At 56.5% G+C, this 57,671-nt stretch carries 51 protein-coding genes and 1 tRNA gene (1 of these 52 running past the window's edge); 13 read left to right on the forward strand and 39 right to left on the reverse strand.

What is annotated here, in order from left to right; all coding sequences use genetic code 11:
• Nucleotides 1–125: 125 nt before the first annotated feature.
• The 21 genes from PMI17_RS17360 to PMI17_RS17460 form a co-directional block, all read right to left on the reverse strand.
• Nucleotides 126–968: an oxidoreductase gene (locus PMI17_RS17360; RefSeq protein WP_007890958.1), complete on the reverse strand. Its 843-nt coding sequence runs from the start codon at nucleotides 966–968 to the stop codon at nucleotides 126–128.
• Between the two features lie 100 nt (nucleotides 969–1,068).
• A complete protein-coding gene (locus tag PMI17_RS17365) occupies nucleotides 1,069–3,039 on the reverse strand; it encodes a hydantoinase B/oxoprolinase family protein (RefSeq protein ID WP_007890960.1) in 1,971 nt (656 codons plus the stop codon).
• Between the two features lies 1 nt (nucleotide 3,040).
• Entirely contained in the window at nucleotides 3,041–5,089 is a 2,049-nt protein-coding gene (locus PMI17_RS17370) for a hydantoinase/oxoprolinase family protein (protein ID WP_007890962.1), read from the reverse strand.
• Between the two features lie 15 nt (nucleotides 5,090–5,104).
• Nucleotides 5,105–5,551 carry a GNAT family N-acetyltransferase gene (locus tag PMI17_RS17375; RefSeq protein WP_007890963.1) on the reverse strand — a complete coding sequence of 149 codons (447 nt, stop codon included), beginning with the start codon at nucleotides 5,549–5,551 and terminating at the stop codon, nucleotides 5,105–5,107.
• Between the two features lie 216 nt (nucleotides 5,552–5,767).
• On the reverse strand, nucleotides 5,768–6,280 hold the full coding sequence (locus tag PMI17_RS17380; RefSeq protein WP_007890964.1) for an Lrp/AsnC family transcriptional regulator: 513 nt from the start codon (nucleotides 6,278–6,280) through the stop codon (nucleotides 5,768–5,770).
• Nucleotides 6,281–6,419: 139 nt separating this feature from the next.
• A complete protein-coding gene (gabT, locus tag PMI17_RS17385; RefSeq protein WP_007890965.1) occupies nucleotides 6,420–7,736 on the reverse strand; it encodes a 4-aminobutyrate--2-oxoglutarate transaminase in 1,317 nt (438 codons plus the stop codon).
• Nucleotides 7,737–7,876: 140 nt separating this feature from the next.
• Nucleotides 7,877–8,803 carry a glyoxylate/hydroxypyruvate reductase A gene (locus PMI17_RS17390; protein WP_036621668.1) on the reverse strand — a complete coding sequence of 309 codons (927 nt, stop codon included), beginning with the start codon at nucleotides 8,801–8,803 and terminating at the stop codon, nucleotides 7,877–7,879.
• Nucleotides 8,803–9,648, reverse strand: a complete 846-nt coding sequence (locus PMI17_RS17395; RefSeq protein ID WP_007890967.1) for a GNAT family N-acetyltransferase — start codon at nucleotides 9,646–9,648, stop codon at nucleotides 8,803–8,805. The genes PMI17_RS17390 and PMI17_RS17395 overlap by 1 nt, the downstream gene beginning before the upstream one ends.
• A 153-nt stretch (nucleotides 9,649–9,801) precedes the next feature.
• Nucleotides 9,802–11,466, reverse strand: a complete 1,665-nt coding sequence (locus PMI17_RS17400) for an ABC transporter ATP-binding protein (RefSeq protein ID WP_007890969.1) — start codon at nucleotides 11,464–11,466, stop codon at nucleotides 9,802–9,804.
• Nucleotides 11,463–12,314 carry an ABC transporter permease gene (locus PMI17_RS17405; RefSeq protein WP_007890971.1) on the reverse strand — a complete coding sequence of 284 codons (852 nt, stop codon included), beginning with the start codon at nucleotides 12,312–12,314 and terminating at the stop codon, nucleotides 11,463–11,465. The genes PMI17_RS17400 and PMI17_RS17405 overlap by 4 nt, the downstream gene beginning before the upstream one ends.
• A complete protein-coding gene (locus PMI17_RS17410) occupies nucleotides 12,314–13,267 on the reverse strand; it encodes an ABC transporter permease (protein ID WP_007890973.1) in 954 nt (317 codons plus the stop codon). The genes PMI17_RS17405 and PMI17_RS17410 overlap by 1 nt, the downstream gene beginning before the upstream one ends.
• Before the next feature lie 124 nt (nucleotides 13,268–13,391).
• Nucleotides 13,392–14,996 (reverse strand): ABC transporter substrate-binding protein, encoded by a 1,605-nt coding sequence (locus PMI17_RS17415; RefSeq protein WP_007890975.1) that lies wholly within the window; start codon nucleotides 14,994–14,996, stop codon nucleotides 13,392–13,394.
• Between the two features lie 156 nt (nucleotides 14,997–15,152).
• Nucleotides 15,153–16,430, reverse strand: coding sequence for an FAD-binding oxidoreductase (locus PMI17_RS17420; protein WP_007890976.1), 1,278 nt, complete (start codon nucleotides 16,428–16,430; stop codon nucleotides 15,153–15,155).
• Nucleotides 16,431–16,444: 14 nt separating this feature from the next.
• The gene (locus PMI17_RS17425; RefSeq protein WP_007890977.1) at nucleotides 16,445–17,113 is read right to left on the reverse strand and encodes a haloacid dehalogenase type II; all 669 of its coding nucleotides are present in this window, start codon (nucleotides 17,111–17,113) and stop codon (nucleotides 16,445–16,447) included.
• 28 nt (nucleotides 17,114–17,141) lie between these two features.
• A complete protein-coding gene (locus PMI17_RS17430; RefSeq protein ID WP_007890979.1) occupies nucleotides 17,142–18,611 on the reverse strand; it encodes an aldehyde dehydrogenase in 1,470 nt (489 codons plus the stop codon).
• Nucleotides 18,612–19,029: 418 nt separating this feature from the next.
• Nucleotides 19,030–20,487, reverse strand: a complete 1,458-nt coding sequence (locus tag PMI17_RS17435) for an NAD-dependent succinate-semialdehyde dehydrogenase (protein WP_007890981.1) — start codon at nucleotides 20,485–20,487, stop codon at nucleotides 19,030–19,032.
• Between the two features lie 157 nt (nucleotides 20,488–20,644).
• Nucleotides 20,645–21,604, reverse strand: a complete 960-nt coding sequence (cbl, locus tag PMI17_RS17440) for an HTH-type transcriptional regulator Cbl (RefSeq protein WP_008109354.1) — start codon at nucleotides 21,602–21,604, stop codon at nucleotides 20,645–20,647.
• 340 nt (nucleotides 21,605–21,944) lie between these two features.
• Nucleotides 21,945–22,862 (reverse strand): nitrogen assimilation transcriptional regulator NAC, encoded by a 918-nt coding sequence (nac, locus tag PMI17_RS17445; protein WP_007890984.1) that lies wholly within the window; start codon nucleotides 22,860–22,862, stop codon nucleotides 21,945–21,947.
• 643 nt (nucleotides 22,863–23,505) lie between these two features.
• Complete coding sequence (locus PMI17_RS17450) at nucleotides 23,506–24,537, reverse strand: ABC transporter permease (RefSeq protein WP_007890986.1); 1,032 nt, start codon at nucleotides 24,535–24,537, stop codon at nucleotides 23,506–23,508.
• A 14-nt stretch (nucleotides 24,538–24,551) separates the two neighbouring features.
• Nucleotides 24,552–26,036 carry a sugar ABC transporter ATP-binding protein gene (locus tag PMI17_RS17455; protein ID WP_007890987.1) on the reverse strand — a complete coding sequence of 495 codons (1,485 nt, stop codon included), beginning with the start codon at nucleotides 26,034–26,036 and terminating at the stop codon, nucleotides 24,552–24,554.
• Nucleotides 26,037–26,069: 33 nt separating this feature from the next.
• A complete protein-coding gene (locus tag PMI17_RS17460) occupies nucleotides 26,070–26,993 on the reverse strand; it encodes a sugar ABC transporter substrate-binding protein (RefSeq protein WP_007890988.1) in 924 nt (307 codons plus the stop codon).
• 507 nt (nucleotides 26,994–27,500) lie between these two features.
• Between PMI17_RS17460 and PMI17_RS17465 the strand changes: the two genes are divergently transcribed.
• From PMI17_RS17465 to PMI17_RS17480, 4 genes are all read left to right on the forward strand, one after another.
• Nucleotides 27,501–27,576 (forward strand) — tRNA-Asn (locus tag PMI17_RS17465).
• Between the two features lie 243 nt (nucleotides 27,577–27,819).
• The gene (locus PMI17_RS17470) at nucleotides 27,820–28,164 is read left to right on the forward strand and encodes a helix-turn-helix transcriptional regulator (RefSeq protein WP_007890989.1); all 345 of its coding nucleotides are present in this window, start codon (nucleotides 27,820–27,822) and stop codon (nucleotides 28,162–28,164) included.
• On the forward strand, nucleotides 28,149–28,457 hold the full coding sequence (locus tag PMI17_RS17475; RefSeq protein WP_007890990.1) for a HipA N-terminal domain-containing protein: 309 nt from the start codon (nucleotides 28,149–28,151) through the stop codon (nucleotides 28,455–28,457). The genes PMI17_RS17470 and PMI17_RS17475 overlap by 16 nt, the downstream gene beginning before the upstream one ends.
• Entirely contained in the window at nucleotides 28,457–29,479 is a 1,023-nt protein-coding gene (locus PMI17_RS17480) for a type II toxin-antitoxin system HipA family toxin (RefSeq protein ID WP_007890991.1), read from the forward strand. Before PMI17_RS17475 ends, PMI17_RS17480 begins: the two co-directional genes overlap by 1 nt.
• A 103-nt stretch (nucleotides 29,480–29,582) precedes the next feature.
• Here PMI17_RS17480 and PMI17_RS17485 read toward each other — a convergent pair whose 3' ends face one another.
• The 7 genes from PMI17_RS17485 to PMI17_RS17515 form a co-directional block, all read right to left on the reverse strand.
• Nucleotides 29,583–29,885 (reverse strand): helix-turn-helix domain-containing protein, encoded by a 303-nt coding sequence (locus PMI17_RS17485; protein ID WP_007890992.1) that lies wholly within the window; start codon nucleotides 29,883–29,885, stop codon nucleotides 29,583–29,585.
• 14 nt (nucleotides 29,886–29,899) lie between these two features.
• On the reverse strand, nucleotides 29,900–30,244 hold the full coding sequence (locus tag PMI17_RS17490; protein ID WP_007890993.1) for a type II toxin-antitoxin system RelE/ParE family toxin: 345 nt from the start codon (nucleotides 30,242–30,244) through the stop codon (nucleotides 29,900–29,902).
• A 197-nt stretch (nucleotides 30,245–30,441) separates the two neighbouring features.
• Nucleotides 30,442–31,746: an NtaA/DmoA family FMN-dependent monooxygenase gene (locus PMI17_RS17495; RefSeq protein WP_007890995.1), complete on the reverse strand. Its 1,305-nt coding sequence runs from the start codon at nucleotides 31,744–31,746 to the stop codon at nucleotides 30,442–30,444.
• An 11-nt stretch (nucleotides 31,747–31,757) separates the two neighbouring features.
• Complete coding sequence (locus PMI17_RS17500) at nucleotides 31,758–32,957, reverse strand: M20 family metallopeptidase (protein ID WP_007890996.1); 1,200 nt, start codon at nucleotides 32,955–32,957, stop codon at nucleotides 31,758–31,760.
• A gap of 132 nt (nucleotides 32,958–33,089) precedes the next feature.
• Nucleotides 33,090–33,749, reverse strand: a complete 660-nt coding sequence (locus tag PMI17_RS17505; RefSeq protein WP_007890997.1) for a methionine ABC transporter permease — start codon at nucleotides 33,747–33,749, stop codon at nucleotides 33,090–33,092.
• Nucleotides 33,730–34,860, reverse strand: a complete 1,131-nt coding sequence (locus PMI17_RS17510) for a methionine ABC transporter ATP-binding protein (RefSeq protein WP_007890998.1) — start codon at nucleotides 34,858–34,860, stop codon at nucleotides 33,730–33,732. The genes PMI17_RS17505 and PMI17_RS17510 overlap by 20 nt, the downstream gene beginning before the upstream one ends.
• 11 nt (nucleotides 34,861–34,871) lie before the next feature.
• Nucleotides 34,872–35,699 (reverse strand): MetQ/NlpA family ABC transporter substrate-binding protein, encoded by an 828-nt coding sequence (locus PMI17_RS17515; RefSeq protein WP_007891001.1) that lies wholly within the window; start codon nucleotides 35,697–35,699, stop codon nucleotides 34,872–34,874.
• A gap of 213 nt (nucleotides 35,700–35,912) precedes the next feature.
• Between PMI17_RS17515 and PMI17_RS17520 the strand changes: the two genes are divergently transcribed.
• The 3 genes from PMI17_RS17520 (at nucleotide 35,913) to PMI17_RS17530 (ending at nucleotide 38,857) form a co-directional block, all read left to right on the forward strand.
• Nucleotides 35,913–36,554, forward strand: a complete 642-nt coding sequence (locus PMI17_RS17520) for a TetR family transcriptional regulator (protein WP_036621675.1) — start codon at nucleotides 35,913–35,915, stop codon at nucleotides 36,552–36,554.
• A gap of 74 nt (nucleotides 36,555–36,628) precedes the next feature.
• Nucleotides 36,629–38,011, forward strand: coding sequence for a D-arabinono-1,4-lactone oxidase (locus PMI17_RS17525; RefSeq protein ID WP_007891004.1), 1,383 nt, complete (start codon nucleotides 36,629–36,631; stop codon nucleotides 38,009–38,011).
• Nucleotides 38,012–38,029: 18 nt separating this feature from the next.
• The gene (locus tag PMI17_RS17530; protein ID WP_007891006.1) at nucleotides 38,030–38,857 is read left to right on the forward strand and encodes a glycosyltransferase family 8 protein; all 828 of its coding nucleotides are present in this window, start codon (nucleotides 38,030–38,032) and stop codon (nucleotides 38,855–38,857) included.
• Between the two features lie 60 nt (nucleotides 38,858–38,917).
• Here PMI17_RS17530 and PMI17_RS17535 read toward each other — a convergent pair whose 3' ends face one another.
• From PMI17_RS17535 to PMI17_RS17545, 3 genes are all read right to left on the reverse strand, one after another.
• The gene (locus PMI17_RS17535) at nucleotides 38,918–39,328 is read right to left on the reverse strand and encodes a type II toxin-antitoxin system HicB family antitoxin (RefSeq protein ID WP_007891007.1); all 411 of its coding nucleotides are present in this window, start codon (nucleotides 39,326–39,328) and stop codon (nucleotides 38,918–38,920) included.
• Nucleotides 39,329–39,345: 17 nt separating this feature from the next.
• Nucleotides 39,346–39,534 (reverse strand): type II toxin-antitoxin system HicA family toxin, encoded by a 189-nt coding sequence (locus tag PMI17_RS17540; RefSeq protein WP_007891008.1) that lies wholly within the window; start codon nucleotides 39,532–39,534, stop codon nucleotides 39,346–39,348.
• A 179-nt stretch (nucleotides 39,535–39,713) separates the two neighbouring features.
• A complete protein-coding gene (locus tag PMI17_RS17545; RefSeq protein ID WP_007891009.1) occupies nucleotides 39,714–40,736 on the reverse strand; it encodes an LLM class flavin-dependent oxidoreductase in 1,023 nt (340 codons plus the stop codon).
• Between the two features lie 205 nt (nucleotides 40,737–40,941).
• Between PMI17_RS17545 and PMI17_RS17550 the strand changes: the two genes are divergently transcribed.
• Nucleotides 40,942–42,009: a fatty acid desaturase gene (locus PMI17_RS17550; RefSeq protein WP_007891010.1), complete on the forward strand. Its 1,068-nt coding sequence runs from the start codon at nucleotides 40,942–40,944 to the stop codon at nucleotides 42,007–42,009.
• Complete coding sequence (locus PMI17_RS17555; protein WP_085982496.1) at nucleotides 41,906–42,691, forward strand: phosphate/phosphite/phosphonate ABC transporter substrate-binding protein; 786 nt, start codon at nucleotides 41,906–41,908, stop codon at nucleotides 42,689–42,691. The genes PMI17_RS17550 and PMI17_RS17555 overlap by 104 nt, the downstream gene beginning before the upstream one ends.
• A gap of 64 nt (nucleotides 42,692–42,755) precedes the next feature.
• Here PMI17_RS17555 and PMI17_RS17560 read toward each other — a convergent pair whose 3' ends face one another.
• The 8 genes from PMI17_RS17560 to PMI17_RS17595 form a co-directional block, all read right to left on the reverse strand.
• Nucleotides 42,756–44,096, reverse strand: coding sequence for an LLM class flavin-dependent oxidoreductase (locus PMI17_RS17560; protein ID WP_007891012.1), 1,341 nt, complete (start codon nucleotides 44,094–44,096; stop codon nucleotides 42,756–42,758).
• Nucleotides 44,097–44,106: 10 nt separating this feature from the next.
• Nucleotides 44,107–45,714: an ABC transporter ATP-binding protein gene (locus PMI17_RS17565; protein ID WP_007891013.1), complete on the reverse strand. Its 1,608-nt coding sequence runs from the start codon at nucleotides 45,712–45,714 to the stop codon at nucleotides 44,107–44,109.
• Nucleotides 45,711–46,544 carry an ABC transporter permease gene (locus tag PMI17_RS17570; protein WP_007891014.1) on the reverse strand — a complete coding sequence of 278 codons (834 nt, stop codon included), beginning with the start codon at nucleotides 46,542–46,544 and terminating at the stop codon, nucleotides 45,711–45,713. Before PMI17_RS17570 ends, PMI17_RS17565 begins: the two co-directional genes overlap by 4 nt.
• Nucleotides 46,541–47,533 (reverse strand): ABC transporter permease, encoded by a 993-nt coding sequence (locus PMI17_RS17575; RefSeq protein WP_007891015.1) that lies wholly within the window; start codon nucleotides 47,531–47,533, stop codon nucleotides 46,541–46,543. Before PMI17_RS17575 ends, PMI17_RS17570 begins: the two co-directional genes overlap by 4 nt.
• 13 nt (nucleotides 47,534–47,546) lie before the next feature.
• Entirely contained in the window at nucleotides 47,547–49,160 is a 1,614-nt protein-coding gene (locus tag PMI17_RS17580) for an ABC transporter substrate-binding protein (protein WP_007891016.1), read from the reverse strand.
• Nucleotides 49,161–49,196: 36 nt separating this feature from the next.
• The gene (locus tag PMI17_RS17585) at nucleotides 49,197–49,721 is read right to left on the reverse strand and encodes a GNAT family N-acetyltransferase (RefSeq protein WP_007891017.1); all 525 of its coding nucleotides are present in this window, start codon (nucleotides 49,719–49,721) and stop codon (nucleotides 49,197–49,199) included.
• A 241-nt stretch (nucleotides 49,722–49,962) separates the two neighbouring features.
• Entirely contained in the window at nucleotides 49,963–51,576 is a 1,614-nt protein-coding gene (locus tag PMI17_RS17590) for an ABC transporter substrate-binding protein (protein WP_007891019.1), read from the reverse strand.
• 177 nt (nucleotides 51,577–51,753) lie between these two features.
• Entirely contained in the window at nucleotides 51,754–52,617 is an 864-nt protein-coding gene (locus PMI17_RS17595; protein WP_007891028.1) for a hypothetical protein, read from the reverse strand.
• Between the two features lie 481 nt (nucleotides 52,618–53,098).
• Between PMI17_RS17595 and PMI17_RS17600 the strand changes: the two genes are divergently transcribed.
• The 4 genes from PMI17_RS17600 to PMI17_RS17615 form a co-directional block, all read left to right on the forward strand.
• Complete coding sequence (locus PMI17_RS17600; protein WP_007891029.1) at nucleotides 53,099–53,896, forward strand: hypothetical protein; 798 nt, start codon at nucleotides 53,099–53,101, stop codon at nucleotides 53,894–53,896.
• A gap of 102 nt (nucleotides 53,897–53,998) precedes the next feature.
• Nucleotides 53,999–54,502 (forward strand): CS1 type fimbrial major subunit, encoded by a 504-nt coding sequence (locus tag PMI17_RS17605; protein WP_007891030.1) that lies wholly within the window; start codon nucleotides 53,999–54,001, stop codon nucleotides 54,500–54,502.
• A gap of 76 nt (nucleotides 54,503–54,578) precedes the next feature.
• Nucleotides 54,579–57,317 carry a TcfC E-set like domain-containing protein gene (locus PMI17_RS17610; protein ID WP_007891032.1) on the forward strand — a complete coding sequence of 913 codons (2,739 nt, stop codon included), beginning with the start codon at nucleotides 54,579–54,581 and terminating at the stop codon, nucleotides 57,315–57,317.
• A gap of 9 nt (nucleotides 57,318–57,326) precedes the next feature.
• A protein-coding gene (locus PMI17_RS17615) for a CfaE/CblD family pilus tip adhesin (RefSeq protein ID WP_007891034.1) crosses the window boundary here: on the forward strand, nucleotides 57,327–57,671 show its 5' end (the start). The gene runs 822 nt beyond the window's last position; the window shows 345 of its 1,167 coding nt (coding positions 1–345); it begins with the start codon at nucleotides 57,327–57,329; its stop codon lies off the right edge, out of view.

Raw genomic sequence — 57,671 nt, forward strand, 5'->3', positions numbered from 1 at the left:
TTAGCCCGGCCGCCGGCTTCACACATTCTGAAACTGCCATACGCTTAGCGGGCGGAACCCCCGCGGAGCCAGTGCGCTGCTTAACTGACGAGCATTACGTCATTCATGGCGACCTGAACTTTAACTTACGACGGAAAATCCGTATCAATCGAGGTCTGTTTCCACGCTTCGATCTGCGTCAGGCGCTCTTTTAATTTTTCGGTCACCGCATCATAACCCCATGCGCCCATCACTAAATGGCGTGGGGGATTGGCGTGTTCGGTGATGGCAATCATCGCGGTGGCTGCACGTGCGGGATCGCCCGCCTGGGTGCCGCTGTATTCAGACGTGGATTTCATGCGTGCCGCCGCGGTTTCGGCGTATTCCGGCAGCTTGCTCGGCGTTTGATGCAGCGAGCGACCGGCCCAATCGGTACGGAACGGACCGGGTTCAACGCAGGTCACGTGGATGCCGAGCGGTGCCGTTTCTAACGCCAGTGAATCAGACCAGCCTTCCACCGCGTGTTTGCTCGCGGAGTAATAACCCGAGCTGGCAAAGCCGATAAATCCGGCCACGGAGGTGATGTTAATAATGTGACCGCTGCGCGCCTTGCGCATGGCGGGTAGCACCGCGCGGGTCAGCGCAAACAGGCCGAACACGTTGGCATCAAACTGGGCGCGAATCTCTTTCTCTTCGCCCTCTTCCACTGAACTTTGATAACCGTAACCGGCGTTATTCACCAGCACATCCACGCCGCCGAACTTATCGATAGCCGCGCTGACCGCTTGTTCGATGCTGGCCTGATCGGTGACGTCCAGCGCCAGCGCGATGGCATTATCGTGGCCCGTCACCAGATCCTGCACTTTCGCCGCATCACGCGCGGTCACCACGGTGTGAAAACCGCGCGCGATGGCTTGCTGTGCCAGTTCGCGACCAAAACCGGTTGAACATCCTGAAATGAACCACACCGGAGTCGTTGCTGAAGCCATAGTGATGTCCCCTTGTAAGCGAAGGCGCCCGATGAAAGCTCATCGGGCAAAGAGAGTAACTATGGCAAAGTCGTTTCAGGGCGATTAGCGTTGCGTGCGACTAGTTCAGCATCGCCGGATAGCGCTGCCTGAGCTGGTTGAAAATAGCGTGCATCTGTTCATCCAGCGGCAGCAATGCGCTTTGCGCGGCCACCGCCGTAAACACTTGCTGTTTGAGGAAGTGCCGCCAGCTGACCGGTGCCGCCGCCAGAAATGCCGTGAGCAAACGATAGCGCTCCGGCGTCCACACCGCTTCAAATGCCGTGCGCGCTGCGCCGTGATCGAAATGTTGCGCTGCGCTGCCACGCATCTCTGCCCGCAGCCGGGCCGTGGCGTGGTGGTCGATCTCCCCGTCGCGTAGCGCCACGCCATAACTGTCACGTGCCGCCTGCTCAGAGACAAAACCGCAGCGCACATCCTGTAATACCTGCTGCACTTCGCGCTCCACCGGCAAGCCGTAACCGCCAGCGCCTGGACCGCGCACCTCAACGATATCGCCCGGTTGGCAGTGGATTACATCGGTGTTGCCGTGCTCGATGGCCACCCCATTGCGCAGCGTGCGGAAGTGCGACAGGCCACCAGACGCTCCACCCAGCACCCCCGCCGAGGCGAACACCGAACGATTACGGTTACGCGCCGTCACCGTGCTGTTGGGAGCAGAAATTTCAAACGCCATCTCTGTGGCTAAGCCACCGCGATAGCGTCCGGCCCCCGCGCTATCGGCGGCTAAGCCGTAGCGATGGAAATGGATCGGCACTTCGGCTTCGTTGATCTCAATCGGAGTATTTTTCAGGAAGGCTGACAAACCGCCCGAACCATCCGGCCCATCGTGACGCGGCGTGCCACCCGCACCGCCGCCGACCGGGCCCAGTGAGGCCACTACGCTGCGGTTGGCGCTGTCGGTAGTGCGAATGTTCATGATCGAGTTGCCGCCGGGCGAGTTAGCCGGTAAGCGATCGGGAATCGCCTGCGAGAACACCCCGAGCGTAGCGATTTGCGATAGCGCGCAGGTCAGCGAGCGCATCCCCACCGCCGCCGGCGCTTCGCAATTCATTACCGTGCCCGGCGGTAATATGGCGCGCGTTGGGCGCAGCGTGCCGGCGTTGAGCAACAGCTTACTGTTCAGCGTCGAAAGCACGTAAGTGACGCCAACCAGCGCCAGCGGATGCCGCTCGCGCCCGCCGGTCGGCATATTCAGTGACGAAGCGAGCTGCGGATCGCTGCCGGTGTAATCCAGCTCCAGCGTTTCACCCGTCACGCGCAAGGTAATCGCCACGCGGCACGGGAAGCCGCCCTCGCCATCTTCATCGGCGAAATCGGCATAGAAGTATTCACCATCGGGAATCGTGGCGATAATGCTGCGCGCCTGCGCTTCAGCGTAATCGAGAATGCCGGCAATGCCCTGCAGAAAATCCACCACGCCAAAGCGCGCAATGATGTCGTGGATCTTGCGCTCGCCAACGTTAACCGACGCAATTTGCGCTTTGAAGTCGCCCCAGTTTTGCTCCGGCGCGCGCACGTTAAGGCGCATAATGCGCGCCACTTCCTCATTCAGTTCACCATTGCGCACGATTTTCAGAGGCGGAATACGAATGCCCTCCTGCACAATATCGGTGAGCGAGCGTGATAACGAGGCCGGTACCGCGCCGCCAACGTCGGTGTTGTGGATGTGTCCCACCACAAAGCAGACAATCTCGCCGCCGTGAAATACCGGCTTCCAGATATGAATATCCGGCGAGTGCGTCGCCACGTTACCGGCGTAGGCGTCGTTGGTGATGCAGATATCTCCCTCATAATAACGGTCGATCAACGCCAATACCGGAGCGTAATCGATGCCGCTGTACCAGGGCGCGCCGAAGCTGCGCGGTGAGGCAAACGCCAGGCCATCGCGGCTGACGATCTGGCAGGAGAAATCTTCGGTCTCTTTGACAAAGGTTGAGTGCGCGGTGCGCATCAAGGTAAAGGCCATGGCATCGGCGGCGGCCGCGCAGTAGTTAGCCAGAATTTGCAGGTTACGTCCGTCAATTGCCATGTTAGCGCGCCTCCACAGGCGTGATCAGCAGGTTGCCAAAACTGTCCACATCCACCTGCATATGCGGTGGCACGCAGGTGGTGCAGTCATCCTGCGCGATAATCACCGGACCGCTAAGCTGGTGTCCGGCGCGCAGCGTGGCGCGTAGCACCACATCCACCTGATGCGTCGCACCGTCGATCCACGCGCTAACCTGCTGCGCCACGACCACCGGCGCCTCTGCTGCCGCCAGCGGCATCAGCGTCGGTTTGGCTGTGGGAGACGCGATCACCAGACGTAGATTGATGATTTGCACCGCCGCGCGGGCATCACAATGACCAAACAGCTGCTGATGCTGGCGATCAAAGGCATCGTGCAGTGCCGCAACATTGGTCTGCGCCAGCCATGCTGGCTCCAGCGCCACTTCGATTTCGAACGACTGACCGCGATAGCGCATATCCGCGCTGTAGTGCAGCGTGAACGGCATGCTGGCGCCGTGCTGCTCGCTCAGCCAGGCACGGGCGCGCTGGCTGAGTGCCTCGGCTTCGCTGGCCAAACGATCGGCCAGCGCGGCATCGAGATCGCTATACAGCGTGCGAATAAAGTCGTTGCGGATATCGGCGACTACTCCGCCAAGCGCGGACAATACGCCCGGCGTCGGCGGCACAATGACGCCTTTCATGTTCAATTCGCGTGCGAGGAAGCAGCCCATCATCGGGCCGGCGCCGCCAAACGCGAGGAACCAGAACTCTCGCGGATCGAGACCAAAGCGCGACAGCAAGCCGCTGGTGTCACCATACATGCTGGAGATCGCCAGCTCGATGGCGGTTTCAGCGGTCTCTTCCACGCTGATGCCGAGCGCAGCGGCCAGCGGCTGCCAGGCGGCGCGCGCGGCGGCGACATCGACGCTCACCGCGTTATAGCCGAGCGCACCGTGACCGATCATGCCGCAGGCGGCAAAGGCATCGGTGGCGGTTGGCTGGGTGCCGCCGCGCTGAAAGCATACCGGCCCCGGCAGCGAACCGGCGCTGTCCGGCCCCATCTGCAGCACGCCCTGATTATCGATCCACGCCAGGGAACCGCCGCCCTGACCTACCGAGGTCACCGCCACGGACGGAATATAAATCGGGAAATCGCCGATGATTTCCCCGTTGCCCTGCGCGACCTGTCCATTAACGATCACCGCCACATCCGCGCTGGTGCCGCCAATATCCAGGCTAAGAATTTTGTCAAAACCGCAGGCCGTGGCGAGGAAGCTGGCACCGATCACGCCAGACGCGGTGCCGGACAGCACCATCTGCACGCACTCACGCTTCGCCTGCTCCACGCCCATCACTCCGCCGTTGGATTTGGTGATACGCGGCGGGGGTGTTACGCCCATGGTTTGCAAGGCACGCTCAAATGACTCGAGGTAGTTGATCACCATCGGCTGCACATAGGCGTTAATGGTGGCGGTGATGGTGCGTTCATATTCGCGGATGATGGGCCAGATATCGGCGGAACAAGAGGTCAGCAGCTCGGGCGCATGCTGATCAATAATGGCTTTAACCGCCGCTTCATTGTGGCGATTGCGGTAGCTGTGCAGCAGCGCCACCACAATGCCCTGACAACCCGCGGCGCGCGCGGCGGCAATCGCCTCCAGCACGCTTTGCCGATCCACCTCATGCACTATGTTGCCGAGGCGATCGGTGCGCTCTTTGATGGCAAACACCCGGTCACGCGAAATTAAGGGGGCCGGTCGACGTGAAAACAGATCGTGAATATGGGGAATCTTCAGGCGTGCCAGCTCCAGCACATCGCAAAAACCGTCGGTGGCGAACAGCGCCAGCCGCACGCCGCGCCGCTGGATTACCGCATTAATGCCCACGGTGGTGCCGTGGGTAAAGTGATTAATCTGTTGCGGGTCGATAGCGTCGCGCTGCTGCAGCTGGGTTAATCCAGTGAGGATTTCGCTGCCGGGTTGATCCGGGCGCGACAGCACTTTCAAGGTGTGGAGCTGATTGGTTTGTTCATCCAGCACGGCGAAATCGGTGAACGATCCGCCAATATCGACGCCAACGCGGTAACCCATGTCAAAGCTCCGTTATCAGGAGGGAGGAAATTCCATCAGTTTTTGTGGATCCTGCACCACGCGCCAGCCGAGGCGTTGATACAGCTGATGGGCATCATTGGTCGACAGCATCCAGCGGTGAACCGTCGCCAGTTCCGGATGCGCCCGTACGCAGCTCGTCAGCCAGCTGCCCAGGCCGTGACCGCGCCAGTTTTCATCTATCATCACATCGCACAGCCAGCCGAAACGGGTGTAATCGGTGACCAGGCGCGCAAAGCCAATCGGCTGCTGCAGGTGATAGACACCAAACGGCAGCGAACCGGCAAAGGCGCGTTCGGTTTTAGCGCGCGTCTGATCTTTGGCCCAGTACGATTTTTCCGTGAGCTGCGTGTGGATCCACGCCATATCGAGGCGTTGGCGCTCGGTGGATATGGTGAAGTCATCGCGCTGCCATAGCTGGTCGGCAATAGTGAAGGCGGTCATGGCAACTCCTTGTAAGCGGTTAGATTGAGTGTAAAGGCGAGTAGCCAGCGTACGCCGCTGAAGCGGCAGTTTGAACCAGCAAGATAAAGGGAATTTAGGGCGCGGAAGAAATTTTATGCTGTGGGGGAAAAGAAGGATTGTTATTCGTCCCGATGCGCATAAATGCGCAGCCTACAAGATCGTAGGGTCGCCATTTATGGCGACCTGGTTAAAACATTAAACGCCAAACTCCACGGAATTCTGTTTCGAAATCAGCGATCTTAGCGGCACGCTGCTTTTCATAATCGGTGACTTAATCACGATATAACTGAAGTACTTATCGATGCCGATCTGCGCATCAAGCATCTTCTCAATCACTTCCTGGTAGTGTTCAATGCTGCGGGTAATAAAGCGCAGCAAATAGTCGTAACCGCCGGTGATCAGGTGGCACTCCATCAACTCATCCACCTCGCGCACCGCGTTTTCGAATTTCATAAAATCTTCGCGGCGATGGCCAGAAAGCGTGACTTCAGTGAAAACCGTCACGGAATCGGTGATTTTGGTCAGATTGATGTGGGCTTCATAACCGTTGATAAACCCAGCCTGCTCCAGACGCTTGACCCGTTGCAGGCACGGACTGGGTGAAAGCCCGACGGCGTCGGCGAGATTGACGTTGCTAATACGGCCATCTTTCTGGAGCTGAACCAGAATATTGATGTCGATGCGGTCGAGTTTCATTAAGCCGTTCATAGCACCCCTCATTGCCAACCATTTAGGTTTACCCTCCCGAAGATATAACACGCTTTAAGGTAAATGTGCTATCTCGTTAACTGGTTATACCAGCGGGAGGTTTTCAAATTACTGCTGCAATTTCAATGAGGAAGCCGGATTAACCCAGTCGTCCACTGGCGCGTGCCAGCGCGATATCAAAAATATGCAACGCCTCTTCCAGCTGCGAATCGGTGGTCACCAGCGGCGCAAGGAACCGCACGGTATTGCGGTGAATGCCGCACTTAATCAGCAGTAAACCCTCCTGGCAGGCGCAATCGAGGATTTTCTGCGTCATGGCAGCGTCCGGACGCTTGGTTTCGAAGTCGATGATCTCCACCGCCTGCATAAAACCAATGCCGCGCACATCACCGATGCAGGCATATTTTTCTGCCAGCTGCTGCAGGCGCGCATTAAGCTGTTCACCGAGCTGATTCGAACGTGCCAGCAGATTGTCATTCTCCAGCAGATCCAGCACCGCCAGCGCCGCCGCACAGGCCAGCGCGTTGCCGCCGTACGTGCCGCCCAATCCGCCAGGCTGTGGCGCATCCATGATCGCCGCTTTGCCCACCACGCCCGAAATCGGCAAACCGCCGCCAATACTTTTCGCCACCGTCACCAGATCCGGCGTGATGCCGAGATGCTGAAAAGCAAACATCTTGCCGGTACGACCAAAGCCGGTTTGCACCTCGTCGAGAATCAGCACGATGCCATGCTTCTCGGTAATGCGGCGCAGCGCCTGCATAAAGTGGGCGCCGGCCTGCAGGAAACCGCCATCGCCCTGCACCGGTTCGATAATGATTGCTGCCACGCGCTCTGGCGCAATCTGCACCGCAAACAGCTGGTCCAGCGCCTGCAGACAGTCGTCATCGCTCACGCCGTGGAACGCATTTGGGAACGGCAAACGGTAAATATCGGACGGGAACGGACCGAAGTTCTGCTTATAGGGTGCCGACATGCCGGTCAGCGTGGTGCCAAGCAGCGTACGGCCGTGGAAGGCGCCGTCGAAAGCGATAATGCCGCTGCGTTTGGTGTGGGCGCGGGCAATTTTAACGGCATTTTCTACCGCTTCCGCCCCGCTGGTGAAGAACACGCTTTTAAACGCTTCACCGCCACCCACCAGCGCATTGAGGCGCTTGGCCAGTTCGATATAGCCGGGATACGCCACCACCTGGAAACAGGCGTGCGATACCAAACCCAGCTGTTTGGTCACCGCGTTGACCACCGCCGGATGGTTGTGGCCGACATTTAATACGCCGATGCCGCCTACAAAATCCAGATAGCGATTGCCCTCCACGTCCCACACTTCGCTGCCCTTTGCCCGCTCAATCACCAGCGGATGCGCGGTGACCACGCCACGCGGCACATGCTGCTCACGCGCGTCCAGTAACAGGCTGTTATCGGTATAGGTTTGCTGCTCCGCCATGACATTCTGCATTCTAAAAACCCTCTTTCACGTAACGTTCGGTTGGCTCAAGTATCGCAATCGGTTGGTTTGTCACGCTGCCGTAATCACGCGGGCAGCGGCATTTCCTGTCAAAATCCCAGGCGTTTCAGCAGGGAAATTCGGCGTCTGGATCAGTATCCGCGCTGGCGATCGATGAGTCCGACCATCGGTTCACCGCGCTGGTAGCGACGCAGGTTGTCGAGCAGCGCGGCGACGGCGCTGTCCGTTTGCGTCTGGCTGGCGATGTGCGGCGTGAGCCAAATCGCCGGATGCTGCCAGAAAGGATGCCCGGCGGGCAGCGGCTCGGGATCGGTCACATCGATCACCGCCGCGCTGAGTTTGCCGCTCGCCAGCGCCGCCAAAAGATCGTCTTCATTTAGCTGCGGACCGCGTCCCACCTGCACCAGCGCCGCGCCGTCGGGTAACTGCGCAAACAGCTGCGTATTGAGCAAACCCCGCGTGCTGTCGGTGAGCGGCAGCAAGCACACCAGAATGTCGCTGTGGGTAAGGAAATCGCCGAGCTGTTCACTGCCGTGCCAGCAGCGTACGCCCGCAATCTCGCGCGGTGTACGGCTCCAGCCGGCGCAGTCAAAACCCAGCGCGACCAGCTGTTTTAATGCCGCCTGACCGAGTTCGCCGAGGCCCATCACACCGACGCGGCGCTGGCTGGCGGTGCGAATCGGATGGGTTTGCCACTGTTCTGCGCGCTGCTGCTGGAAGTAGCGCGGCATATCACGATGCAGCCCCAACACCGCAAAGGTAACGTATTCAACCATGCCCTGCGTCAGGCCGGGTTCGATCATGCGCACCACCGGCAAATCCGGCGGCAGTTGACTGAGATCGAACTGATCTGCACCTGCGCCCACCGAGAGCAGCGCTTTGAGGTTAGGAAAGGTGCGCATCAGGTTTTCCGGCGGCTGCCACGCCACCAGCAGCTCAACCTGCTGTGCATCACCGATATCTGGCCAGATATGCAGCTGAATATCTGGCGCATGCTGTGCCAGCCAGCGCTGCCAGTGCGCGCCGCGTGTGGCTTCTGATTTATAGACGATATGCATCAGGCCATCGCCTGGGTCATCAACCCAAACGCCTGCATGCCACCGGTCTGCGGTGACCATGGCGTTCCCCGTACCATGGTGGTTGGTGCATCCACCTGCACCAAACTGAGCGTCTCCAGCCAGGCCGCCAGCGGCAGCGCGCCGTCGGTGTCGATACGCACGAATTCACCGCGCAGGCCTTGCATCAGTGCCGCAACCAGCGCTGTTGCGCTATCGCTAGTGAGAGCGATTACCGGACCAATCGCCCAGCCGTGACCGAAGCGGCGCAGGCTGGCAAAACCGTGCACGCGCTGTTGCGCATCCTGCAACAATACGGTTTGGCAATCGCTAATCAGACTGTTGATCAGAGCGGGACGCCACATGCCGTGTGCCTGATGATCGAGCTCGGTGAGCAGATCGGCATCGGCGGGTTGAGCGTTTCGCAGCGTTAAGCCAGCAGGAATGCTGACCGTGGGCACCGCCGCCAGCTCGCGCGTTTGATGCTGCTGAATCTGGCCGGTGACGCTAAAACCGAGCTTCTGATACAGCCCTTTGCCCATTTCTGTAGCGTGCAGACGAATGTTGTACTGCGGGAATTTCTCCAGCAGTGCCAGCATCAGCTGCTTGCCGATACCCTGGCCCTGGAACTGAGGATTCACCACTACCAAGCCGATGGTTGCCGCCTGCTCGCCCCAGCGCCAGCCAAAGGCGCTGCCGACAAATTCGCCCTGCTGCTCTGCCACTACGCCTTCACCCAGCGCCAGCGCCTGCTGCCAGTCTTCACGACGGTGCGGCCACTTGAGCTGTTGGGTGATGGCGTAGCCGTGTTCAATATCGTCCTGCGTCATTGCGCGTAATGTGATCATGGTTGTTCCTTGCAAATGAGGTCGCCATAAATGGCGTGCACACAGTGTAGCGGCGCAATTCATTGCGCGATAAATCGCGCCGCTACGGAAGGTGCGGTAATTTGATACGGCGCTTAGCTGGTCGGCATTTCGCTTTTCATGGCGACCTGGCATTTACTCTGCCTTCAGCACCTCTTCGTGCTCATCCAGCCAGCCCTGGCGCAGTTCAGGCACCGCACGTTTCAGGCGTTCGAAATAGAGTTCGCTGGTCGGTTTGTCATAGTCGGCGCGGGCGATTTGGGTCACTATTCTGCCCGACTTCATCACCACAATATCATCACAAACGGCGCGAACCGCATGCATGTCATGGCTGATAAACAGCACCGACAGCCCGAGCTCGCGGCGCAGTTCGCTGATCAAATCCAGCACCGCGGCAGCCACCACGGTATCTAACGCCGAGGTCACTTCATCGCACAGAATCAAATCTGGCTCCGCCGCCAGCGCGCGCGCCAGGTTGACGCGCTGCTTCTGCCCGCCGGAGAGCGCCCACGGGCGGCGCCACAGCACGGTGCGCGGCAGCTTCACCAGATCCAGCAACTGATGCAGACGGCGATCACGTTCGGCCCCTTTCAGGCCGTGGAACAGCGTCAGCGGACGCGACAAAATCTGCCCGACGCTGTGCGCCGGATTCAGCGCGGTATCGGCCATCTGGAACACATATTGAATGCGGCGCAGCTCATTGTCCGGGCGCTTATGCATGTCGCCATTGATGTAATGACCGTTAAACAGAATATGGCCGTGACTCGGCGCGTTCAGTCCAGCAATGGCGTGCGCCAGCGTGGTTTTACCCGAACCGGACTCGCCAATGATGCCAATCGCCTGCCCTTTCCACAGCTTCAGATTGATGTCTTCAAGAATGCGAATTTTAGAATGGCCATTGCTGTCGCGCGGGCCGTAACCGGCGCTGAGATCGCGCACTTCCATCAGCGGCTGCATATCCGCCTCGGCGCAGGTCCAGCTGCTTGGGCGCTCTTTCTGTCGCGCCGCCTCCATCAGCAGTTTGGTGTACTCCGCCTGCGGGGCGCCAATCAGTCGTTCGGTGGTGCCGTACTCCGCCATCTGACCGCGCAGCAGCACCAGAATACGATCCGCCATCTGCGCCACCACCGCCAAATCGTGGCTGACGTAAATCGCCGTTACGCCACGCTGCGCTACCACGCGGCGAAACGCTTTTAGCACCTCAACCTGGGTCGTCACGTCCAGCGCGGTGGTCGGTTCGTCGAGGATCACCACATCCGGATCGCCAATCAGCGCCATTGCCGTCATCAAACGCTGCAGCTGTCCACCGGAAACCTGATGCGGAAAGCGATCGCCGATGGTGTCGGGATTGGGCAGCGCCAGCTCACGGAACAGCGCAATCGCCTTCTGTTTGGCGTCTTTGCGCTTCATGGTGCCGTGGATCACCACCGGCTCAATCACCTGATCGAGAATGCGCATGCCGGGGTTAAACGACGCCGCCGCACTCTGCGCGATATAGGCCACTTTGTTGCCACGAAACGCGCGCAGCTGGCCCGGCGACAGGCTGCGCACGTCGGTGCCGGCCATATGAATATTGCCGTCGGCGATGCGGCAGCCGTGGCGCGCATAACCCATCAACGCCATGGCAATGGTGGTTTTGCCGGAGCCGGATTCACCAATCAGCGCCAGCACTTCTCCTCTCTGCACGGTAAAACGAATATCAGCAACCAGATCGATCTCTTCGCCTTTGTCGGTCTGCGCGGTGACGCGCAGGTTCTCAACCGAGATCACCGGCATGGCGGTATGTGGCGTCACGTTCATACTCCCTCCTTCGCGAGCGTCAGCGGACGCATCTGCTGCAGGCTATCGATAAACAGGTTGGCACCAATGGTCAGGCTGGCAATCGCCACCGCCGGCATCAGTACCGCAGGCGAGCCGTTGAATAAGCCCTGCAGGTTCTCACGCACCAGCGTGCCCCAGTCGGCATAAGGCGGTTGCACGCCGAGGCCGAGGAAGCTCAAACCGCTCAGGAGCAGCACGATATAGACAAAGCGCAGGCCAAAGTCGGTCAGCATCGGGTGCACCATATTCGGCAGGATATCGTGGATCGCCACGTACCAGCGGCTTTCACCGCGCAAACGCGATGCACGCACGTAATCCATATTGCGCAAGCTGCTCGCCATGGCGAAGGCGATACGGAACGCGCCCGGCCAGTAGGTGAAGATGGCGGTAAGGATTAGCATTGGCAGCGAAGAGCCAAACACCGCGACAATCATCAGCGACAGCACTTTGCCCGGCAGCACCAGCAGCGCATCGTTCACGCGCCCCAGCACCTCTTCCAGCCAGCGTCCGGCGACCGCCGCCAGCAGCGCCAGCAAAGTACCGATGATGCTGGCACAGAGCGCAGCGGTGAGCGCCAGGCCAATGGAGAATTTCGCGCCGTAAAGAATGCGGCTGAGGATATCGCGGCCCAGATAATCAGTGCCGAGCAAGTTGGCAGACGTCATACCGCCCAGCATCGGCCCGCCGCCGATATCTTCCACGCTGTGTGGGGCCAGCTGGGTGCCGAACAGCGCCATACAGAGCCAAAACAGGGAGATCAGCAGGCCGATGCGGCCGGAGACCGACAGCGACTGAAACAGACGTACAGGCAGCAGCAATGTATTCATCAGCTCCTCCACTTCGGGTTAAAGGCGATGGTGAGGATATCGGCCGCCAGCAGCAGCACCAGATAGCAGGCGGCGAACAGCATCACGCACAGCTGCACCACCGGCAGATCGCGGTTGCTCACCGCATCGACCAGCGCACTCGCCAGGCCGGGATAGCTGAAGATCGATTCAATGATGATCACCCCGCCGAACAGATATGACAGGCTGAGCGAGATGGCATTGGCAATCGGCCCGACCGCATTCGGCAGCGCGTGACGCAGCACTGCACGCAGCGGCGACACGCCTTTCAGCAGCGCCATCTCCAGATAGGGGCTGTCGAGTTGGTTGATGATGGCGGATCGTGTCATGCGCGCCATCTGTGCCACCAGCACGCAGCACAGCGTCAGCACCGGCAGCGCATAGGCTTTGAGGTAGCTAATGACATCCATATTCGGGCTGCCAAACGACATTGCCGACACCCAATGCAGCTTCACCGCGAAGATCAGTACCGCCACGGTCGCCACCAGAAACTCCGGTACGGCGACGGTGGCCATGGTGCTGATCACCAGGAAGCGATCCAGCGCAGAGCCGCGATTCATCGCCGCGATGATGCCAATCAGCAGCGCCAGCGGCACACAAATCACCGTGGTAATGCCGGCCAACTGCAGCGTGGCGGGAATGCGCTGCTCCACCAGCTGCAGCACCGGCAGATGGCTGGCGAACGAGGTACCAAAATCCCCCTGCAACATGCCGGTGAGCCAGGTGAAATAGCGCACCAACAGCGGCTGATCCAGCCCCAGCTGCTGGCGTAACGCCGCCACCGTCTCCGGTGTGGCATTTTGCCCCAGAATCATCTGCGCAGCGTCGCCGGGCAGCAGGCTGGTAATAAAGAACACCACCGCCGAGACGATAAGTAAGGTCAGGATGCCCGCGCCTGCGCGCCGGGCAATCAGGAACAACATGTATCGGTTCATCGGCGATCTCCTTGTACAGAATCATCAGGCGCTGATTATGCGGTCGCCATGAATGGCGACCCTACGATGCGGTTTTGTAGGGTGCGCATTAATGCGCACCTGGATAAATAGGCACGCCCAACAATCAGGCATTCAGCCAGGCGAACTCATGGAAGCGATAGCCCATCATCATGCCGCTTGGCCAGGCTTCCACGCCGCCGACTTTCTTGCTGTAGCCATCGGTGGAGCTGATAAAGGTTGGGATGATGGTGCCGCAGTGATCGTAAATCAGCTTCTGCATGTCACCGTACATCTGCTTACGTTTGGTCTGCTCACGCTCGCCGCGTGCCGCCACCACCAGTTGGTCAAATTGCGCGTTCTTCCAGCCCGATTCGTTGTTCGCCGCCGATGAGAGATAGAACTGCGAGAACAGCATATCCAGCGTCGGGCGCGGGTTAATTGAGCCATAGCCGACCGGATCTTTGGTCCAGTGCGTGGACCAGTAACCGTCATACGGCACGCGACGCACTTTGATGTTGAGACCGGTACTGCGCGACACCTGCTGAATCAGCTGGCCGCCCTCCACCGCCCCATCAATGTTTGGCGTGGTGATAATCTCCACCGTCGCGCCTTTCATCCCGGCTTTCTCGATGTGGAATTTGGCTTTCTCGGCATCCAGCGGGCGCGGTTTGAGATCGGCGTTGTACAGCGGATGCCATGGCGGCACCGGCGTATCGTTACTGACGTCGCCATAACCCTGCAGCACGGTTTTCACCAGGATGTCGCGCGGCTGCAGATACTTCATCGCCAGCACGAAGTCTTCGTTGCTGCCCGGCTTAACGTCAGTGCGCACAATCAGGTTGGTGTACATGCCGGATTTGCTCTCCAGCACGCCGTAATCGGCCGTCGCTTTAATGCGGTTGCAGTCGGCGGCGCTCAGGGTAGAGACGATGTGCAGATCGCCCGACATCAGCGCATTGACACGCGCGGCTTGATCGGTAACGCCCAGCAGCTCCACTTCATCGAGATGCGGCAGCCCTGGCTTGTAGTAATTGGGGTTCTTCACCCCAACCGAACGCACGCCCGGTGTGAACTCTTTCAGCTTGAACGGCCCGGTGCCGATGCCCTTGCTGAAATCTTTGGTACCGTCCTGCACGATCAGGAACGGCGCGCTGGCCAGCATAAACGGCACGTCGAAGTTGGCCTGGCTGAGTTCCAGCGTCAGCTCGTTATCGTTTATCGCGGTGAAGGTTTTGAACTGTTCGGCCAGCTTAAAGGCGTTGGAGGCCACCGCTGGGTCTTTATGGCGGCTCAGCGAGTAGATGACGTCTTTGGCGGTCAGCGGTTTGCCGTCATGGAAGGTCACGCCTTTGCGCAGTTTGATCTGCCAGGTGATGCCGTCGCTGGAATCGAGCGATTCCGCCAGCGCCGGCTGCACCGCGAGGCTTTTATCCAGCTCGGTCAGGCCGCTGTAGACCATGAATTGACGGGTGTAATCGCCGCTGTTGTTGCCTTTGGCCGGATCGAGCGTATCGGTAGCTGAGGCGTTGGACATGGCGGCGCGCAGCTTGCCGCCTTTCACTGGAGTGGTGGCCGCAAAGCTCATCTGCGGGAAAGCGATCAAACCGCTGCTCATCACGGCACCGGCAGACAACAACTTCATCAGGCCACGGCGCGACATTGACCCTTCGGTCAGCATGCGGTTCAGGGCCGGATTTACAGCGTCAGACTCTTTATCGAATTTACTCATCTGCACACCCTCAATATGAATTGTTGTTGATTTCTTTTTTCGAATTCCAGGAACGCAATGTCCCTCGCCAACATTGCGCAATAAATTGCGCCGCTACGGTTTGTGCACCTTGTTGTAGCGGCGCGATTTATCGCGCGGTTTTAGGCACACGGCGTGTCACGACAGCCGGTCCTTGGCTTTGTAATACCAGCCCGCCAGGGGCAAAAACCACGGCTTACCGTGGTAACCGGGCAGCGCAGGCCAGGTATCGCGCTGCCAGGGATTTTCGTTGCGTTTTTCCGCCAGCAGATCGGCCATCACGCGGCCCATCCACACCGACATCTGCGTACCGTGGCCGCTGTAGCCCATCGAATAAAACACGCCGTCTTGTTCACCGGCGTGCGGCAAGCGGTCGGCGGTCATATCCACCATGCCGCCCCAGCAGTAATCGATGCGTGACTTGCCCAACTGTGGGAAGAGCGCGGTCATCGCCGCCCGCAGCACGTCGCCACTGCGCGTATCGGAGGTGGGATTGCTGACGGCAAAACGCGCGCGACCGCCAAACACCAGCCGACGATCGGCGGTGGTACGGAAGTAGTTGCCGATATTCAGCGAGGTAACGTAAGTGCGATCCTGTGGCAACACCTGATTGATCACTGCATCGCCGAGCGGTTCGGTGACCACAATAAAGCTGCCAACCGGCACGATACGGCGCTGGAACCACGGGAACGGGCCTTCGTTAGAGACGCCGGTAGCCATCATCACTTTGTCGGCAACGATGTCACCGTGCGCGGTGGTGACGCGGTGGCGATAACCGTCAAGACGGGTTAAACCGGTGACCGCGTGATGCGGGAAGATCTTCGCCCCGCTGCGCGCGGCGGCTTCTGCCAGGCCGATGCCAAACTTGCCCATGTGCATCTGGCCGCCGCGCTTCTGCAGCAGGCCGCCGTGAAAGGCGTCGCTGCCCACTTCACGGCGAATCTCATCTTTGCTAATCAGTTCGATTTCCGGGTCGACGGTGTCGCGCATCAACTGCCACGCGCTGCGCAGACCGGGAAAATGCGAGGCTTTACTGGCCAATTTCAGTTTGCCGCACAGGCGGAAATCACAATCAATCTGCTCGTCGTGCACCAGCTGTTCGACATAGCTCACCGCGTCGTCGTAGGCACGATAGAAGCGGCTGGCCTGCTCGATTCCCTGGCTCTCCACCAGTGAGGCAAAGTTCTGCGCCACGCCGGTATTGCAGTGCCCGCCGTTGCGTGCCGATGCCTGGCTCATCACCTCACCGCTCTCCAGCAGCACCACATTGATGCCGCTGCGCGCCAGGTTGAGCGCCGTCGAGACGCCGGTAAAGCCCCCGCCAATCACCACCACATCGGCTACGCTCGGGAGCGGGCCGGTCGCTGCGCCACTAAACATTGGCGCGGTGGCTTGCCAGAATGATTCGAGTTTCATCGCCGCCTCCAGGTTTACAGTCCAACCACAGCGGGCAGTCCGCCGATATCGCTGATTTCGGTGTATTCATACGCCGGATTAGCCGGATCGTGACCGCGATTGACCCACACCTTGTTTTTAATGCCCATGTCGTGACAGGTCATCAGGTCGTAACGCAGGCTCGATGAGACGTGCAGAATCTCCTCCGGGCCACAGTTCAGCTTATCCAGCATGTACTCGAAGCCTTTCATCTGCGGCTTATACGCGCCGACTTCTTCGGCGGTAATGGTCATGTGAATCGGTGCGCCGAGACGTGGCACGTGGTGGGGAATCAGGTCTTTCATTGAGTTGGTGAGTAGCACCAGCGGGAATTCTTTGGCCACTTTGGCTAAGCCGACGGGCACGTCAGGATGTGGACCCCAGGTGGCGCAGTCGGTGTAGATAAAATCGCTGTCCGCTTTGCTCCACTGCACGCCCCATTTTTTACAGGTGCGCTCTAACGCATCGCTGACCACCGCGTAGTACGGCTTCCACGCGCCGAGCACTTCATCGCGACGGTAGCGGGCGAAATCGGTGGTGAAGGCCAGCATCTCCTGCGGCGCTACGCGATCTTTAAAGCAGCGCTCGGCTGCACCCGCCATATCAAAGTTGATCAGCGTGCCGTAACAATCAAAGGTGATGAATTTCGGTTTAAACAATGCCATGAAGCGACCTCGCGGTTAGGGAGATAAATTAGAAATCGATTAACACACTCTTCTGGCGCTGACAGGCCTGGAATGCCTGACGTCCCAGATCCTTACCAATGCCCGAGCCGAGAAAACCGCCGGTCGGGATAATAAAGTCACCGGAGCGGCCATAGCGATTGACCCACACGGTACCGGACTCCAGCGCGCGCACCGATCGCAGGGCGCGCGGCAGGCTCAGCGTATGCACGCCAGCGCACAGGCCGTAGGTCTCGTGCGCCGCCAGTGCCAGCCCCTCCTCTTCGTCGTCAAACTGCTGCACGGTGAGCACCGGGCCAAAAATTTCCTGCTGCACCGCCGGATTATCGTTAGCGACAGCGCACAGCAGCGTTGGCTGCCAGAACCAGCCTTCTGCGGTGTCGGCGAAGCGTTCGCCTCCCACCAGCACTTCAGCACCCTGGGCTTTGGCATCGGCAATCACCGAGGCCACTTTTTTGCCCTGGCGCTCATCAATCAGCGGCGCATAGCGGCTGCTCTCCTGCCAGGTGACGCCCGGGCGCGGTTGCTGACACAGCGCCACCAGACGATCCAGCAACGGCTGCGCAATGCTGCGCTGCACAATCAGACGGGTGCCAGCGACGCACGCCTGGCCGCCGTTGGCGGTGAAGCCGCGCAGAATTCGCTGCGCCAGTACGTCGATATCGCCAGCATCATCAAACACCAGCTGCGGACTTTTGCCGCCCAGTTCCAGCGTCACCGGTTTCATGCCGTGCTGCGCCACATCGCCCATGATGCGTGCGCCGGTCGCGGTTGAGCCGGTAAAGGAGACTTTGCGCACCAGCGGATGCGTCACCAGCGCGCTGCCGGTTACCGCCCCGCTGCCCTGCACGATATTCAGTACGCCTGCCGGTAAGCCGGCCTGCACCGCCAGCTCGGCCATGCGCAAGGTGGAGAATGGCGTTAACTCAGAAGGTTTCAGCACCACCGCATTGCCTGCGGCCAGCGCCGGGCCGCACTTCCACGACGCCATCGATAGCGGGAAATTCCACGGCGTAATGGCGCCGATCACGCCATAGGGCTCAGCAATCAACATGCCGAGGCTGCTCTCCTGAGTCGGGAACAGGTCGCCGCTGTATTTGTCGGCGCACTCGGCGTAGAAACGGATGGCTTCGGCGGTGAAAGGAATTTCGTGCTGGATGACATCGCTGATCGGGCGCGTAGAACCGAGCGATTCGAGCTGGGCGAGTAAAGGGTCGTTTTCAATCAGATCGGCCCAGCGACGCAGAATTTTACCTCTGGCACGAGGTGCACAGCTGCTCCAGCCGCTGGTTTTGAGCGCCTGATGCGCGGTGGTGACGGCACGATCGACATCCTCACTCTGCGCTTCGCTCAGTTCGGCATAGACTTTGCCATCGGACGGACGCTTAACCGCAAACAGCGCGCCCGCCGTCTTAAGATGTTGCCCGCCAATATAATGACCGGCAGGAAGTAAAACTTTTTCAGGGTCGAAACTTAACATGGAAAATTCCTTATTTGTTACACCCATCACAGACGCGCTAATTAACGATTTGCACTGCGTTTTTCTGCCACGCTAATAAGCTAATGCAGAAAGTATGCCAGCCAGCTAAAAAATAAAAATGCGTAAAAAACGGTGCTAAGAAATTTTCTGCCGTATTGATGAGCGAAATTTTGCGGAATTGCCGAAGGAATAAACAGATGATTTATCTCACAAACTTCGTGCGCCGCAGCGGTGCAGCTCGCATGAAACTTGCACTAAAACGGGGATAAGCGGGAAAGTATGACGCGGCGCACAAATAAACAGCGCCGCGAACCTGAGGCTGCGGCGCTGTTTATGTTTATAGGATCGCGCAATAAATTGCGCCGCTACGATAAGTGCAGGTATTTGTAGCGGCGCGATTTATCGCGCGTTGTTGATTTTAAAGACTGCCAATATGAAAGGTTTTTTGTTCCAGATACTCTTCTATTCCGTATCGCGATCCTTCACGGCCTAATCCAGATAATTTAATTCCGCCAAAAGGTGCGGCATCTAATGATATTGCACCGGTATTAAAGCCGACCATGCCAAATTCCAGTGATTCCGCCACGCGCCATGCCCGGCGAATATTTTCGGTGAAGAAATAGGCGCCAAGTCCATAAGGCGTGTCATTCGCCATACGGATCGCTTCCTCTTCGCTATCAAAGACAAACAGCGGCGCGACCGGACCAAAGGTCTCTTCATGCGCAATCCGCATGCTGCTGGTGACATTGCCTAGCACCGTTGGCTCGACAAAGGTGCCGTTCGGCGCGCTGATGCCGCCGTGCAGCAAGGTCGCGCCCTGGCTGAGCGCATCGTCGATATGGCTGTTAACTTTCTCAACTGCGCGATCGTTGATCAACGGCCCGATAGTGCTGTCGGGCGCAAAGCCGTCGCCGACTTTGAGCGCCGCCACCGCCTGTAACAAGCGTTCACTGAAGCGCTGGTAGATGCCGCGCTGCACCAGAATGCGATTGGCGCAGACGCAGGTTTGTCCAGCGTTGCGGAATTTACTCGCCATCACACCAGCAATGGTGATATCGAGATCGGCATCATCGAACACAATCAGCGGCGCGTTGCCGCCCAGCTCGAGGCTCAGACGCTTAATGCTGTCTGCACTCTGCTGCATTAGCAGCTGCCCCACGCGGGTGGAACCGGTAAAGGATATTTTGCGCACCGTGCGGCTGGCGGTGAGCGTGCTGCCGATGTCGGTCGGCAGGCCGGTGAGCACCTGCAGTACGCCGCTCGGGAATCCGGCCCGTTCGGCTAACACCGCCAGCGCCAGCGCCGACAGCGGCGTGAGTTCAGAGGGCTTAACGATAATTGGGCAACCGGCCGCCAGCGCGGGCGCTACTTTGCGGGTGATCATCGCTATCGGGAAGTTCCACGGCGTGATGGCTGCGGCCACGCCCACCGGCTGCTTTAGCACCAGAATGCGGCGATCTTCGCTCGGTGCCGGAATGGTGTCGCCATAGATGCGTCGCGCCTCTTCGGCGAACCACTTGACGAAGCTGGCCCCGTACAGCACTTCGCCTTTGGCTTCCGCCAGCGGTTTACCCTGCTCGGCGGTCATGATGATCGCCAGGTCATCGGCATTAGCAATAATCAGCTGATGCCATTTCTCCAGTAGCGCAGCGCGCGTGGCGTTGGGCGTTTTACCCCAGCTCACCCGCACCGATTCGGCATAATCTATCGCCTGCTCGGTTTCCGCCGCACCCAATGCGGGAATGGTGGCTATCGGCTGTTGAGTGGCAGGATCGATCACCGGTAGCGTTGCGCCCTGATGCGCATCCTGCCAGCGACCGCCAAACAGCGCCTGCTGGCGCAGTAGTTCCGTATCTTTGAGTTGAATTCGCGACATGACAATCCCCTGTATCTTCGTCATTTCACTGTAACGTGACGCGACAGCGCAGGATGTTTTTCTGCTGGAGGGAATGTTGATTGGCGTCTGTTTTGCGGTGGGAAAAGAAATTTTATGCTGTGGGATTCGGTCGCCTTTGTGGCGACCGGAAAGCCGCTTAAATCTGGAAATCGATAGCCGGTTCGTTCTCGGTTTCGTAAGAGAGCGCCTGACGTTTGATCTCCTCCAGCGACAGATTGGCGTTACACAGCTCAAGGAACTGCCACACATAGTTGCGCTGTAATTGACCCCGCTTCAGGCCGAGCCACACGGTGTTGGCATCAAACAGATGGTGCGTATCGATTTTCACCAGGTCTTCACCTTCATAAATATCGCACGCCTGATCGGCGAGGATACCGACGCCGAGACCCAATTCAACGTAGGTTTTCACCACGTCAGAGTCCTGGGCGCTGAGCACGATATCCGGTCTGAGTCCTGCCGCCTGGAATGCACGATCGACGCGCGAACGGCCGGTAATGCCCTGACGATAGGTGATCAGCGGATAGCGGCTCAGACTGGCGAGCGTCACCGGCTGATGCTGCAGCAACTCATGGTCGTGCGGTACCAATAGCGAGTGGTGCCAGCTGAACCACGGGAACGCCGCGAGACTGCTGTTATTCACCAACTGCTCGGAAGCGATACCGATATCGGCTTCACCGGCCAGCAGCATCGCCACGATCTCCTGCGGCGATCCCTGATTCAGCTCAAGACGTACGTTGGGATAGAGCTGGCGGAAGGCTTTGATCACCCGCGGCAGGCTGTAACGCGCCTGCGTATGCGTGGTGGCGATGGTCAGTACACCGCTGGTTTCATTGGTAAACACATCCGCTAAGCGACGAACTTTACCCGCTTCATCAAGGATGCGCTCAGCAATGGTCAACAGTGCTTTGCCCGGTTCCGTCATTCCTAATAGCCGCTTGCCACGACGAATAAAAATTTCCACGCCCAGTTCATCTTCCAGATCGCGAATATGGCGGCTCACCCCGGATTGGGAGGTAAACAGCGTATTCGCCACTTCGGTCAGGTTGAACTCGCAACGGGCCGCTTCACGTATAATTTTAAGTTGCTGGAAATTCACACCCTTTTCTCCTGGTTCCTGCCCCTGTTTCATCCATGTTATGAAGTTGGTGTCATCGCAACAAATAATAAAAAACGGTGTGTTATGCGGAATAGTAATAAGGGAGGGTTTGAGAGACGCCCTCACCCCAGCCCTCTCCCGCAAGCGGGCGAGGGAGCCGACGGTGTGGCTAATGGGTAAGGTGATTAATGCGAGTTAAAAAGGCTGGATCAGTTCCCTCTCCCATCTGCAAGATGGGGAACGGGTTAGTGAGGTGATCAATTTTGCTGTGGAAGGGCTGGATCGGTTCCCTCTCCCGTCTGCGGGAGAGGGTTAGGGTGAGGGGAAAAGTGCGACTAACTCAACCCACCAACATCAATTCACGATCTTCCACCATCGGCTTATTCAACAGCGACAGCAGGATATTCTTCACTGCCTGCGCCGATGGCGACAGCGGCAAACGGGCAGAAATATTCAACGACAGCGGCAGATTCAACGACGGGCTGTTAATCCGCGCCATCCACGCATGCGTGGAACTCACTAACGCACGTGCGGCAGACTCTGGCAGCACCGTGACGCCCATGCCGCTGGCTACGGCAGCGGTCAGCGTGGAGATCGATTCAATTTCGCCGATGATGCGCGCACTGAGGCGACGCAGCGAGAAGGCTTCATCAACGCGTTTACGCACCGCGCTGTAGTCGCGTGGCAGGAACAGGCTCATCTGCGCCACTTCAGCCAGATCAACGCTGGCACCCGGACATGCCGTTGCGCCCACCAGATACAGCTCTTCTTTCATTAATGGAATGCTGTTGATGCCTGCGGTTGGCGCACGATCATACAGCACTGCCATATCCAGCTGGCCGTTCATCACCTTTTCATTCAGCGACGAGCCGCTGTTTTCGTGTAGATACACCAACACATCCGGGAACTGTTCACGTACCGTTTGCAGCAGCGGCATAGTGAGCGAGGATGCAGCGGTGCCTGGCGCTAAGCCGATAGACACCTGACCGTTCAACGCCTGCCCGGCATTGATCACCGCCGTTTGCGCCTGTTCACACTGACGCAGAATAGTGCGGGCGTGGGCATAGAGAATTTTACCGGCTTCGGTTGGCGTCACGCCGCGCTTGGTGCGGATCAGCAATTGCTGATCGAGTTCATTTTCCAGCGTAGCGACCTGCTGGCTAAGCGCAGGCTGCGCGATGTGCAGCACTTCTGCTGCCTGAGTCAGGCTGCCGATATCGACGATTTTTACAAAGTACTTGAGTCGTCTTAAATTCATGTTGCCTCCGTCAATCCCCGAATACCCAGGTTGGGTGTTTCAGCCTGCTGGCTTATGTTCATGAAGTTGCAATATGCAGGCCAGGTTTGTTAGGGACGCAGAAAAGTATTAGCGGATTTTTCCTAAAGGCACGGAAAATAAGCATTTGTGATTACCTCGAAGGAGTTAATAAGCGCGAGCGATGACGCAAAAGGATTAGGATTCCAGCGCATTGCACCGCGATGGGGCAGGAAATGCGAGGCAGGCGTGCAAAAAAGTGATGGCTCAATGAGAGGATGTGGTGCAGAAGTAGCCGGAAACGGGCAGAAATGGCGATAACGAAAGAGATCGAGCAGGAAAGAAGGTAATTAACCAGCTGGAAAACTTATGTGGGGCGGTGCGCGCTGTCCCTCACCCTAACCCTCTCCCGCACGCGGGAGAGGGAACCGACCGAATGGGAATATTGCGTTATGTGCGCGCTGTCCCTCACCCTAACCCTCTCCCGCACGCGGGAGAGGGAACCGATTGTGCACATTCTTGATACGCAAAATAATTCGCGCCGTAGCAAGGCGGCCAGAAAATTCAGCCCCGGGAGCATAGTTCACTATGTGACCGGGGTGAATTTTCGCAGCCAACGCCGCTACAGCGCGAAGTATGAAGCGTATCAGCGTTTTTTGCGGTTGCGGTGCATATCAATGGACACTGCGGCGACGATGATGATGCCTTTAATAATGTCCTGCACATAAGCATCCACCCCAACAAAGGTGAAGCCGCTCTTAATCAGGCCAAGAATCACCGCACCAATCAGCGTACCGGTGATGCGTCCGACGCCGCCCATCAGGCTGCTGCCGCCGATAACCGCTGCGGCGATGGCGTCCAGCTCGTAGGCCATTCCCATACTTGACTGGCCGCTACTAACACGTGCCGCCAGCACGACACCGGCCAGGCCTGAGAGTGCACCCGCAATGGTGTAGACGATGATCAGGTACTTATTAACATTGATACCCGAGACTTTGGCGGAGGTCATGTTGCCGCCAATCGCGTAGACATATTTGCCGTAGCGGGTGTGTTTCAGCGCAATGTGGAACAGGAACGCGACGACCAGGAAGATAATCACCGGCATGCCGCCCTGGCCGATGGAGGTGAAGCCATCTGACAGGAAACTAATTGGGTTACCCTGCGTGTAGTACTGCGCCAGACCGCGCGCCGACACCATCATACCGAGCGTGGCGATAAACGGTGGAATACCGGTTTTGGTAATCAGCACGCCGTTCATCACGCCACACAACAGCCCCACGCCAATCCCGGCGACAATCGGGACCACTGCCGGCAGGTTAACCAGCGATGGATACATCGGCGACAAGCTGTCAGAGGTTTGCGCCAGACTGGCCGCGACCACGGCCGTTAAGGCAATAACCGAACCAGACGACAGGTCGATACCGGTGGTGATAATGACTTGCGTCACGCCGACCGCAATAATACCGATAATCGCCACCTGCAGAATAATCAGCACCAGGCGGTTAGTGTTCATCAGGAAAGATTGGTCACGCACGTACCAACCGGCAATTTCAAAGATCAGGGCAATGCCCAACATGACAACAAAAATCCCGGTATCTTTTGGCAACTTATGACGCAGGTTGCCAAAAAAAGAACTCTGCTCTGCGGCCTGCGGGGCCGTAATTTTTACGTTACTCATAGGTGTCTCACGCCTCACTCGGATGCCAACGACAAAATGGATTCCTGATTGGCCTCTTCTTTATCGAGGATGCCGGTTATACGTCCGCCGTGCATAACCATCACGCGGTCGCTCATGCCGAGAATTTCTGGCAGTTCGGACGACACCATGATGATGGCCACGCCGCGGTTTGCCAGTTCACTGATTAAGCGATAAATCTCTGCTTTTGCACCAACGTCAATGCCGCGCGTTGGCTCGTCGAGAATCAGGATCTTCGGTTGCGCCAGCAGCCAGCGGGCAATCAGCACCTTCTGCTGGTTACCGCCGCTGAGGTTATTGATGATCTGATCCATGGTCGGGGTTTTGATATTCAGCTTGCGAATCTGATCCATGCAGTCCTGCGCCATTTTGATGTGGCTGACAAAACCGCTTTTATGGGTGTAATCAGGCATGTTGACGATGCTCATGTTCTCCATCACCGACAACACCAGGAACAGCCCCGACTTTTTACGATCTTCCGTCAGGAACGCCATGCCCTTCTCAATCGCCGTGGACGGCGAATCGATCTTGACCGGCACACCATCAATCAGAATTTCACCGCTATCGAAACTCTCCATGCCGAACAGGCTTTCCATCACTTCGCTGCGTCCGGCGCCAACCAGTCCGGCCACGCCGAGGATTTCGCCTTTGCGCACCGTGAAGTTGATGTCGGTGAAGCGATCTTTGCAGGTCAGGTTGCGCACCGTCAGCACATCTTCGCCAATTTCACCGTTGAATTTCGGGAACAGCTGGGTCAGTTCGCGTCCTACCATCTGAGTAATCAGCGATTGGCGGGTATACTCGCTGGTGTTATTGCTGCCGACCCACGCACCGTCGCGGAAGATACTGATCTCATCGGTAATAGCGAAAATCTCGTCCATCTTATGGCTGATATAGATGATGGCTTTGCCCTGCTCACGCAGGTCGCGGATGATGGTGAACAGATGCGCCACTTCGGTTTCCGTCAGGGCCGACGTCGGTTCATCCATAATCACGATGTCCGAATTCCACGACACCGCTTTCGCAATTTCCACCATCTGCTGTGAAGCGATACTCAACTCGCCGACCATACGATCGGCTTTCAGACGGATATTCAGTCTATTGAGTAACTCCTGCGTCTGCTTATTCAGCTTGCCGTGATCAACAAAGCCGTACTTCATCGGTTCGCGACCGAGCCAAATGTTTTCAGCCACGGTCATGTGAGGCACCAGATTGAGCTCCTGGTGAATCATGGAGATGCCGGAACGTAACGCATCCATGGTGTCCTGAAACTGCACTGGCTCCCCTTTAATGCGAATGGTGCCCTTATCGGGACGATACATCCCGATAAGGCATTTCATTAAAGTGGATTTGCCCGCGCCATTTTCACCCATCAGGGCATGTACCGACCCCGGTTTAATACGCAGTGAGACATTGTCGAGTGCCTTCACTCCGGGGAAGAACTTGCTGATGCCTTCGGCTTCAAGCGCAAAAGCGGTCATACATCACCTCCGTACGGCTAAGTCGGGAACGGGTTATTTCTGATTCTGGCTGGCGAATTTTTCGTAGTTTTCTTTGGTGATCAGCTGGAACGGGATATCGACCACTTTTTGCACTTTCTCGCCGTTAATCAGTTTGACCGCAGTTTGCACCGCACCTTCACCCTGGCCCTTAGCGTCCTGGAACACGCTAGCGACCATTTTGTCGTTCTTGATCATTTGCAGCGCATCGGGCGTACCATCGACACCCGCAACCAGGATGCGATTCGGGTTTTTACCCAGCGCCTGCAGCGCACCAATCGCCATTTCATCGTTGTTTGAGGCAATGGCCTGGATGTCGTCACCGGCGGTCAGCCAGTTACTCACCACGTCAACCGCATCGTTACGGGTGAATTTCGCGGTCTGTTTCTGCACCACTTTGATGTCCGGATATTTCGCCACTACCGCTTCAACACCTTTGGTGCGTTCGCGGGTGGATTCATTGGCCAAATCGCCCAACAGAATCGCCACGTTGCCTTTGCCGTTCATCTTCTTGGCTAACGCTTCCATCTGCAGACGGCCTGCCAGTTCAGAATCTGAACCGACAAACGCCATTTTATCTTTCAGCTCACCCGCCGGTTTACGGTTCACAAATACCAGCGGCACGCCGGCTTTCGCTGCCGCATCCACCAGTGGTTTCACCGCGTTGGTATCGACCGGGTTGACGATGATGGCGTCAACGCCCTGACCGATGAAGTTCTGCACCTGCTGCAGCTGTTGTGAAACGTCACCCTTTGCATCTTCGACCTGACCTTTAATGCCATCTTTGGTCATCTCTTTTTGCATTGCGGTGCGCAGAATGGTGAGGAAGTTGTCATCAAACAGCGCCATAGAAACGCCCACCTGAAGGTCTTTTGCCATCACTGCGGCAGGTAACATGCAAGCTAACAGGGAAGTCACTAACGCTTTTTTGAATTTCATAGGTAACCCTTCTTTTTCGTTAACAAGCTCAGGTTGGCTGATACCACGAATGAAAAATATCTTTTACATTCACTCAACATCGCTGGCGTTTTTTTTGTGGTTGTAGAGGTAAGGCTTCTGGTCTAACGCTATCGGTTTGCTATCGTCGTTTCTTACAACTTAATCTTTATCAGCTACTTATTTTCGAAATCCTGTTTCAGTTACCGCAAGTGGTTTCGCAGGTGATGATAAGCAGTTCATTTATTTCATCTAACTGACATTTGAAACTTTCATCATAAAAGCACTGAAATGATTGTTTTAAAATCGGCAAATAACAAAACTTTGACACGCATCTAACATCTCACCAGAATTGCGTTTAAAGTGAGATCTTGCTGGCAGTTTAGAATCTGATCATTCAAGCCAGAAAAGCAGCATTCCGCTGCTTTTACGCGCACTTAAACCAAAAGTGTGCAGTCGGGCTTTGACAATGGGGATCGGCATCGATAATATGCGCCTCGTTCACACGATTCCTCTGTAGTTCAGTCGGTAGAACGGCGGACTGTTAATCCGTATGTCACTGGTTCGAGTCCAGTCAGAGGAGCCAAATTTAGAGAAGCCCGCTTAGGAAACTAAGCGGGCTTTTTGTTTTCCTGCATCCTTACACGTGTTTTACGGTTAATGCTCCGCACCTTCGAAGTATCATAAATGATACTTTTCATAAAAATTTTTCATTTTCTTGACTCCACACGACGAAAAATCACCTAATAGGTTCAAAAATGAACCTTTACTCACTATAGTCGAGTCATATCGCTCTTTGTCAGCGTTAAAATGCGCGGAAGTGTCAAAAATGAAACTTGATGAAATCAAATCGCTACTTGAGAAACTCTCTGCATCAGATAAACAGAGAGTGATAGAAGAGTGGATGTTGAAAACTGATTCGTTAGTCGTCGCTGAAAATGTCCGGAACTCTAACGACATGCCGATTCTCAATGCCCTCGAGTTCCCATTATTGCCGGCACTCCTGACAGGAGAGCTTAAGCGTCAAAACATCACTTATGAAGAAATGGCTATACAAATTGGCGTTTCCATCTCCACATTTAAGCGACTGATTGCTAAGCCAGCATCAGCTAAGGCTGCCAATCTTCATGCGCTGCTCAAAGAGCTAGGAATAAAAGTATGGCTCGAAAAATAGGTGTGTGGTTATACAACCATCCTGTAGGTACGTTGAGTGAAGTGGAAATGGGGTTTGCTTTCTGCTATCAAGCCAATTATATCGGGCGGGCGATCTCTCTCAGTATGCCGGTGAGACCGGAGCCATATATCAGTGAAGAACTTCACCCCTTTTTCAAAGGATTGGCCCCGGAGGGATGGTTGCGGAAGAGATATGCTGAAATTCAAAAAATTGATGATAAAGATCTCTTCGGTTTACTGATGCAGAATGGTGACGATTTGCTCGGTGCAGTCGTACTCAAAGAGATGAAATAATGAACCCGGAACGCTGTCTGATAAATTTACACCTGCTTAAAGGATCCGAGTTAACAACGGGCTACTCAACAAAAGGTATTAAGCACTTATTGGGGAGTTTACACGTATCCCTCAGTTTGCCTTTTACACGTAGCCAGTTTATTCAGGAACTTCCAGAACGTCAGAAAGGGATGAGTATTTCAGGCTATCAGCCCAAACTCTCTCTCCGCCTGGAAAATGGCGAGTTGAATGTCGTCAGCAACGACGGGACCTATATCCTAAAGCCCTCACCAGAAGAGTATCCACATCTGGCGGAAAATGAGCATGCAACTATGTGCATCATGCAGCGCCTAAAATTTGACGTTCCCCCCTTTGGGCTTATGCCATTTAAACATGATGACAGCCGGCCAGATGAACTCGCTTTTGTTATTAAAAGATATGACCGGTTGGGTGAAGATAAAGCAAGACTGCATCAGGAGCAGTTGGATGGTGCGATGGGCCTCGGCGATAAATATGGCAATATAGATAATAAGAAGACCACCAGCTACGAGAAAGCCGCTAAGTTTTTGAACCGTTCAGTGAACGGAGGTTTAAAAAGTAAGCGAGATATCTTTTTACGCATCGTCTACGCCTACCTGCTGGGTAATAATGATTTTCATCTGCGTAATATCGGGATCATCCTCCCTGAAAAGGGAGCACCTTACCTGGCCCCAGTCTATGACTTTATTAGCGTTGTCCCCTACTCTGCGGCGTTTAAAGAATATTTAGCACTGCCTCTTTTAGAGCGTGAAGAAAATGATGTGGAGAGTGCACCGGGGATTAATTCGGTTTACGGAGAATACCTGGGAGTAGACTTTATTGTGCTCGCGCAGGGTATGAATATTCATCCCGCGTTGGCACAAAAATGGCTAAACGAAATTATCAGTAATCATCAGCTGATTATTGATACCTACACCGAAAGTCACATGCCTGAAGCGCAACGAGAAGCTGTTCTCAAATATGTTGCGCGGCGGATAACCTTACTGGCGGTAACGGAGATTTAGCGTGATCTCGCGCTGACGCCCTGGAACTTGCGATTCGTACAGTCGCCATCCAGGTGCGCTGAATGCTCACCTGACTGGATTTCAGAAGGTAGATCACAGGTAGTTACACCACAAATTCGTAATGTGAACCGTCCGGCAATTCGATATCCAGACGCAGTTTCCCTCCCGCCGCTTCGATATAGCGCTTCAGCGTTGAAAGCTTAAGGTCGCGGCCCGGCTTTTCCATGCCAGCAACGGTGGGTTGCTTGATATTAAGCACCTGTGCCATTTCCACCTGGGTTTTCTGCACTTTCTCCCGCAGCTCCGCCAAATGAATGTTGAGTAAGGTCTCTTCCGCCACAGCCTTAGCTTCGGCAACCACTTCAGGCTTTTCATCTGCAAGGATCTGTTCTAGCGTTCTGCCCATCGCCTCTCTCCTTTTCATCTCTTGTTATCTAAGTACTCGGTAAACTCTCGATCGGCCAACGGAATCATCTCAGCATAAAAGCGCTTTTCATTGCCTACTTTGCAGCCAGCACAAAGCACTATGCCTGTTCGCCAACGGTCGAAGGCGAAAAATGCCCGAATAGGATCGCCTTTACTCTGTACTCGCAGTTCTTTCATGTTGCTATAACGAGAACCTTTAATCGTATCGGCGTAAGGTCTGCATAGACCCGGACCTTTCTCTCGCAAAACGATAAGCCCTGCCAGCACACAAGCTCGGTCAGTATCATCAAGCGACATCAGCCAGCGATCAAATCTGTCGGTTGTTTCAATCTTCCACACAATTACCTCTCATCAATATAGGTTAAATACTATATAGGTGTAAAGCGATAATCGAAGTGTGGCGTGATTAGACAACAGATGCATTAGGGGAGAAGAGAAGTGTGGAGATAGATTCCAAAATGAAAGGTCGCTGTTTATGGCGACCAATAGCAAGATGCGCATTGCATTAATGCGCACCGCACGATAAACAGCGCTGATTAATCGATGCCGCGTGGTAAATCCGCCAGCTCCAGACTGCTACGGAAATCATTACCCACATAATCCGTATCAATCAGTTGGCGGCGACGCAGTTCCGGCAGCAGGCCGTTAAGCAGTAAATCCTGCTGGTCCGGCTGCCCGAGGCCGTGCAGTGAAATCACATCCAGCACGCCGGCGCGATAGCGCTCTTCGATGGCATCCGCCAGCGTTTCCGGCGTGCCAGCGACAAACCAGTGGCCGGTCTCTTCGGCTTTAATGATCAGCTCGCGCAGCGTCAAACCTTCCAGCGCATAGCCACGGAAGATGGCCGCGCGCCCCTGGCGGCGATGCACCTGTGACAACTCGGGAATCAATGCTGCCGCAAGCGGTTGGTCGAGCGGCGCATCGCGCAGATCGACCTCTCCGCCCAGCATATCTGCCACGCGTAATCTGCCTTGTTCAAAGTTGATGCGCTCATGCTTATCGCGTAAACGACGCGCCACATCGGCGTCGCTGTCACCAATGATGGCGTGGAACGAATTCATGATCAGCGGCGGATTGTGTTCGCGACCAAAACGTCGTGCGCGCTGCTGCACATCGGCGACAAACGCCTGCGCGGCCTCAAAGGTTGGCTGCGAGGTGTAAATCACTTCGGCGTAACGTGCGCCAAGCGTTACGCCCGCTTCAGACTGGCCCGCCTGGAACTGCACCGGACGGCGCTGCGGTGGTGGTGGCACGTTGAGCGTGCCCGCCACCTGGAAATAGTCGCCGCGATAGTTGATCGGATGCAGCTTATGGTGGTCGAGACGGATGCCGCCGCTGGCAGTGCGCTGCACCGCCGCGCGCTCGTTGGCGTCATACAGTGCGTTCATGACTTCGATAAATTCGGTGGCGCGCGCGTAGCGCTCCTGCGGTGGCGGCAGTTGGCTCTCACCAAAGTTCTCTTCGCCGACCGAAGACGTCACCGCGTTCCAGCCCGCGCGTCCACCGCTGATGTGATCCAGCGTGCCGACCTGACGCGCCAGATTGTAGGGATGCAGCCAGCTGGTGCTGACGGTGGCAATCAACCCGATGTGTGAGGTCACCTGGCTCAACGCCGCCAGCGCAATCAGCGGATCCTGGGTGCCGGTGGTGCCGGCTAACCCCGCCGGATCGGCTTGCAGTAAATCAGCGGTGAACAGCCCGGTAATCTTTTCGCGTTCTGCAATCTTCGCCAGTTCGATGGCGCGTGCCATGCCGACGCCCGGCTGAGCATCATTGGCGGCGGAGATAACACTGCTGGCGCCGACCAGCGTTTTCAATTTTCTGCGATAGGTTTGCGACACAACACTCTCCTTTATGGCTGGCGCGCGAAATCCGCTTTGACGGTGGTTAATGCATCCGCATCGGTCAGCAAACGTAAGCCGGTACGCGCCAGTACCCGCGCGCCAATCAGCAGCGCCTGATAGCCGCGTTCTGAGTTCGCTGCTTCACGGAACGGCACGGTGTGGAAAATTAGATCGTCTGGACCGATTTTCAGCCACGGATGCGCGGTCGGCACCGCATGGCTGATGTCACCGGCATCGGTCGACACTTTGTTCTTCTGTGGCGACAGATCAACCTGTTCGCCTGCGGCGCTAAACTCATCCAGCAGCAGCGCATCCAGCGCTGGATTGAGTTTGAAATCGCGCGGGCCAATTTGATGATCAATCTCGACGCGTGCGCCGGTGGCTAGCGCCACGCCTTCAGCGATAGCGCGCAGACGCGGTTCGAGTGATTCGACAACGTCACGGCTGTCGGCGCGGATGTAGTAATGCGCCGAAGCGTATTCCGGGATCACGTTCGGGGCCTGACCGCCGTTGGTAATAATGCCGTGCACGCGCACGCCGTCGGGCAGTTGCTGGCGCAGCACGCTGATGCCGTTGTACAGCAGCACCAAGGCATCCAGCGCGTTAATGCCCTCATGCGGCGCGCTGGCGGCATGCGATGGCTTGCCGTAAAAATGAAAATAGAGGTGATTGTTGGCCAGCGTTGACTCGGTCAAGCGGGTTTTACCGGCGGGATGCACCATCAGCGCCACGTCGACCTCTTTCAGCAATCCGGCTTCGACAAAGCGTTTCTTCACGTTGCCTTTGGGGCCGCCCGGCCCGGCTAATCCGCCCTCTTCGGCTGGCGTACCCAGCACCACTACGCGGCCACCGGTCTCTTCCAGTACTTGAGAAAGTGTAATTGCTGCCGCCACGCTGATCGTGCCGATCAGATTGTGGCCGCAGGCGTGTCCGATACCGATCAGCGCATCATATTCCGCCAGAAAAGCGATGGTTGGGCCAGGTTTGCTGCTGCTCTTCACCGCATAGAAGGCGGTTTCGTGTCCGGCGACGTTGCGGGTGACGTCAAAGCCCTGCGCCGTCAGCAGCTGTGTCAGCTGTTCGCTGGCGAAATACTCGTTGTTGCCGGTTTCGGGGTTTTGAAATATCGCCTGCGAGACCTTGAGATAGGCGGCGCTGTGCTGTTCGAGGCTGTTTTCAAGCGTGAGCTGAAGGGCGTTCAGCGTCATAGTCATTCTCCTTTTGCTATGCGGTCGTACCTAAATGGCGACCCTACGGTGAATCGGGGCCGATGGCGGAATGGGCGATGCGGAATGACGGCAGATAGCGGTGTTATAGGGTGCGCATTGATGCGCACCTGGCTACGCATGTCGCTTATCAATGCGCTGCACCAGGCGGTCGCCGATCCATTGAATGCCGCATACCAACACAATCAACACCGCGATAACCGCGATCATCACCGAGGTTTCAAAACGCTGATAACCGTAGCGGATCGCCAGATCGCCCAGCCCGCCCGCACCAATCGCACCGGCCATTGCTGAAGCACCAATCAGCGCCACCAGCGTGACCACAAAGCCGGAAAGAATGCCGGGCAGCGCTTCGGGGATCAGCACATCCCAGACGATGCGCAGTTTACTGGCACCCATGGCGCGTACCGCATCGATCAAGCCGCGATCGACATCGCGCAGCGAAACTTCCGCCACGCGTGCGAAGTACGGTGTTGCGGTAATTGACAACGGCACAATCGCCGCCCAGGTGCCGAGCGACGTCCCTACCAGGAAGCGGGTAAAGGGAATCAGCGCCACCAGCAAAATAATGAACGGCAGCGAGCGGAAGCTGTTGATGACCAGGCCAAGCACGCGATTGATCGCCCGGTGTTCTGCAATGCCGCCGGGGCTGGTCATCACCAGAATCAGGCCGAGCGGCAAGCCCGCCAGCAGCGAAAACAGGCCGGAAATGGCGGTCATCAATACCGTTTCGCCCAGCGCATTGAGCAGTAAATCAATCATGACTGGCGACATAACCTACCAACTCCACTTGTGCCTGCTGCGCCTGCAGCCAGCTGAGAATCTGTTGCTCATCGGCGGCATTCGCCACCGGGAGCGCGATAAAGAAACGCACCACCGCGTAGTGCTGGATGTGATCGACACCGCCTTGCAGCAGGCGGAATTTGCCCGGCAGCGCCGCGGCAAAACGCGTCAGCAGATCGCCCTGCGCATCGTCGCCGGCAAAGTGCACGCTGTAGATGGCTTCACCCTGCGGTTGATCGCTCACGCGCGCGGCAAGGTTTTCCGGCAGCTGCGGCAACAAGCCGCGCAGCAGCGTGCGCGTCAGCGCCGATTGTGGATGAGCAAACACCTGCCACACCGGACCTTGTTCGATAATTTGCCCGGCATCAATCACCGCCACGCGATGCGCGACAGATTTGATCACCTCCATCTCGTGGGTAATCAGCAGAATAGTGATGCCAAGTTTTTGATTAAGGGATTTGAGCAGCGCCAGAATTGAGCGCGTAGTTTCCGGATCGAGCGCGGAAGTGGCTTCATCACACAGCAGCAGCGCCGGACTGGCCGCCAGCGCGCGCGCAATGCCGACACGCTGTTTCTGACCGCCGGATAACGCCGCCGGATAGCTTTGCGCTTTGTCCGCTAATCCCACCAATTCCAGCAATTCCGCTACGCGCTGCTGGCGTTGCGCTTTATCCATGCCAGCGATTTTCAGCGGCAGCGCCACGTTCTGCGCCACGGTTTTCGCCGACAGCAGATTGAAGTGCTGGAACACCATGCCGACGCGGCTGCGTACCGTTTGTAACTGCTTTTCTGACAGGCCGGTGATGTTCCGGCCTTCGATTTCGATGACGCCTTCATCAGGTTGCTCCAGCCCGTTAAGACAGCGGATTAGCGTGGATTTCCCCGCCCCGCTGCGCCCAATCAGGCCAAGAATTTCGCCTTTCTGCACCGTTAACGAAATATCGCGTAGCGCCTGCGTCTGTCCGAAGCGCCGCGACACACCTTGCAGGCGCACCACGCTGGTGCTGTTGCGAAACGTCACCTGCGCCTCGTCATGCGTACTGTCGGCCACGCCGCGCGTTAAAGCGTTAAAGGGCGTTTCGGCTGCTGAGAATAGCGTCATCTTTCTGTTCCTTACCAGGCTGTCTCACCGGTGCCTTTGTAGACCTTGTCAAACACGGTCTTCACAGCATCGTTCTGATAAGAAGAGACCAGCGTTTTCACCCATGGCGCGCTGACATTCTCTTTCTTCACCGCAATGAAGTTGTTGTACGGGTTATCTTTTACCGGCTCCTGGGCAATGCGGTCTGCGGCGGTCAGGCCACTTTTCAGCGCCCAGTCGGTGTTCACCACCGCAGCATCCAGATCGGGAACAGAGCGGCCAATGATGCCGGAATCCAGCTCTTTGATTTGCAGGTGATGGGGGTTAGCGGTGATATCAGCGGTGGTCGCCGCGATGCCCACGCCCGGTTTCAGTTTGATCAGCCCCTGCTGCTCCAGCAGCACCAGGCCGCGCGCTTCGTTGGAGGGATCGTTTGGCACGCCAATGACCGCGCCCTCTTTCAGCTCGGCGGCCGTTTTTACTTTCTTCGAGTAGAGACCAATCGGCCAGACGGCGGTATCGCCCACGCGTACGATATCGTAGTGATTCACTTTGATTTGGTTATTCAGGAACGGCTGATGCTGGAAGGCGTTGGCGTCCACCTCACCGTTTTGTAGCGCTTCGTTCGGCTGGTTGTAGTCGTTGAAGATGACCGTTTTCACCGTCAGGCCTTTGCTGGCTGCCTGCTTGATGACTTCGCGCCAGACATCTTCATCTTCGCCGCTCATAATGCCGACTTTGATTGAGGTTTTATCCGCCGCATGCGCGATGGACAATGGCGACAGCGCCGCACTCGCCAGCAGCAAAGCGCCGGCGGTTAACAGGAATTTATTTTTTACCGAGGCCAAACGTGTGTGCATAAAATGTTTCCCAATCGTTATAATTGCGCGAGTCAAAATAAGCTGTCGTAACGACAGATGACCGCAGTATACGCAGTTGCTTATTCCTGCATTATGATTTATTCGGGAATGCTATTCCTGAAATGCATAAAGGCATCACGCCGCTCGCATCGCCACAAGCGCGAAAATGGCTGTGTTATCCTTCCCCTTTTGATTGACCTGTTACTGAGCGCTATGTCGGACACCATAACCAAACGAAAAAATGACCCTGAAGGGCTCAAGAGACGCATCCTCGCCGGTGCGCTGAAAATGTTTGCCGAGTTCGGCATGCAGGGCGCGCGGCTGGAGCAGATCGCTGAGCACGCCCAAACCACCAAACGCATGGTGGTGTATCACTTCGGCAATAAAGAGCAGCTCTATATCGAGGTACTGGAGCAGGTGTATCAGGCGATTCGTCAGCATGAAACCGGCCTGAATCTGGCGGCGATGGAGCCGGAGCTGGCGATGACAAAACTGGTGGAGGCCAGCTTTGATTATCACGTTTCGCATCCAGATTTTATGCGGCTGGTGTGTACCGAAAACCTGCTGCGCGGCCGCTACATCATGCAATCGGAACGCATTAAAACGCTGAATAAGAGTGCGCTTGATGTGCTCGACGACATCCTGACGCGCGGTCAGCAGCAGGGGCTGTTTATTCAGGAGCTGGATACCGTCGATGTGCACCGCCTGCTCAGCAGCATTTGTGTGCATCACGTTTCCAATCGCTACACCTTTCATACGCTATTCACGCCAAACGATAGCGAGGAGGACAGCATCCGCCGTAATCGGCAGTTAGCGGTCACCGCCACCTTGCGATATGTGCGCAAAGCCCCGTAGTCTGCGGCCTCGCTGTGATGGTCTACGCTTAAAAGCTTGGGACCGTCACAGACCTCAGACTAAGGAACGCCGTAGTGAACAAAGACCCCCACCTTTATCCCTTACGCCATACGCACAACACCGACCAGGACAGCGCTCTGTGGAACTGGGCGCAGAACACGGTGGTTGGTCAGCGCAGTCAGTTACAGCAGCCGCAAAACGAAGCGGAGTTACAACAACTGCTGCGTAGCGCCAATGGCAACGTGCGCGTGCTGGGCAGTCGTCTATCACCCGGTCGTATGCTGGGCGTGGATGAGCAGGATCTGTTGCTGGATCTCAGCGCTTTTAACGGCGTGATGGCGCAAGATGCGGATAGCGTGACCTTTGCTGCCGGCACCCCGCTGGAGCAGGTCTATAGCGCGCTGACCGATATGGATCGCATGCTGGCGTCCTCGCCTGGTGTGATTGCGGTGCAAACGCTGGCGGGCGCAATGGCGACCGGCACCCACGGCCAGGGTTTAGGCCAAAGCTCGCTGGCCGATGAAGCGTTGCGCATCCGTATGGTGCTGGCTGACGGCAGCGTGCGTGAATTTGTACGCGGCGAGCCTGATTTCGCGGCGGCACAGGTTTCACTTGGCACGCTGGGCATCGTGACCGCCGTTACGCTGCGTACGCGCCCTTTCCGCCTGTTTACCTGCCACAAGTTCGCTGTTCCTGCCGATACGCTGGAGCAGGATCTGGTCGCGTGGAATCAGCAATATGAGATGAGCAAAGCCTGGTGGTTTGTTGATGACAATCTGATGCATGTGTGGAATGCACAGCAGGCCAGCGATGAAGAGACGCAAGCCTGGTATGCCAATCAGCGCGAGGTGATTGAGCACGGCGACGATACCGACAGCAGCCTGAACGACACCATCGACCAGACGCTGGCACAGATGCATCGTGACACGCAGATTCACGGCAAAGGCGGCAAACAATTCCGCACCGTGACGCGCTTCCGCGACTTTACCGACATCAGCGGCGATATCTATCAGCTGTTTTGCCGTGGCATTGCCGTGCCGCAAATCAACGTGGAGATCGGCGTGCCGCTGGAGAAAACGCCGCAGATTATCAGCAAGATTAAAGCGTGGTATGCCGAGAACCATCCGCATATGCACTACCCGATTATCCTGCGCTGTACCGGCGCGTCTGAAGCCTGGCTTAGCCCGGCTTACCAGCACGCCACCTGCTTCTTTGGCTTTGTGGTCTATTACGCCGATGATGGCTCGCTGTCGGAAGATGGCCTGCACTTTCTTACCGAAGTGGAGAAGCTGCTGGCGGCCGAAGGTGGACGCCCGCACTGGGGCAAATATTACGATCCCCAGCGCTACCAGTGGCGCGATATCTATCCGCAATGGGACGCTTTCCGTGAAGTGCGTAACCAGCTCGATCCACAACGCCGTTTTAGCAATGACTATGTCACTGCTTTGTTTGATTAAGTTTGAAGGGGAGAAACCATGTTTGCATGGGTAACGCTGTTAACGCAGCCTGACTATTTTATTGGTGTGAAAGCGCTGCATCGTTCGCTGAAACGCAGCGAAACACGCTGGCCGCTGATTGTGATGGTGACAGACGCTATCGATCTGGAAACGCGCGAAGCGTTGCAGGCGCTTGGCTGCGTGATCCATCCGGTTGAACCGCTGATGCCCAATGCCGAGCTAGAGCAGCATTACGCTTCGGCGCAATTTGGCGAAGTGTGGAGCAAGCTGCGCGCGTGGGAGCTGGTCGACTGCGAGCGCGTGGTGTTTCTGGATGCCGATATGCTGGTGCTGCGCAATATGGACGAGCTGTTCACGCTCGATCTCGGCAAGCATGCGCTGGCGGCCTGTCACGCCTGTCGCTGCAATCCGAATAAAATCGCCAGTTATCCGGCCAGCTGGCAGCCGGAGAATTGTCACTATACGTGGCAGGATCGCGGCGAACCGGCCCCGTCCACGCTCGATCGCTATCTCAACGGCGGCTTCCTGGTGCTGAAGCCTGATTTGTCGGTGTTTAAGTGGTTACAAGAGAAAGTGGCGGAGATTAGCGATCTGCGCCGTTATCCCTTCTCCGAGCAGGATTTGCTCAATGAAGTGTTCGAGAATCGCTGGCTGCCGCTGCCTTACATCTACAATGCGCTGAAAACCCTGCCGTTCCAGCACAGCGCGATGTGGCGCGAAGAAGATGTGAAGAATCTGCACTTCATTCTGGCCAAACCGTGGAAGCGCGATTTGAATCAACCCGAAGCTGAGCGCGACCGTTACTACGCGCTGGATAAGCTGTGGTGGGAGTTAGCAGCGGAATAATTCTGCTGGTGTAGGACGCACATCGGGTCGCTATGAATGGCGACCCGATGCCGTTTACCTTCAGCGAGTTTTCGCAATACGTTCCAGCGCCACCTGCGCCAGAAAACCGGAACGGGTTTTGAATTCCGGATGCGTTGCCACGCAACGGTCAATACGATCAATTAGCAACTTCGGTAAGGTAACGTTGATTTTCTCAGACCCACCAAGAATCCGCGTGACGTCCACATCAATCAGCACCCAAACATAACCGGCATACTCCGCATCTTTCATCAGTGATTTAAGATCGGAAACTGCCGGAATATCCTGGCCTAATTCCACCAGCAACTCCAAATGACCGATAATCGCCTCTTTGGCATTTTTCACTGCCTCTTCTAACGTTTCACCCGCAGAAAAACAGCCGGGTAAATCCGGTACGGTAACGCCAAATGCAGTCGTTTGATCGCCAGCTTCAATCGCAATCGGATAAAACATACGTAACCTCTTTCAATTTAATGGACAGTCAGGCCGGCTTGTTTCCTGATACTTTTCACCGTCTTGATAGGCAAATCCTTTTTCGGATGCGGTATCGTCACCAGTCCCTTTTTAACCGGATGAACAAAATGGTGATGGCTACCGTTGACGCGTATCAGTTCCCAACCATCGGCCTTAATCTCGGCCATTAATGATCTGCTGTCCATGCGCTTGCCTTACTGCGTCCTGAAAGCATAAAAATAACCCCAATAACTCTTTAACACAAGTTAAGAGTTATTGGGGTTATAAATAGTGGCACTTTACGTCATCGGGTTGCCATGAATGGCAACCCTACGCAACACAGCGCAGTTTCAGATCAGGTGCGCACTGCTGCGCACCTGGAGACTTAACGCCAGCCTAACTCGGGCGCGACGTGGGTGAGGATGCTTTCAATCACGTGCGCACAGTAATCCACGCCGAGCTGATTCGGGATGGTCAACAGCAGCGTATCGGCTTCGGCAATGCCTTCATCCTGCGCCAGCTGTTGGATCAGCTTATCGGGCTCGGCGGCGTAGCTGCGGCCAAAGATGGCGCGGGTTTTCTCATCGAGGAAACCAACCGAATCCTGATCCTGTCCGCTGCGGCCAAAGTAGGCGCGGTCGGTGTCGTTGGTCAGCGCAAAGATACTGCGGCTCACTGAGACACGCGGCGTGCGTTGATGTCCCGCGGCTTCCCAGGCTGCGCGATAGGCTCGAATCTGTTTCGCCTGCTGCACATGGAACGGCTCGCCGGTTTCATCATCTTTCAGGGTAGAGCTTTGCAGGTTCATGCCCTGCTGTGCCGCCCAAATCGATGTCGCGTTGGAACCGGATCCCCACCAGATACGCTCACGCAAACCGGCCGAGAAGGGCTCAAGACGCAGCAAGCCCGGCGGATTCGGGAACATCGGCTGTGGATTAGGTTTGGCAAAACCTTCGCCGCGTAGCACTTCCAGCAGCTCTTCGGTGTGACGACGCCCCATATCGGCATCGCTTTCACCGTTCTGTGGATCAAAACCAAAGTAACGATAACCTTCAATCACCTGCTCCGGTGAACCCCGGCTCAGACCAAGCTGCAGACGACCGTTGGAGATCAGATCCGCCGCGCCTGCATCCTCTGCCATATACAGCGGATTTTCGTAACGCATATCGATAACGCCGGTACCAATTTCGATCTTTTTAGTACGCGCACCCACCGCCGCCAGCAGCGGGAACGGCGAGCTAAGCTGCCGGGCAAAGTGATGCACGCGGAAATAGGCGCCATCGGCACCCAACTCTTCGGCAGCGACCGCTAAATCAATCGATTGCAGCAGCACGTCCTGCGCCGAGCGGGTGGCGGACTGCGATGACGGCGTCCAGTGACCAAAGGATAAAAAGCCAATATTTTTCATGCTGAAATTCTCCTCGTGAGCCACGCAGGCCCGAACGTTTTCAATGCAGCAAGGTTACGCCAGACCCAAGATGACTGATAGCCAATAGATTTCGCGCGCTTCATCAACTTTTTTGCATAAGTAAGAAAAAGAGATTCTTTGTGATGGTCACCGTTATCAATCATCTTTGGCGGCATATTCCCGCTTTAGCAGGTTCAGTAGGGTTATGAGTAAAGGGACAGCGGCTTATCTCAATACGCAACAGCGCGAGGTGATACATCAACTGGCGCGCAACTGGCTGTGGCGCAGCGAACTGCCGACATGGCTATTAATGGTGGTGATCTATAGCGGCTGGTTTGCCAGCGTCATCTACTGGCAAACGTTGGGATTAACCGCCAGCACGCTGCTGCTGATCCTTTTCACTACCTGGTACATGTCACTGCAGCACGAGCTAATTCACGGCCATCCAACGCGCTTTCCCCGCCTCAACCAGTTGTTCGGCACGCTGCCGCTGGCGGTGTGGTATCCCTATGGTCTGTATCGTGATTCGCATCTGGCGCATCATCGTAATCACACCCTGACCGATCCCGACGAAGATCCTGAAACCTATTACCTTACGCCGGAACGCTGGGCGCAGCTCAAGCCGTGGCAGCAGCAGGTAATTCATCTGCGCAATACCTTTCCCGGGCGTTTGCTGCTGGGTCCGCTGCTGGACATGGCCGCGACCATCAAAACCTGCGTAAACGCCTTTAGTCAACGTGATAAACCTGCCATGGCGATGTGGATCAGCCATCTCACACTGCTGAGCGGACTGTTTTACTGGATGACGCAGCAGGGCTTCTCGCCGCTGTGGTTGGTGCTGGCGGTAAGTTATCCGGCGCTGATGCTGACCAAAGTGCGCTCATTCTACGAACATCGCGCAGAAGAAGAACCGCTGGCACGTTCGGTGAATAACGAAGCCGCGCTGCCGTGGCGCCTGCTGTTCCTCAATCTCAACTATCATTCTGTACATCACGATCTGCCCGGTTTGCCGTGGTATGGCCTGCGCAAAGTCTATTTGCTGTATCGCGATGGCTACCATGTCCGTAATCACGGTTTTCGCGTCGCCGGTTATGGCGAATGGTTGACGCGCTTCTGGCGCAAATCGGTCGAGGTTAATGCCCATCCGGGCACGCAAAAGGATGCACAGGATGCCCATCATTTCGTTACCGATGTACGACATCAATCATCAGGCTACCGTCGGCCTGACCGCAGCGCTAACGACGCTGCTGCAGCAACGCGACGTGCCGGCTGAGGTCGCGTGGCCGATGGATTTACTGCCGCACTGGCGTGATGACAATGTGTTGCTGAGCCAAACCTGCGGCTATCCGCTGGTCGAACTGCTGCCGGATGTGCAGCTGGTTGGTACCTTTCAGTCAAGCGCGCAAGGCTGCGACGGACTGCGCTATCGCAGCTGGCTGGTCGCGCGCCGCGAAGACGAGCAGCTGATGCTGAGTGATTTTCGCGGACAGCGCGCGGTGTGCAACAGCAACGATTCTCACTCCGGCTTTAATGCGCTGCGCTACGTGATTGCGCCGCTGGCGCACGCTGGCAGATTCTTTAGCGCAACCCACTTTAGCGGCAGCCATCGGCAATCGCTGGCGGCGCTGCGTAGCGGCCAGGCGGATATCGCCGCCATCGACTGCATCACCTGGGCGCTGCTGCGCCGCAATTTCCCGGAGGAGCTGGCGGGACTGGAGATTATCGGCGAAACACCGCTGTGCGCCGCGCTGCCGCTGATTACCTCCGCCAAAACCGATGCGGCAACGCTGGTGAAACTGCGCAGCGCGCTGAAAGAACTGACCAGCGATCGGCGTTATCAGGATCTGCTGGATGAGAGTTTGATTGGCGGGTTTAGCGTCACCGATCGGGCGTTTTATGCTGAAGTTAAAGCGTGGAAAGATTACGCCGAGGTGCACGGCGTAACGACGTTGTAATGTCCAGGTGCGCATGAATGCGCACCCTACTGTAGGGTCGCCATTTATGGCGACCGGGTAAACATCACGCCACCTGCTGACTTCCGCGCTGCACCGTGAACTGGTTTTCTGGCTCGGCCAGCCCGAGATTTTCCCGCAGCGTCTCGCCTTCATACTCATTGCGATAGATACCGCGCGCCTGCAGCAGTGGAATCACCTGCGCCACAAAATCATCAAACGCCGTTGGCGTGCCGCCGCGCACGATGAAGCCGTCGGTGGCGCCGGCCAGGAACCAGTCTGCCAGCCCGTCCGCCACCTGCTCTGCCGTACCAAGGAAACTCGGGCGCGGCGTGGCCTCCTCCAGCGCCGTCTGGCGCAGCGTTAAGCCGCGAGCATACGCATTCTGTTTAATCTTATCGGTGGTGCTGCGGAAGCTGTTCGCGCCCAATTCGCCAATATCCGGGAAGGGTTCATCCAGCGCATACTGACTGAAATCGTGATGCTCAAAGTAGCGGCCAAGATACTCCAGCGCTTTATCGATGGTCACCAGCTCGGCAGTTTGCTGATAGCGGCGTTCGGCATCCTGTTCCGTTTCACCGATAATCACGCTGATGCCCTGAAACACACGAATATCATCCGCATCGCGGCCGCGCGCCACCAGACGACGGCGCACGTCTTCGCGGAGCTCACGCGCCTGCTCCAGCGTTTCCTGGCGCGTGTAGATGGCATCGGCGGCTTCGGCGGCGAAAGCTTTGCCCGCTTCAGACGCGCCCGCCTGGAACACAATCGGACGTCCCTGCGGCGAACGCCCGACGTTCAGCGGTCCCTGCACCGAGAAGTAGTGGCCTTTATGGTTCAGCGTATGCAGCTTGTCGGCGGCGAAGAATTCGCCGCTGTGCTTATCTCGCACAAACGCATCGCCCTCCCACGAATCCCACAATCCTTTGACCACCTGCAAATATTCGCTGGCCACGCGATAGCGCTCGTCGTGCTCCGGATGGGTGCTGCGTGAGAAGTTTTTCGCCGAACCTTCCAGTGGCGAGGTCACCACGTTCCAGCCGACGCGACCGCCGCTCAGGTGGTCAAGGCTGGCGAACTGGCGCGCCACGGTGAACGGCTCGCTGTAGGAGGTGGAGAGCGTGGCGACCAGACCGATGTTTTTCGTCACCAGCGACAGCGCCGACAGCAAAGTGATGGGTTCGAAGCGATTGAGGAAGTGCGGAATCGACTGCGGCGTAATGTACAAGCCGTCGGCGACGAACAGGAAATCGATCTTTGCCTGCTCCGCTTTACGCGCCAGATCCAGCACGTAATCAACGTTGATGCTGGCATCCGCCACCGCATCGGGATGACGCCATGCCGACATGTTGCCGGAGACGCCCTGAATAATCGCGCCCAGTCGCAGCTGGCGTTGTGTTTGACTCATTCTGCTCTCCTTAATATGCGTGTGCGGGCTGCCAGTCGGGGATCACCGGCAGCGCCTGTAACAGTTTTTGCGTCCACGGATGCTGCGGCGCGGCGAATACCTGCTGCAACGCCCCACTCTCCACCACTTGTCCGTTCTGCATCACCAGCACGCGATCCGCGAGGTGCTGGATCACGCCGAGATCGTGCGAAATAAACAGCAGCGCGGTGCCGTGCTCAGCCTGCATATCGGCCAGCAGATCCAGCACCTGCGCCTGCACCGAAACATCCAGCGCGCTTACCGGCTCATCGGCCACCAGCAGCGCCGGATTAGGTGCAAAAGCGCGCGCTATTGCCACGCGCTGACGCTGCCCGCCGGACAGCTGCTGCGGATAGCGCTGCAGAAAGCGATCGCCGAGCTGCACTTCGTCCAGCAGCTGGCGCACGCGCTGACGTCGCGCATCGCCATAAATACCGGCGCTGTCGAGGCTTTCGCCGATGATTTTTTCCACCGTGTAACGTGGATCGAAGGAACTGAACGGGTCTTGCGCGATCAGCTGTAGGCGCGCACGCCGGGCGCGGCGCGCTTTCTCCGGCAGACGATCCCAGCGCTCACCTTCCAGCAGCAGCGTGCCGCTATCCGGTTCGGTTAAGCCCATCACCACTTTGACCAGCGAGGTTTTACCCGAGCCGGATTCACCGACTACGCCAAGCGTTTCGCCGGCATGCAGCGTGAAGTTAATGTCATTTAGCACCAGTCGATCGCCGTAGGCTTTGTGCAGGCCGATGCCTTCCAGCAGCGGCGCGTGGCTGCGTTGCGGCCGTGGCGGCAGCGGCGTTGGATCGGCGGCGCTCAGGCGTAAACCGCGCGTGGCGGGCGTCGGCACCGCACGCAGCAGACGCTGTGTCCAGGCGTGTTGCGGGCGTTGCAGCAGCGCGCCGCTGTGGCCCTGCTCCACCACTTCGCCATCACGCATCACCAGCACGCGATCCGCCAACTCGGCAACCACCGCCAAATCGTGGCTGATCAACAGCAGGCCGTGCCCGTCACGCCGCCGCTGCGCCAGCAGCTGCAGAATCTGGCGCTGTACCGTCATGTCCAGCGCGGTGGTCGGTTCATCGGCAATCAATAACGTCGGCGTACCCGCCAGCGCGGTGGCAATCAGCGCACGCTGACGCTGGCCGCCCGAAAGCTGATGCGGATAACGTTCCAGTCGGCTCTCCGCATCGTGAATGCCCGCCGCCTTCAGCAATTCGATGCTTTTATCCTGCAGATTGCCGCGATGTCCGACGGCGCTTAACGCATCGCCCAGCTGCTGACCAATGCGGCGCAGCGGATCGAGCGACACCAGCGCATCCTGCAGCACATAGCCAATGCGGCGACCGCGCAGCGCGCGCCAGTCGCTGCGGCTGGCATGGCGCATATCGCGCCCGTCGATGGTGAATCGGTCGGCAGTGACGATGGCCCCTTCCGGCAACAGGCCGAGCAGGCTGCGCGCGGTGAGGGTTTTGCCGGATCCGGACTCCCCCACCAGCGCCACCGATTCTCCCGCCGCCGCCTGCAGGCTGAGATTCTTCACCACCTGCTGTGGTCCGAAGCGAATCGAGAGATTGTGGATATCAATAAATGGCTGACTCATGCTGAGCGTCCTTCAAAACGTGCCTGCCAGTAACGGCCCAGCGTGTTAACCGCAATCACCGTCAGCGTGATGAACACGCCCGGCCACACCGCAATCCACCAGGCATTACGCAGATAGTTGCGCCCTTCCGCCAGCATCAGGCCCCATTCGGCCGTCGGCGGCTGTGGCCCCATGCCGAGAAAACTCAAGCCGGCAGTGCCGATAATCGCGGTGCCAAGTCCGAGCGTCGCCAGTGCCGGAACCTGCGCAATGGCGTGCGGCAGAATATGGCGGGTGATCAGCGTAAAGCGTGACAAACCAAAGGTGCGCGCCTGTTCGACGTAGCCAGACGTCATCACGCTGTAGGTTTGGGCGCGCACCACGCGGGCAAAGCGCGGCACCGATGCCACACCGAGCGCGATGATCAGGTTATTCGTACCGGGGCCGGTAAAGGCGATCAGCATCAGCGCCAGCAGCAGATCGGGAAAGGCGGAAATCACATCCACTGCGCGGCTCAGCAGCTCATCAACCACGCCACGCGCCAGCGCGGCCGCCAGCCCGAGCAAGGTGCCGAACACCACCGCCAGCGCCATTGCCGCCACGCTTATCAGCAGCGAATAGCGGCTGCCATAAATCACGCGCGTGAGCAGATCGCGTCCGAGCTGATCGGTGCCGAGCCAGTGCTGCGCCGACGGCGGCAGCTGGGCGTTGACCGGATCGGCCAGCAGTGGATCGCTATGCGCCAGCCACTGCGGCGCGATCACCGCGACAGCCAGCACCAGCAGAAACAGAATGGCAGCCCATACCGCGGCGGGCAGAGCAACCGGCAGGCGTTGCAGCGCGGCAATCATGATTTGCTCTCCCCACGCAGACGGGGATCGATCCACAGCGACAGGATGTCGACTAAGGTGCTCATCACCACGTAGATCAGCGCCGACAGAATCGCCACCGCCAACACCACCGGTAGATCCTGCGCCAACACCGCATCCACCGTTAATTTACCGAGCCCGGGACGTCCAAACACCTGCTCGGTGATCACCGCACCGCTGAGTAAGCCACCCACCAGCCAACCGGTCAGCGTTACCGCTGGCAGCGCCGCATGGCGCAGCGCGTGGCGCAGACGAAGGGTGGTTTCTCCCACGCCCCACGCACACAGCGTCAGGGTGAACGGCGCATCCAGCGCGCGCTCCAGCTCGCGGCGCAGTAATTGGGCGATGACCGCGCCCTGCGCCAGCCCCAACGCCAGCGCCGGCAGCACCAGCGACGACAGCGAACGATCGCCCGCCACCGGGAACCAGCGCAGCGTAAAGCTGAAAATAAACAGCAGCACAATGCCCATCCAGAACGAGGGCGTGGAGGCCAACAGCAGTTCAAACGCGTTAGCGATGCGGCGGCCGATGCGCCGATGCGCTGTGCCGACGGCAATCGCCACCGCAAACAGGATGCTGACCAGCAGCGCTGCCAGCGTCAGTTTGATGGTGGGCCATAACTGCGTTGCCAGCAGATGGCTGACTTCCGTGTTGAGCATATAAGAACGGCCAAAGTCGCCGTGCAGCACGCGCCACATGTAGTGCAGATACTGCCACCACAGCGGCTGGTTCAGGCCCCATTCGGCGCGGATCGCCGCCTCAATTGCCGGGGTGCGCAGCTGCTCACCAATCAGCAGACTGACAATATCCCCCGGCGTCAGATGCACGCCGAGAAAAGCCAGCGATACCGCCGCCCACAGCACCAGTACGCCGCCCAGCAGACGACTGACAATGCGGCGCGTTAAATCGCTGCGCCACACCGATGGCCGCCGCGCGCGTGGCGTGCGGGTGACAATGCTTTCCAGACTCATCTTCGCCTCCTGATCAGTGGTCGCTGAGCCAGATGTCGTACGCGTTCTCCGGCATCTGTTTAAAACTGCGGAAACCGGCACCGTGCACATAGCTGGCGGTGGCGATCTGGTCTTCAGGTTCATACAGCGGAATCGCCAGCGCCTGCTGTGGCAGCGCATAGTGCTGCAGCTGGCTGTAGAATTTACGGCGCTGATTGATGTCCAGCGTGGCGGCGGCCTGGTCGAGCCAGCCATTGATTTGCGGGCTGTTGACGCGGCTGTAATTGATCGGTCCACCCGCTGTCACCGGACGGTAGTGATTTTCGATATCGATGCCGTCGGTTTCGGTATTCGAGTTGGCAATTGAACCAAAGTGGCCGGTGTTGCGCACCTCGGTGTAGGTGCCGGAATCGACGTAGCGCAGTTTAATCTCCACGCCGAGTCGCTGACGCGCCTGCGCCTGAATCGCCTGCAGCAGCACATCACGCTGATCGCGCACCGTCGCCTGGGCCTGAATCACCTCAATGCTCAGACGCTGGCCCTGTTTGCTGCGGAAACCCTCGGCATCGCGCGTTTGCCAGCCAGCGTCATCCAGCAGCTTGTTGGCCGCCGTCGGATTATTGCCGTACTGGCCTTCAAGATCGTTGTTGTAGAGCGGATCGACCGGCGAGGTGATGCCCCACGCGCGGGTGCGCTCACCGCGATACACCGACTTGAGCAGCGGATCAATATCCAATCCCTGTAGCAGCGCCTGGCGCACCTGCACATCCTGCGTTGGGCCATACTCCACGTTGAGAAACAGCGAATACGGCGTGCCGGTATTCAGAGCGTGCTGATAGGTAAAATCAGGATTGTTTTTGAATTCGCCGGCATCGTTGCCCGAAATTCCCTCTATCGCGTCAAGTTGCCCAGAAAGCAGCGCGCCGGTGCGCACCGAGGATTCCGGCAGGAAGCGATAAGTCACGCGTTCCAGATAGGCCGGGCCCTGGTGCTTTGCGGTGGCAGGCGCCCAGTTGTAGTGAGGATTACGCACGAAGGTGACCTGCTGGCCCTTTTCGTAGCTCTCGATAATGAACGGTCCGGTGCCCGCAATCTCTTTGCCGCCCGCTTTTAGCTGCGGCGAGTTCCAGCTGGCCGGTGCCAGAATCTGCAGTTTGGCGGCAAATGACAGGAACGGCGAATAGCCCTGCTTCAGCGTGATGATCACGGTGTGATCGTCCGGCGTCGCCACGCTGGCAATACGCGCGCCCAGGGCGCAGATGCTGCTGCCTGCGCAGTATTTTGCGTCCTGCACATGGCGGAAGTTCTCAGCTACCGCGTTGGCATCGAGCTTCTCACCGTTGGAGAAGGTAACGTCGCGGCGCAGGCTAAAGCGATAGGTTTTACCGTCAGGGCTTACTTCATAACTCTCCGCCAGCCACGGCACGAAGCTGCCGTCGGTACGTCGCGCCAGCAGCGATTCCCAGACGTTACGCAGCGTGACTTCGGCTTTCGATTGCCCATTCAGCTGCGGGTTAAACGGCACCGGCTCGGTTTCCACACCAAACGTCAAACTGCCGCCGCTGCGGGGTTGCTCGGCAGCCAATAATGATGCGCTTCCCAGCAGGCAGGCCACACCCAGCGCGAGAGTGATTGAATTCGCTTTCATAAGATCCTTGAAGGTTGCAGGTGTTTTTTTAGTTGTTCAGGCGATTTTGGCGATGGGTTGCTCGGCTGGCGGGTTGAATTCCTTTTTCAGAAATACCAGCGCTTCGCCTAAGGGATTGGTGCGGTGATGGAAAGGTTGATAGCCACGGCGCAGATAGAGTTCGCTCAGCCACGGATGTTTAGTGGCGGTGGCCAGATAGACACCGGGCGCTTTCAGCGTCTGCTTCAGCAAGGTTTCTTCGGCGTAGGTGATGATGTCACGACCATAACCCTGACCTTTGTAATCGGGATCGACGGCGAACCAGTGAATGAACGGCAACGTTGATGGCGCATGTTCATCCTGCTGCCACGGAAAACGCACCGTCACCGTGGCGACCGCGCGTTTCCACTTGCGCAGCACCAGCACCGTTTCCTGTTCGATGACGCGGCGAACCTGCTCGACGTTGCCCTGCGAAATGGTGAAATGCACATCCAGCGCCACCAGCGCGGCATAGGCACGCTGCAGCAGGGCAAAAACCTCTTCGGCGTCTTCAGATTTAGCGACTTCAATCAGCTGGCTCATATTTTCCGTTCTCTTAATCAATCTTACGGAAAGTATTAAAATCCGGCGGATTAAAGTAAACCGAGAATAACGGCAATCGATTTGTTGAATATGGGAAATGATATTTTCATACGGAACAATATTACGCGTGGAAATAACAAATGCTGTAGGGTGCGCATTAATGCGCACCTGCAAAACAGGTCCCCATGAATGGCGACCCTACGGTGATTATGTAATTGTTGAATTGTCGGTAATCGCGAAATCAGTGTTTACTCACCCAAACATCGTAAACGCTTTCTGGCATCTGCTTGTAGCTGCGGAAACCGTAACCGTGCACGTAGCTGGCGGTGGCTAACTGATCTTCCGGTTCATACAGCGGCACGGCCAGCGCCAGCTGCGGCAACGCCACCTGCTGCAATTGGCTATAGAAATCGCGGCGCTGTTTAAGATCCATCGTGCTGGCGGCTTGATCCAACAGGCCATTGATCTGCGCATCGTTGACACGGCTGTAGTTAATTGCGCCACCTTGCGCAATCGGACGATAGTGGTTTTCGATGTCCACGCCATCGGTTGGCGTGTTGGAGTTGGCGATGGTGCCGAACTTGCCACTTTTACGCACGTCGGCGTAGGTACCGGAGTCGACATAGTTCAGCTTGAGGTCCACGCCCAGACGCTGACGCGCCTGCGCCTGAATCGCCTGCAATAGCACATCGCGCTGATCGCGCACCGTCGCCTGCGCCTGAATCAGCTCAATGCGCAGACGCTGGCCCTCTTTGCTGCGGAAGCCTTCGGCATCGCGCGTTTGCCAGCCGGCGTCATCCAGCAGCTTGTTGACCGCCGCCGGATTGTTGCCGTACTTCCCTTCCAGCTCTTTATTGTAGAGCGGATCAATAGGCGAAGTGATGCCCCACGCGCGCGTGCGTTCACCGCGATACACCGACTTCAGCAGCGGATCAATATCCAACCCCTGCAACAGCGCCTGGCGCACTTTGACATCCTGCGTCGGGCCATATTCCACGTTGAGGAACAGTGAATATGGCGTGCCGGTGTTCAGTGCATGCTGATAGGTGAAGTCTGCATTGTCTTTGAACTCTCCAGCATCGTTGCCCGAAATCCCTTCAATGGCATCGACCTGACCGGAGAGCAGCGCCCCGGTGCGCACCGACGATTCCGGCAGAAAGCGATAGGTGACGCGATCGAGATACGCCGGTCCCTGATGTTTAGCGGTGGCGGGCGCCCAGTTGTATTTCGGGTTTTTAACGTAAGTGACCTGCTGACCTTTTTCATAGCTGTCGAGAATAAACGGCCCGGTTCCCGCCAGATCTTTGCCACCCGATTTCAGCTGCGGCGATTTCCAGCTGGCCGGTGCCAGAATCTGCAAGCCCGCAGCGAAGGAGAGGAACGGTGAATAGACCGCTTTCAGCGTGATGACCACCGTGTGATCGTCAGGCGTTTCAATCTTATCAATGTGCGAACCCATCAGGCACAAGCTGGTGCCAGCGCAGTATTGCGCCACCTGGGTTTGGCGAAAATTGTCGGCAACGGCGTTGGCATCAAATTTTTCACCGTTAGAGAAGGTGACGTCGCGACGCAGGTTAAAGCGAAGCACTTTGCCATCCTCGCTGGCCTGATAGCTTTCCGCCAGCCAGGGCACAAAGCTGCCGTCCGGACGGCGTGCCAGCAGCGATTCCCAGAAGTTACGCAGCGTAATTTCGGCCTTATCCTGGCCATTGAGCTGTGGATTAAAGGTGGTCGGTTCGGTTTCGACGCCGACCGTCAGGCTGCCGCCGTTAACGGGCCGATCGGCAGCCACAACGCTAAACGCGCTTCCCAGCAGGCTGAAGCCCAGCGCCAGAGCTATTGTATTTATTTTCATATTATCCTTGGTGATTGCAGGTAAATTTTATTAATGGCCAACAGCAAGCCTGATTTAATTCCCGCTGAATTATTAAAATTCGGACAAATAAAAGTAAAACGACAATAGTGGCAATCGATTTGTTGAATATGGCAATTCAGCAATAATAGCGTTGTCTGGGCTTTAGCGGCTACAGCATCAGCGCGCCGCTAACGGAGGCACGCCCGATAAACCGCGTAATCCATACTCCACCATGGCCATATAAACGGCAAAATAATCCAGCGCCATCTGCATAAAAGAGAGATGTAAAATAATACTGTTGTTCGCTGCATCAAGCGTCAGCAAGCCAACAGCCTCGGCTGCCTGCAGACAACGTTTTATATGCGAACGTGACACTCCGCATTTGAGGGAGGCTTTAAGGTAGTTGTATTCAATCACGCTACTCTGTTGCTTGAGGGTTTCGATGTACAGATCCATCAGCAACATATGCCCGGCATCGCGGAAAATGAATGCTTTGCTCTCCGGCACCATATCGAATAAGTAGACATGATTGAGGGTAATGTCCGCGTATTTTTTAAAATACTCGGTTTTGAAGGTTTTCATTTTCAAGCAAGCTGAGACATCAAAATCTTCATACAGCATGCCATAGGGGATCATCATGGTATTAATTAAAGCTCGGGTTTCATCCAGCGCTTTCGTTGTCACTTTGTAGGTTAACTTACGTTTATCCTGCGCATCTTTTTCCACCTCCATACGTCCACTTACCCGAATAAAGAGTAAAAACGAGTCAATGGTGTTATTGCTGATTAGTCCGGTTTTCTTACAGAAGTCCTTTACCTGACAAAGCGTTGGCTTATTGGTAGTGAAGAAGTACGCCATAATTGCCGAACCAATAATAAAGCGATTCGCTTTAAAAATAGCTTTGAAATAGAGTGGTTTAGTCAGATAAAGTCTGAACAGCAGTTTGTAATGCTTTTGCATGACTAACGCTATATTTTTATGCGACTTAATCTCTTGCGCTCGTTGAAAAATCAACTGCGTGAGTTGTTGTTTGCTTTTCATATTGCTGTTATGCGTGCCCGGTTATTTACTTAAAAATAATCACCATACGCCTTTCGGGTTATTCGCGATCTGTTGAATAACCGTTCAGCCTGCTATATGGCAACATTCGAAACGTTGCAAATATTCAAATATCCGCGAGGGTCTTTTTGCCCTTCTAAGCATAATCCTAACATCAACGGACTATTTTTTGTAAAGCCTGATTTTATTCAGGCAAGATTAATGAATTCCTGAAAGGCAAAACAGCCTTCTGTTTTTACAGCCAATTCATTACGTTAGCTCACTTTATTTTCAAAGAACTTCGCCTTGCAAAAAATCTTAAAAAAATTAACCACAAAAATGGACAGTGACTAAACAAAGCGCGTATGAGAACTTTCTTAACGCACGGTTATTCCGTTTGATCTTCACATCCTGGCTTATAGACAAGCCGTACAGGATGGGGAATTTCCGCTCTAATGTTTAATGGATTTTATAAGGATTTATCATGGACGATTCACTTCTTCAGACTCTGCGTCGCGGTGTGATGACTGGCATATCCTCCAATAGTCATATCGTAAAAAAACTCACTTACCCTCTGATAAGCATAATTTTTATGTTCGCCACATCAGCATGGGCAAATATGAGTGTCTATCCGATGGAAGTCACGCTAAATAATCAAGGCGCGGCTCAGGTTCAGACGTTATCGCAAAGCAGTGAAGCGCAATTTATTCGCGTCAGCATCAAGCGAATAGAGCGCCCCGCAACACCGTTCGAAAAAGAAACGCTGGTTAAAGATGCCATTTCACACTCACTTATTGCGACTCCGGATAAGTTTGCATTGGCTTCAGGATCGCAACGCATCATTCGCCTTATTTCACTACAACCGCCGGAAAAAGAGACCGCCTGGCGTGTGTACTTCGAGGCGGTTGGTGCCCCTGACGAATTGAAAGATAAAATGCACCAGCAAAATAAAATCAGTAATCAGCTAGGCATCAGTTTGGTCTGGGGCGTACTGGTTCATATTCCACCGCAAACGCCGCTGTTATCTCTCAGCCGTTTAGCATCGGGTGAAATTAAAAACTCAGGAACGGTGCGCGTAGTTATTCGTGAGGTCGCGCTTTGCTCTGACCCACAATCCAGCCACAGTTGTCAGTGGAGAAAGGAACATGCCACGGTTTATCCCGATGAGTCACTGCAATTCAAGGCATGGACGCCGGCAGAGTTAAACTTAGCCCAGCAAGTCAGAATAAAATATGTTGATCAAAAAACGAGAAATATGAACGAATACGTTCTCGGTAAATGATCGGCCTGTTGTAACCGAATAACAACCCGGTTGTTATGAAGCAGTTTATTCCCATCAAGACGGTCATTTAAGGCCAGTACACGGATTTTCATGGAGCTACAAATGCAAAAATTAATTAAACCACTTGTCATCGCTGCTGCGTTAACGGCTGCATTTAACGCACAGGCTGTGCAAAAAGATATTACAGTGAATGCCAACGTCGATGCGACAGTAGACATGACGCAGGCGGACGGCACCGCGTTACCGGGCACCATTAATATGCAATATATTCCGGGTCGTGGTTTGTCTACCTATTCGCTGGATACTAAAATCTGGTCGAACTCCCAAACGGCCAATATTAACGTGGCGCTGGTGAGTGCCGCGCAGTTAAACGAAACTGTCACCGGTACGGCGGTGCCATTAACGGTAACGTTGGGCGCGGATTTAAAACCGATCACCACTACCGTGACGCCATTGACGTATGCTTCGCTGTTCCCGGCGGGCACAACGAACGGTTCCTCAGTGTTGCCGCTGAAAATCTCTCAAACCACGCCAGGCGTGCTGGCAACCGGCACCTATTCCGGTGTCGTTAGCCTGTTAATTACCCAGGCAACCACGCAGAGTTAATTTGCCGTAATTGACTGATCGATTATTTCGGGGGGCGGTTCGCCCCCTTGTTATTCTTTTTCAGCAGGACGCTGTAATGAAGGTCAATATTCGCGTAGTTTTAATAGCCTCTTTCATTACCCTGATCCCCTCTCTTTCAGCCCGTGCCACTACACAGGTTCCGCCTGGGTTTGAATCGCTGGTCACCGGCCAAACGCTCTGGGTTAACCTTTCTGTCTATGGGCAATCGCTCGGTCTGTTTGAAGCCTCGGTCTCGCTTGATAGTGTCACCTTCCTTAAGCCGCAAGACGTAGCCCTGGCGGTGATGCAGCATTATCAAAAAGATGCGCAGCAGGAAAAGCGGTTAGCAAGCCTGATCGGTGCACCTCTGGCACGTCATGGCAATAAGGCCTGCAGTAGCAATGGCGGCGCGGCGGGGTGTGACTATCTTGAAACAGATTCGGTCGCGCTTATCTATGACGAAAACAGTGCCAACGTGTCGCTGTTTCTCGCTCCAGAGTTTGTGCCACTGGCCGCAAAATCTCACTCGCCCTATTACGAACAGACCGCAGAAACGCAAGCGGCATTTATTCATCAGCAGAATATCAATTTCGTCACCAACCGCGATGACCAGACGCTATCCCTGCAGGGCGCAGGCGCGCTCGGGTTAACTGAAAACAGTTATGCCGGTATTGACTGGGACTATCTCGCGCAGAAATACCGTCAGCAAAATCATCAGGAAGTGCGCTTCAATAACGTCTTCCTGCGTCGCGATCTCGGCAAACGCTATTACGTGCAGGCCGGGCGCATGGATGCGCGGGACATTTTCAGTAACGCTGGCGGCAACATCACCTTAAGCCAGCTGCCGCTCAGTACTATCGAAGGCGCACGTATCGGCTCAACGCTCGCCTGGATGAACACGGCGCTGGCTGCCCAAGGCACGCCGGTGACGGTGTTTATTACGCGTCCTTCACGTGTTGATGCCTACCGCGCTCAACAACTACTGGGCACATTTTACCTGAATGCGGGTACGCAAAACCTTGATACCAGCGCCTTTCCCAATGGCAGCTACAGCGTGACGTTACGCATCTATGAAGATAATCAGTTGTCGCGTACCGAGCAGGTTCCTTTCAGCCGCACCGGCAATACCACCAGTCAGAACATTGAGTGGTTTGTGCAAGGCGGTGCCATCCCCGATGGCGAAGTGCAGGGCAACGGCACAGCGTCGCAACAGGGTGCCGACCGCCGCGTCATGCAGGCAGGTATTAAAGTCCCTGTCACGCAGGACGCCGCGTTGACTGGCGGTGTTGCCGTGACCAACCGCAACCACTTTATCGAAAGTGCACTCGACTGGAGTCATGGATTCGACAACCCACTGCTCGACGGCATTCTCACTACCCGCTTTAGCTATCTTAAAGGCAGTGAAGGCTCGCGCGGTAATATCCAGCAAGTCTCTTATAACGACGGCTTCTCCCTGAGTTTTTACCGCAGCGCCCTGTATGCGCAAGATTGCTACAGCAGCAACGGCGGTCAGTACGGTTTCAGCGGTTGCTACCAGAGCAGCAGCCTGATGTTTAGCGTGCCAGTGAACAGCTGGTATCTGAATGCCGGTTACAGCACCAGCAAGAATGAAGGTCGCAATGTGATCCCGGTCCAGTTGGATGATAACGCTGTCGTGCCGCTATGGGCGCGCCGTAGCACTTACAGCAAAACGCAGACCACCACATGGCAGGCTGGCCTTGGGCGTGGCTTCAGCTTCAACGGCATCAATGTTAATACCAGTGCCAACCTCTTTACGCGCACCAGCAGTAGCGGGATCAAGCGCGATAACGGCGGCTTCCTCTCCGTTTCACTTTCGCGTGTCAGCACGCCAACCATGAATTCACGTTCGAATTACAGTTCAATCGGCATGACCTACCAGACCGACCGCAACAGTAAAGATCAGGTGGGTTATAACGTGGCGCAAAACTGGTATTTCGATGCGCAGAATCAGCAGGAAATCGGCGTCAATCTCAACGGTAATCAGGACAATACCCTGAATGCCTCCCTTTACGGCAAAACCGGCGGCGAATACGGCAGCGGTAGCCTGGCGATCAGCTCAGCATCATCGGGTTCATCGGGCCAGCGCTTTAGCAGCAGCGGTAGCTACAACTCTTCGCTGGCCGTGGCGCGCTCCGGCTTGTACTGGGGAAAATGGGGGAACGGGCTGCCTGGTGCGGCTGTTGGTCTACAGGTCGCGAGCAGTGATGAGAGTCGCGATACGCGAGTGGATGTGTCCGTTGAGGGTGCAGGCAGCGCCAGCTTGCACGGTACTGGCCGCACGCTGTTCAGTCTGCCGGCTTATACCCAGAGCACGCTCAGCATCAATGACTCCATCGAATCCTCCCACGCGATGCGCAGCGAAATCACCCAGGGTGCCGGACGACGCACGCTGTTTATCGCACCGGGGCGCATGCTGGTCAGCAAGGTGAATATTGTCTCGCGCTACACCTGGCTCGGACGGCTAATGATCAATCAACAGATGCCGCTGGAAGGGGCCACGCCGCTTAATGTCGCCAGCTGGTCAGGTTTAGGTCAGGGCGGATTCAGCGCAGAAACCGATCAGCGCATCAAAAATTTGTACATGGTGCGCGGCATGCAGATGTACCGCTGTGAAATGCAGGTGAAAAGCACTCACGACGTGGTGCGTTACGTCGGCGATAGCGCCTGTCAACCCATCGAACTTGCCTCAGTACCTCAAGACGTGCAGCAACGGGCAAAAATGCTGATCGTCCGCAGCCGGTCAGAAGAGGTGCCACTGGCGCGCACCGCGCTTACTTCACAGCAACAACAATAGGGACTTTGGATGAAGAGTAGATTTCTCACCGCGCTGGCACTGTTATGGCTGATGGTGGGCATGCAGGCACAGGCCGCCCTGCTCACACCTTCAGGGCGCAACACCAGCGTTGCCGTCACCTTTGATCGCATGTCAGTGCCGGCACAATTGCCGATCTGGACCAATGAAAGCGGCGGTTACGATACCAACGACGCGCCGAAATGGGGGCGAAATACGCTGGTTTGTCAGTCGCGCACCAGCAATCAGTACGGTGCCTGCCTGACGTTTCCGGTCTGGCTGGAAGCGTCTCCGTCACCCTATCCTGTGCCGGTTTTGTTTACTGAAAGCAGCACCAGGCAGACGCAGGTACTGAAT

Source organism: Pantoea sp. GM01 (genome assembly GCF_000282675.1).
In the GTDB taxonomy this organism is placed as follows: domain Bacteria; phylum Pseudomonadota; class Gammaproteobacteria; order Enterobacterales; family Enterobacteriaceae; genus Pantoea; species Pantoea nemavictus.

Excerpts from the sequence above, each read along its gene's own strand:
- PMI17_RS17580 (WP_007891016.1), bottom strand. The coding sequence starts at position 49,160 with ATGAAAGCGAATTCAATCACTCTCGCGCTGGGTGTGGCCTGCCTGCTG.
- PMI17_RS17480 (WP_007890991.1), top strand. The coding sequence starts at position 28,457 with ATGAACCCGGAACGCTGTCTGATAAATTTACACCTGCTTAAAGGATCC.
- PMI17_RS17425 (WP_007890977.1), bottom strand. The coding sequence starts at position 17,113 with ATGGCATTGTTTAAACCGAAATTCATCACCTTTGATTGTTACGGCACG.
- PMI17_RS17370 (WP_007890962.1), bottom strand. The coding sequence starts at position 5,089 with ATGGGTTACCGCGTTGGCGTCGATATTGGCGGATCGTTCACCGATTTC.
- PMI17_RS17595 (WP_007891028.1), bottom strand. The coding sequence starts at position 52,617 with ATGAAAAGCAAACAACAACTCACGCAGTTGATTTTTCAACGAGCGCAA.
- PMI17_RS17360 (WP_007890958.1), bottom strand. The coding sequence starts at position 968 with ATGGCTTCAGCAACGACTCCGGTGTGGTTCATTTCAGGATGTTCAACC.
- PMI17_RS17395 (WP_007890967.1), bottom strand. The coding sequence starts at position 9,648 with ATGATCACATTACGCGCAATGACGCAGGACGATATTGAACACGGCTAC.
- PMI17_RS17540 (WP_007891008.1), bottom strand. The coding sequence starts at position 39,534 with ATGGACAGCAGATCATTAATGGCCGAGATTAAGGCCGATGGTTGGGAA.
- PMI17_RS17365 (WP_007890960.1), bottom strand. The coding sequence starts at position 3,039 with ATGGCAATTGACGGACGTAACCTGCAAATTCTGGCTAACTACTGCGCG.
- PMI17_RS17520 (WP_036621675.1), top strand. The coding sequence starts at position 35,913 with ATGTCGGACACCATAACCAAACGAAAAAATGACCCTGAAGGGCTCAAG.
- PMI17_RS17485 (WP_007890992.1), bottom strand. The coding sequence starts at position 29,885 with ATGGGCAGAACGCTAGAACAGATCCTTGCAGATGAAAAGCCTGAAGTG.
- PMI17_RS17565 (WP_007891013.1), bottom strand. The coding sequence starts at position 45,714 with ATGAGTCAGCCATTTATTGATATCCACAATCTCTCGATTCGCTTCGGA.
- PMI17_RS17470 (WP_007890989.1), top strand. The coding sequence starts at position 27,820 with ATGAAACTTGATGAAATCAAATCGCTACTTGAGAAACTCTCTGCATCA.
- PMI17_RS17585 (WP_007891017.1), bottom strand. The coding sequence starts at position 49,721 with ATGAGCCAGCTGATTGAAGTCGCTAAATCTGAAGACGCCGAAGAGGTT.
- PMI17_RS17570 (WP_007891014.1), bottom strand. The coding sequence starts at position 46,544 with ATGATTGCCGCGCTGCAACGCCTGCCGGTTGCTCTGCCCGCCGCGGTA.
- PMI17_RS17430 (WP_007890979.1), bottom strand. The coding sequence starts at position 18,611 with ATGTTAAGTTTCGACCCTGAAAAAGTTTTACTTCCTGCCGGTCATTAT.
- PMI17_RS17460 (WP_007890988.1), bottom strand. The coding sequence starts at position 26,993 with ATGAAATTCAAAAAAGCGTTAGTGACTTCCCTGTTAGCTTGCATGTTA.
- PMI17_RS17415 (WP_007890975.1), bottom strand. The coding sequence starts at position 14,996 with ATGAGTAAATTCGATAAAGAGTCTGACGCTGTAAATCCGGCCCTGAAC.
- PMI17_RS17550 (WP_007891010.1), top strand. The coding sequence starts at position 40,942 with ATGAGTAAAGGGACAGCGGCTTATCTCAATACGCAACAGCGCGAGGTG.
- PMI17_RS17590 (WP_007891019.1), bottom strand. The coding sequence starts at position 51,576 with ATGAAAATAAATACAATAGCTCTGGCGCTGGGCTTCAGCCTGCTGGGA.
- PMI17_RS17450 (WP_007890986.1), bottom strand. The coding sequence starts at position 24,537 with ATGAGTAACGTAAAAATTACGGCCCCGCAGGCCGCAGAGCAGAGTTCT.
- PMI17_RS17475 (WP_007890990.1), top strand. The coding sequence starts at position 28,149 with ATGGCTCGAAAAATAGGTGTGTGGTTATACAACCATCCTGTAGGTACG.
- PMI17_RS17530 (WP_007891006.1), top strand. The coding sequence starts at position 38,030 with ATGTTTGCATGGGTAACGCTGTTAACGCAGCCTGACTATTTTATTGGT.
- PMI17_RS17400 (WP_007890969.1), bottom strand. The coding sequence starts at position 11,466 with ATGAACGTGACGCCACATACCGCCATGCCGGTGATCTCGGTTGAGAAC.
- PMI17_RS17390 (WP_036621668.1), bottom strand. The coding sequence starts at position 8,803 with ATGCATATCGTCTATAAATCAGAAGCCACACGCGGCGCGCACTGGCAG.
- PMI17_RS17435 (WP_007890981.1), bottom strand. The coding sequence starts at position 20,487 with ATGTCGCGAATTCAACTCAAAGATACGGAACTACTGCGCCAGCAGGCG.
- PMI17_RS17545 (WP_007891009.1), bottom strand. The coding sequence starts at position 40,736 with ATGAAAAATATTGGCTTTTTATCCTTTGGTCACTGGACGCCGTCATCG.
- PMI17_RS17510 (WP_007890998.1), bottom strand. The coding sequence starts at position 34,860 with ATGACGCTATTCTCAGCAGCCGAAACGCCCTTTAACGCTTTAACGCGC.
- PMI17_RS17560 (WP_007891012.1), bottom strand. The coding sequence starts at position 44,096 with ATGAGTCAAACACAACGCCAGCTGCGACTGGGCGCGATTATTCAGGGC.
- PMI17_RS17515 (WP_007891001.1), bottom strand. The coding sequence starts at position 35,699 with ATGCACACACGTTTGGCCTCGGTAAAAAATAAATTCCTGTTAACCGCC.
- PMI17_RS17605 (WP_007891030.1), top strand. The coding sequence starts at position 53,999 with ATGCAAAAATTAATTAAACCACTTGTCATCGCTGCTGCGTTAACGGCT.
- PMI17_RS17535 (WP_007891007.1), bottom strand. The coding sequence starts at position 39,328 with ATGTTTTATCCGATTGCGATTGAAGCTGGCGATCAAACGACTGCATTT.
- gabT (WP_007890965.1), bottom strand. The coding sequence starts at position 7,736 with ATGCAGAATGTCATGGCGGAGCAGCAAACCTATACCGATAACAGCCTG.
- PMI17_RS17500 (WP_007890996.1), bottom strand. The coding sequence starts at position 32,957 with ATGACGCTGAACGCCCTTCAGCTCACGCTTGAAAACAGCCTCGAACAG.
- PMI17_RS17380 (WP_007890964.1), bottom strand. The coding sequence starts at position 6,280 with ATGAACGGCTTAATGAAACTCGACCGCATCGACATCAATATTCTGGTT.
- PMI17_RS17575 (WP_007891015.1), bottom strand. The coding sequence starts at position 47,533 with ATGAGTCTGGAAAGCATTGTCACCCGCACGCCACGCGCGCGGCGGCCA.
- PMI17_RS17405 (WP_007890971.1), bottom strand. The coding sequence starts at position 12,314 with ATGAATACATTGCTGCTGCCTGTACGTCTGTTTCAGTCGCTGTCGGTC.
- PMI17_RS17420 (WP_007890976.1), bottom strand. The coding sequence starts at position 16,430 with ATGAAACTCGAATCATTCTGGCAAGCCACCGCGCCAATGTTTAGTGGC.
- nac (WP_007890984.1), bottom strand. The coding sequence starts at position 22,862 with ATGAATTTAAGACGACTCAAGTACTTTGTAAAAATCGTCGATATCGGC.
- PMI17_RS17555 (WP_085982496.1), top strand. The coding sequence starts at position 41,906 with ATGCCCATCATTTCGTTACCGATGTACGACATCAATCATCAGGCTACC.
- PMI17_RS17455 (WP_007890987.1), bottom strand. The coding sequence starts at position 26,036 with ATGACCGCTTTTGCGCTTGAAGCCGAAGGCATCAGCAAGTTCTTCCCC.
- PMI17_RS17505 (WP_007890997.1), bottom strand. The coding sequence starts at position 33,749 with ATGTCGCCAGTCATGATTGATTTACTGCTCAATGCGCTGGGCGAAACG.
- PMI17_RS17410 (WP_007890973.1), bottom strand. The coding sequence starts at position 13,267 with ATGAACCGATACATGTTGTTCCTGATTGCCCGGCGCGCAGGCGCGGGC.
- PMI17_RS17600 (WP_007891029.1), top strand. The coding sequence starts at position 53,099 with ATGGACGATTCACTTCTTCAGACTCTGCGTCGCGGTGTGATGACTGGC.
- PMI17_RS17610 (WP_007891032.1), top strand. The coding sequence starts at position 54,579 with ATGAAGGTCAATATTCGCGTAGTTTTAATAGCCTCTTTCATTACCCTG.
- PMI17_RS17375 (WP_007890963.1), bottom strand. The coding sequence starts at position 5,551 with ATGACCGCCTTCACTATTGCCGACCAGCTATGGCAGCGCGATGACTTC.